The sequence below is a fragment of the Pseudomonas sp. NY15356 genome, assembly GCF_048068175.1.
GTDB classification, from domain to species: Bacteria; Pseudomonadota; Gammaproteobacteria; order Pseudomonadales; family Pseudomonadaceae; genus Aquipseudomonas; species Aquipseudomonas putida_K.
On record NZ_JBLUPW010000001.1, the window covers coordinates 1 to 56,569 of the forward strand.

Below are 56,569 nucleotides of genomic sequence, written 5' to 3' on the forward strand. Positions count from 1 at the left end.
AAGCGTTTATTTTGAAGTTTTTCGTTCAACTTCAACCGCTTAACTCGCTGCGATCTCTCGTAGCGGGAGGCGAATCATACAGCGTTAAAACCTGCTGTCAACTGCCTTTTTCACCGCTGCCGATCTGTGAGACCGAAGCCTTCCGATACTACCTGAAGCGTTCAACTCATTGAATCTCAAGGAGTTTTGCGTTTCGACTGCGTCGGAAGTGGGGCGCATTATAGGCCCCTGAAACGGCACGTCAACCGTTATTTTCAAAAAACTTTAATATCGCCGAAAAACAAAACGGGGAGGCCTCACGGCCTCCCCGTCTCAATCAGCACTATTTAAAGACTAGGAAATGCAAACTGCGACGCCTCATGGCTCGCCCGCTGCGGCCAGCGCTGGGTAATGGCCTTGCGGCGGGTATAGAACCGCACCCCGTCCGGGCCATAGGCATGCAGGTCGCCAAACAACGAACGCTTCCAGCCACCGAAGCTGTGATAGGCCACCGGCACCGGCAGTGGAACGTTGACCCCCACCATGCCCACCTCGATCTCGTCGCAGAACAGGCGTGCTGCCTCACCGTCACGGGTGAAGATGCAGGTGCCGTTGCCGTACTCATGCTCGTTGATCAGGCGCATGGCATCTTCCAGGCTGTTCACACGCACCACGCACAGCACCGGGCCGAAGATCTCTTCTTTATAGATGCGCATTTGCGGCGTGACGTGGTCGAACAGGGTACCGCCAACGAAGTAGCCATCCTCATGACCGCTCACGCGCAGGCCACGACCGTCGACTACCAACTTGGCGCCGGCAGCCACACCGTCGTCGATATACCCCACCACCTTGTCACGGGCAGCCGCAGTCACCAGCGGACCCATGTCCAGGCCGCAGGAGGTACCAGCACCGATCTTCAGCGCCTTGATCTGCGGCTCCAGCTTGGCGATCAGTGCATCGGCCACCTGGTCACCCACGCACACCGCGACCGAAATAGCCATGCAGCGCTCGCCGCAAGAACCGTAGGCCGCCCCCATCAGTGCGCTGACGGCATTGTCCAGGTCGGCATCGGGCATCAGCACGGCATGGTTCTTCGCTCCGCCCAGCGCCTGCACACGCTTGCCGCGCTTGGTGCCTTCGGCATAGATGTATTCGGCGATCGGGGTCGACCCCACGAAGCTCAGGGCCTTGACTTCTGGTGCCTCGATCAGTGCATCGACCGCCTCCTTGTCGCCATGCACGACATTGAGGATGCCTTTGGGCAAGCCCGCTTCATGCAGCAGCTGGGCAATGAACAGGGTCGAGCTCGGGTCACGCTCGGATGGCTTGAGAATGAAGGCGTTGCCGCAGGCAATGGCCAGCGGGTACATCCACAGCGGCACCATCGCCGGGAAGTTGAACGGGGTGATGCCGGCGACGATGCCCAGCGGCTGGAAATCGGACCAGGCATCGATGTTCGGGCCAACGTTGCGGCTGTACTCGCCCTTGAGCAGTTCTGGGGCGGCGCAGGCGAACTCGACGTTCTCGATGCCGCGCTTGAGCTCACCGGCAGCGTCTTCCAGGGTCTTGCCGTGCTCTTCGCTGATCAGTTGCGAGATACGTGCTTCATTCTGCTCCAGCAGTTGCTTGAAGCGGAACATCACCTGGGCGCGCTTGGCCGGGGGCATGTTGCGCCAGGCCGGGAATGCAGCCTTGGCCGAATCGATGGCTTCCTGGACGGTGGCGCGGCTGGCCAGTTCGACCTTGCGGGTGCTCTCGCCTGTGGACGGGTTGAAGACATCGGCGGTGCGCTCGCCCTTGGAAACCAGCTCGCCGTTGATCAGGTGCTGAACGATGCTCATGCAATACTCCAGATAAAGAAGGTAGAGGCAGGCGCGTAGGAACGCGCCTGTCGTCAGAGTCGGAAAAGATCAGTCGATCTGGTTCAGGGCTTCACCCACCGCATCGAACAGGCGGTCCAGTTCCTGCGGCTGGGTGTTGAAGGTTGGGCCGAACTGCAAGGTGTCGCCACCGAAGCGGACATAGAAACCTGCCTTCCACAGCTTCATCGCCGCCTCGTAGGGACGCACGATGGCATCGCCGTCACGCGCAGCGATCTGGATGGCACCGGCCAGGCCATAGTTGCGGATGTCGATGACGTTCTTGGTGCCCTTGATGCCGTGCAGCACTTTCTCGAAGTGCGGTGCCAGCTCGGCGGCCGACTGCACCAGGTTTTCTTTCTGCAGAAGGTCCAGCGCGGCGATGCCGGCTGCACAGGCCACCGGATGGGCCGAATAGGTATAGCCGTGGGGGAATTCCACGGCGTATTCGGGTGTCGGCTGGTTCATGAAGGTCTGGTAGATCTCGCTGGTAGCGATCACCGCGCCCATGGGAATGGCACCGTTGGTGACCTGCTTGGCGATACACATCAGGTCCGGGGTCACGCCGAAGGCTTCGGAGCCGGTCATGGCGCCCATGCGGCCGAAGCCGGTGATCACTTCGTCGAAGATCAGCAGGATGTTGTGCTGGGTACAGATCTCGCGCAGGCGCTTGAGGTAGCCCTTGGGCGGTGGCAGCACACCCGCGGAGCCGGCCAGTGGCTCGACGATGACGGCCGCGATATTCGAGGCGTCATGCAGCTCGATCAACTTGAGCATCTCATCGGCCAGGGCGATACCGCCCTCTTCCGGCATCCCTTTGGTGAAAGCGTTGCCCGGCAGCAGGGTGTGAGGCAGGTGGTCGACGTCCAGCAACTGGCCGAACAGCTTGCGGTTGCCGTTGACACCGCCGAGGCTGGTGCCGGCGATGTTCACCCCGTGGTAGCCACGGGCGCGGCCGATGATCTTGGTCTTGGTCGCCTGGCCTTTCAGGCGCCAGTAGGCGCGTACCATCTTCAGCGCAGTGTCGCAGCACTCGGAGCCGGAGTTGGTGAAGAACACATGGTTCAGGTCACCCGGGGTCAGCTCGGTGATCTTCTCGGCCAGTTGGAAGGCCAGCGGGTGGCCGAACTGGAACGCCGGGGAATAGTCCAGCACGCCCACCTGGCGCGCCACCGCTTCGGAAATCTCCTTGCGAGTATGCCCGGCGCCGCAGGTCCACAGGCCCGACAAGGCGTCGAACACCTTGCGGCCCTTGTCGTCGTACAGGTAGCTGCCTTCGGCCGCCACGATCAGGCGTGGGTCGCGCTGGAAATTGCGGTTGGCGGTGTAGGGCATCCAGTGGGCGTCCAGCTTGAGCTGGCTGGCGATGCCAGTGGCGGCGGTTTCGGGCATGTTCATCGGCGGTTCCTCGGAAGACGATTAGGCAACGATGGATGTTGTTGCAGCTAAGGTGTCATGGGGATAACGTAAGAAAAACTCTGCTTTTCTAATCTTTGGATATGAGCCGGCTAAACTTAAGACCCTACTGCGGGAAACACCTTGCCAATCAATGAGCTGCCCGCAGGATGCGCGCTCGCAACCCCGCGATTGCATGGGATCGACTGTTTTATCCACAGGGTTAGGTTTTAAGGTTGCGCTCCTGTCCCCACTCCAACGAAGGCCCATCGTGAAACGCCCACAACCCCTCGCCCAGGTCAGCGACTTCGACATCCGCCTGCTGAAGATCTACCGCAGCGTGGTGGAATGCGGAGGCTTCTCGGCCGCCGAAAACGTGCTCGGCATCGGCCGCTCGGCCATCAGCCAGCAGATGAACGACCTGGAGCAGCGCCTGGGCCTGCGCCTGTGCCAACGTGGCCGGGCCGGTTTTTCGTTGACCGAGGAGGGCCGTGAGGTCTACCACTCGGCCCTGCAACTGCTCAGCGCCCTGGAAACCTTCCGCACCGAGGTCAACGGGCTGCACCAGCACCTGCGCGGTGAGCTGAACATCGGCCTGACCGACAACCTGGTCACCCTGCCGCACATGCGCATCACCCACGCTTTGGCCGAACTCAAGGACCGCGGCCCCGATGTGCGCATCCAGATCCGCATGATCGCCCCAAGCCAGGTCGAGCAGGGCGTGCTGGACGGCAGCCTGCATGTGGGCGTGGTGCCCCAGACCAGCCCGCTCTCGGGCCTGGAATACCAGCCCCTGTACAGCGAGCGTTCGCTGCTCTATTGCGCCGTCGGTCACCCGTTGTTCTACGCCGACGACCAACAGATCGACGACCAGCGCCTCAACAGCCAGGACGCGATCGCCCCGACCTTTCGCCTACCCGCCGACATCCAGGCGCACTACCAGGCCCTGCATTGCACGGCCAGCGCCTCGGACCGCGAGGGCATGGCGTTCCTCATCCTCACCGGGCGCTACATCGGCTACCTGCCCGACCACTACGCGTCCTTCTGGGTCCAACAGGGCCGCCTGCGCGCCTTGAAGCCGGCCGAGCGCTTCTATGACCTGAGCCTGAGCTGGGTGACGCGCAAGGGGCGCCGACCGAACCTGGTACTGGAAAGCTTCCTCGAAAGCCTGGCTGCGACACGCTGATGCCTATGCGTGCCGCCAATGCTTGTCACTTCGGCACAGGAAGGTAATCTTGTCCGACATCCGTTGCCACTGAACCGTACGGAACCGTCCATGACCCTCGAAGTCCCTGCGCATCTACCTTCCACCTCGGGCAAACCTGCCGGCCGTATTCGCCAGAAAAACGAACAGGCCATCATCCAGGCCGCCGAAGACGAGTTTGCCCGCCATGGTTTCAAGGGCACCAGCATGAACACCATCGCCCTGAAGGCCGGCTTGCCCAAGGCCAACCTGCATTACTACTTCACCAACAAGCTTGGCCTGTACATCGCCGTGCTGAGCAACATCATCGAGCTGTGGGACAGCACCTTCAACGCCCTGAGCGTCGAGGACGACCCGGCCCAGGCGCTGAGCCACTACATCCGCACCAAGATGGAGTTCTCCCGGCGTAACCCGCAGGCCTCGAGGATCTTCGCCATGGAGGTGATCAGCGGCGGTCAGTGCCTGAGCGAATACTTCAGTGCCGACTACCGCGACTGGTTCCGTGGCCGGGCGGCGGTATTCCAAGCCTGGATCGATGCTGGCAAGATGGACCCGGTCGACCCGGTGCACCTGATCTTCCTGCTGTGGGGCAGTACCCAGCACTATGCCGACTTCGCCACCCAGATCTGCCAGGTCACCGGCCGTAGCCGCCTGACCAAGCAAGATATGGAAGACGCCAGCAACAACCTTATCCACATCATTCTCAAAGGCTGTGGCATCACCCCGACAGCCTGACCCGGACCTATGCCTTCTACCCTGCTCGACCTCTGCGAATTCCACGAAGAAATCCGCAAGAGCCGCTTCATCACCCTCGCCGGCCCGATCAGCAGCCCGGCCGAGGCCATGAGCTTCATCGAACGCCACAGCGACCTGGCCGCCACCCATAACTGCTGGGCCTGGAAACTGGGTGCGCAGTACCGCAGCAGCGACGACGGTGAACCCGGCGGCACCGCTGGCCGGCCGATCCTCGCGGCCATCGAGGCCCAGGATTGCGATCAGGTGGTGGTGCTGGTGATCCGCTGGTATGGCGGCATCCAGCTGGGCACCGGCGGCCTGGCCCGCGCCTACGGCGGCGGTGCCAACAAGTGCCTGCAGCAGGCGCCCAAGCGGCTGTTGGTGCAGCGCAGCGAGTACCGCTGCAGCTGCAGCTTCAGTGAGTTGGCACTGCTCAAACTGCGCTTGGCGGATGTGGACGGCCTGGTGCTGGACGAACGGTTCACCGCCAATGGTGTGGATTTGCAGCTGGCCCTCGGCGACGCCCACCTCGAAGCGCTGCAGCAACAGTTGGCAGACCTCAGCCGTGGCCGGATCCGCCTGGAGCCCTGCGAAGGTTGAAGCCCTTCCAGATTGCTCACAACAACTGTGGGCCTGCCTGTGGATAAGCTTGGGGCATTCATGCCTAGGCCTTGAACTGCAAGGCCTGAACGGCATTGATCATATTTTGATCACATTTTCATGACAACCTCGCAAGCACCTGAATATCAGTAAGTTATCCCCAACTCCTGGTGCCATGACTCGCCTTCGGCATGGATTTCCACAGTAGAGGCTTGCTCACAGATAATGTGGAGTGTGCTGTGGATAACCCGTGAACCCTTGAGCGCAACGCCCGTATTCAAAGGACTTGGGCAGGATGGTCATTTTTTGATCAGCCTCGGCCAGGCAACCGGCCCACTCTTGGCGTATGCTCTGTACCCTGATATCGGATGTCCAAGGAGCCCGTCATGCCCAACGCTAGAACCGCCCTGATCATCGGAGCCTCCCGCGGGTTGGGCCTGGGCCTCGTGCAACGCCTGCACGAAGACGGCTGGGCCATCGTCGCCACCGTGCGCGACGCCCAGAAGGCCGATGCCCTGCGTGCGATCCCCGGCGTACGCGTGGAAACCCTGGAAATGAACGATGCCGGGCAACTCGATGCTCTGCAACAGCGCCTGCAAGGCGAAGTATTCGACCTGCTGTTCCTCAACGCCGGCGTCATGGGCCGCGAACCGCACGACCCGGAGACCGCCACCGAACAGGAAATCGGTGCACTGTTCATGACCAATGCGGTATCGCCGATTCGCGTGGCGCGTCGGCTGGTCGGGCAAGTGCGCGAAGGTTCCGGCGTGCTGGCATTCATGAGTTCGGCGCTGGGAAGCGTCGGCAACCCTACCAGCAACCACATCTGCTTCTACAAGGCCAGCAAGGCGGCCCTGAACTCGATGATCAACAGCTTCGTGGCCGAACTGGAACACCCCGGGCTTTCAGTGATCGCCATGCACCCCGGCTGGGTGCGCACCGACATGGGCAGCGACCAGGCCGATATCGATGTCTTCACCAGCACCCAAGGCATGCTCGAGCAGGTCAAGACGTACAGCGGCAAGCCTGGCCTGCATTTCATCAACTACCGGGGCGACCCGCTCACTTGGTGAATTGAAAGCCGCCTGGCGAGGCAGTAGACTGGACGCCTCGCCCCCGCGGCGGACCTGGATCAGCAGACAGGGCAACACTGAGCTGGCTAACCTGAACCCACTTTCAGAGGAGCCGGCACCATGCCTGCGACCCGCATCTGGTTGAAATCTCCCCTTGCCATCTTCACCGCCAACGGTGCCGACGCCCGTGGTGGCCTGGTCATCGAAGACGGCCGCATCACCCAACTGCTCGCCCTTGACGAAAGCCCCAGCACACCCTGCGACCAAGTCTTCGATGCCCGCGAGCACGTGGTGCTGCCCGGCCTGATCAACACCCACCACCATTTCTACCAGACCCTCACCCGCGCCTGGGCGCCGGTGGTCAACCAACCGCTGTTCCCCTGGCTCAAGACCCTCTACCCCGTCTGGGCGCGGCTCACCCCGGCCAAGCTGGAACTGGCCAGCCAAGTCGCCCTGGCGGAGCTGCTGCTGTCAGGCTGCACGACCGCAGCCGACCACCACTACCTGTTCCCGACCGGCCTGGACAACGCCATCGACGTGCAGGTCGAGGCCGTGCGCAAGCTGGGCATGCGCGCCATGCTGACCCGCGGTTCCATGAGCCTGGGCGAAGCTGATGGCGGCCTGCCGCCGCAGCAGACGGTGCAGGAGGGAGAGGTCATCCTCGCCGACAGCCAGCGGCTTATCCACAGCTACCACGAACGCGGCGACGGCGCCCGCATCCAGATCGCCCTGGCGCCCTGCTCGCCCTTCTCGGTCACCCCCGAGATCATGCGCGCCAGTGCCACCCTGGCCGAGGAGTTGGACGTACGCCTGCATACCCACCTGGCCGAGACCCTCGACGAAGAGGACTTCTGCCTGCAGCGTTTCGGCCTGCGCACGGTGGACTACCTGGACAGCGTGGGTTGGCTGGGCCCACGCACCTGGCTGGCCCATGGCATTCATTTCAACCCTGAGGAAATCACCCGCCTGGGGCAGGCCGGTACCGGTATCTGCCACTGCCCGAGCTCGAACATGCGCCTGGCGTCCGGCATCTGCCCGACGGTGGAACTGGAAACGGCAGGCGCGCCCGTGGGCCTCGGTGTCGACGGCTCGGCTTCCAACGATGCGTCGAACATGATCCTCGAGGCACGCCAGGCCCTGTACCTGCAGCGCCTGCGCTACGGCGCCGAGCAGATCACGCCTGAACGCGCCCTGGGCTGGGCCACCCGTGGTTCGGCACGCCTGCTGGGGCGCAGCGACATCGGTGAGCTGGCCGTCGGCAAGCAGGCCGACCTGGCCCTGTTCAAGCTCGACGAGCTGCGCTTCTCCGGCAGCCATGACCCACTTTCGGCCTTGCTGCTGTGCGGCGCCGACCGTGCCGACCGGGTCATGGTCGGTGGCCAGTGGCGTGTCATCGACGGGCAGATCGAAGGCCTGGACGTACAAGGCCTGATCGCCGATCACCGCCAGGCCGCGGCCCAGCTGATCGCGGGTTGACCTGAACCGGAAGGGGCTGCCCGGCAGCCCTTCTCCCCTGCATCCGGCCAGCCCCTGTAGAATGACGGCAACCGTACCTGACCGAGATTGCACCTATGTATGACTGGCTCAACGCCTTGCCCAAGGCTGAACTGCACATGCACCTGGAAGGCTCCCTGGAGCCCGAGCTGCTGTTCACCCTGGCCGAGCGCAACAAGATCGCCCTGCCCTGGGCGGACGTTGAAACCCTGCGCAGCGCCTACGCCTTCAACAACCTGCAGGAGTTTCTCGACCTCTACTACCAGGGCGCCGATGTCCTGCGTACCGAGCAGGACTTCTATGACCTGACCTGGGCCTACCTGCAGCGATGCAAAGCGCAGAACGTCATCCATACCGAACCCTTCTTCGACCCACAGACCCACACCGACCGGGGCATCCCCTTCGAGGTGGTACTCAACGGCATCCGCCAGGCCTTGAAGGATGGTCGCGAGCAACTGGGCATCGGCAGCGGGCTGATCCTGAGCTTCCTGCGCCATCTGAGCGAAGAAGAGGCGCAAAAGACCCTCGACCAGGCCCTGCCCTTCCGTGATGCCTTCATCGCTGTCGGCCTGGACAGTTCCGAAAAAGGCCATCCACCCAGCAAGTTCCAGCGCGTCTTCGACCGAGCCCGCAGCGAAGGCTTCCTGGCGGTAGCCCACGCTGGCGAGGAAGGCCCGCCCGAATACATCTGGGAGGCCATCGACCTGCTGAAGATCCAGCGTATCGACCATGGTGTGCGTGCTATCGAAGACGAACGCCTGATGCAACGCATCATCGACGAGCAGATCCCGCTGACCGTCTGCCCGCTCTCGAACACCAAGCTGTGCGTATTCGAGCACATGGGCCAGCACAACATCCTCGACATGCTCGAACGTGGCGTGAAGGTCACCGTCAATTCGGACGACCCGGCCTATTTCGGCGGCTATGTCACCGAGAACTTCCATGCCCTGCACACCCACCTGGGCATGACCCAGGACCAGGCCCGACGCCTGGCACAAAACAGCCTGGACGCCCGTCTGGTGCGCTGATCGCGCCCCGCCTTGCAGTCCGGTCTAGCCCACCTGCAAGGCCGGCGTGCGGGCGATACGGTTGATCTGCTGAATACCCATCGAGGAAATCTGCAAGGCCCGGGACGCTTCCTGTTCACGCAACCAACCGGATTGCATGAACAGCCTGAACAGTGCATTCCCCAGTTTGCCCCCCAGGTGCGGCCCCTGGTCGCTCCACTCGTTGCAATGGCAGATCGAGCAACCGTGTCGGTCCCCAGGGGCCAGCGCCTCGATGAACACGCCGATGGCAGCCAGTTGCGAGCGCCCCTCGGCAGTGACCCGCAGTTGCGCCTGGCTACCCTCCAGCCAACCGGCCACGATCAGGCGGTGGTAAAGCTCGGCGGCCAGCTCCCCACCGAGGTGGTCGCCACAACGTCTAGCCCTGCGCATGGACAAGGGGACCTGCAGTGGGGTTGCTTGGCCGCTGCGCTGGCCTCGACGCTCGAGCCGCACACTGGCCAAGGCCTCCACCGCCGCTCCGACTTCCGGTGTAGCCAGACGGAAGTAACGTTTTCGACCACGCGACTCCAGCCTCAGCAAGCCGGCCGAGGACAGCAATGATAGATGGGCACAGGCCGACGACGAGGTCAGCCCGGTCATCACGGCCAGCTCATCGGCCGGGCGAGGTATGCCATCGATCAACGCCCACAACATGGCGCTGCGCTTGGGGTCGGCCATCAGGCCGGCGATCTGGGCGATACTGCTGACTGCTTTCATTTCAACTCCCTGGATGATCACATCTGGTTCCGTGGCCAAACGGCGCAGCGGGTATCACCCTCGGGAATGGCGTAGGCGGATTTCGGGCGTTGGCGTTCGCGACAGGCGAGGCATTCCAGCCACGCTCGAAGGAGCCCTCATGTGCCATTCCCTGGCAGGGAAGTATCTCTCGCTGGCATTGGCCGCGACAGCCAGTATAAGGCGCTCCAGGCCGTGTGCCTGCGCATTGGTGCGCCCTTACAGGCCGCGACAGGCCGGGGGTGGGCGGCCCCTTGCCTCGGCAGTGAGCCCAGGGTTCGCCCCGCCGATATCGCCAGGGGCCTCGTCGCAACGAGGCTGCGAGGCCCCTGGATGGTCGCCGACAAGCGAAACGCCCAAGAACAATGCCGACACCGGCCTTCCTCAAATACGGCAGCCCAAAGCGAAGGTTTCGCCTTCGTGCACCATGGCTTGACCACAGGCCGACTCAGGCAGACAGAAGGTACGACCGTCAGTCTGGACAGCTGCGCCAGCACATGGCGCAGGCTGGGGGCAGCGCTAAACTTCAGCGGCTCCCACCCACCGGAGGAATGCCGCGATGAAGATTGTCGTCAGTACGTCGAACCGCAATCCCAACTGCCCCTGGCAGGTCCGGCTCGACCAACATGTGGTGAGTTTTCGCAGCGAAGCGGAGGCACGGCTGTTCGTCGCCACGCTGGAGAGCCGCCTGCAGGCTCCCCACACCCTTACACCGGGCGCCTGGCCTGCAAACGCCGAGTCAACATTGCCACACTGACCACCAGTGCACCGCACAGGCTGATCACCAGGGCCATGGGCACTGCACTACCGTCGTGCAACACGCCCACCAGCGCCGCTGCGCCCGCCGCGACACTGAACTGCAGGCAACCCATCAATGCCGAGGCGCTCCCGGCGCGAGCGCCCTGCCCACTCATGGCGCAAGCCGAGGCGTTGGGGATGATGCAGCCCAGGCTTGCGATGCACACGAACAGCGGCAGCAGCAGCGGCCACAGCTGTGCGGGGTGTAGCGCCGCCACGGCCAACATCACCAGTGCCGCCGCCAGGTACATCCACACCGCCCGTGCCAGCAGGAAGGCTGGGCCACGCTTGGCCAGCAGGCGCGCATTGACCTGGGCCATGAGAATGAAGCCGGCGGCGTTGGTACCGAACAGCCAGCCATAGTGTTCGGCCGGCACGCCATACAGCTTGATGAACACGAAGGGCGAACCGGCGATGTAGGCGAACATGCCCGCGATGGCGACGCCGCCGGTCAACGCATGGCCCAGGAAGACCCGGTCACCCAGCAAGCGCAGGTACTGGCGCAGGGCACCGGATAACGGTTGGCGCGGCATACCTGCCGGCAGGCTCTCGGGCAACCCCAGGCTCACGGCCAGCAGGCAGGCCGCGCTGAACAGGCTCAGGGCCAGGAAGATCGATTGCCAGCCCGCCAGGTTGACCAACACCCCACCCAGCATCGGCGCCAGGATCGGCGCGAGCCCCATCACCAGCATCAGCTGCGAGAACACCTTGGCCGACGCCACCGCATCGCACTTGTCGCTGACGATCGCGCGCGACAGGACCATCCCGGCACAGCCGCCCAACGCCTGCACGAAGCGCGCGAGGATCAGCGTGTCGAGATTGGGTGCATAGGCGCAGGCCAGCGAGGCCAGGGTGAAAAGTGTGATGCCGAACAGCAGGGGCTTGCGCCGGCCGAAACGATCGGCCACCGGGCCATAGGCCAGTTGGCCCAGGGACAGGCCGAGGAAATAGGCGGCCAGGGTGGTCTGGACGTGTTTTTCGTCCGTGGCGAAGGCGTGCGCCATGGCAGGGAAGGCAGGCAGGTAGAAGTCGATCGCCAAGGGCCCGAACGCACTGAGGGCGCCCAGGATCAACACAATTCGCAGGTTCATCGGGAATCCATAGCAGGCTAAGCAAGTAGGTAAGTCTACCTGCACCGGACCGCGTCAGGATGAAAACCTTTGTAACGATTACCCGCCCAAGCGCTGGCGCCGCCCTTGGACCAGCGCCAGCCCGCCCCGTCAGGCCACCTCGGCCTGGTAGCCCTCGTCACGAATCGCTGCCAGGATCTGCTCGGCCGCCAGGCGGCTGTGCACCCTTACCTGCTTGGCGGCCAGGTCGACATCCACCTGGGCAGCGCCGTCCTGTTCCTGCACCGCGCGGGTCACTGCCTTGACGCAGTGGCCGCAGGTCATGCCTTGAACGTTGAATACATGCATCGGTCTTTCTCCATTCAGGGGGATTGCCTGCAGTTTCAAGCTTACCATCATGGCAAGGTCAAGTATTGGCGGAATCGGCCGGGGTGGAAATCTGTGCGCCGCTCGGCCAAGCTGCGCCTTTGACGATCTGGCAAGCAGGAGATTCTTCATGTTCAGGGCAGCATTGGGCCTGGTTGGGCTGCTGGGCGCGCTGGCCGCGGTACCACCGGCCAACGCCGAGGGCAACTCGGACTACAGCGTGCTGATCATTTCCCGGGAACGCCTGGAAGTCGCCACCAGCTGCGAAATCGGTATCTACCTCAACGACCAGCTTTCCGGTCGCCTGTTCCAGGAGCAAACGACCTCCTTCAACCTGCCACCCGGGCCGGTGGACGTACGCCTGCGCTTGCTGCCCGGCCAGATGCCCGGCTGCGCGCCAGGCATCGAGGACCAACGCAGCACCCGCCTGACCCTGCAAGCCGGGCAAATCAGCAAGTACCGCATCGCCATGGGCCATGCTGGCCTCCAGCTCAAGCGCGCCGGCCTCGGCTATTGACCTTACCCACGTGGCAAGGTTGATGCTGAAGGCCTGTCCAAGGAGGAGAGCCCATGTCCGCACCTACCACGTTCGACCTGCCGATCTCCGGCATGACCTGCGCCAGCTGTGCTGGCCGGGTCGAGCGCGCCCTGCGCAAGGTCACCGGCGCTGAACAGGTCAGCGTCAACCTCGCCACCGAACAGGCCCGGGTCCAGGCCCCGGCCGGCAGCCTGCCCGCCCTGGTCGATGCCGTCCGCGGGGCCGGCTACGGCGTCCCCACCCGCACTGTCGAACTGCAGATCGGCGGCATGACCTGCGCCAGCTGCGTGGGCCGTGTCGAACGCGCCCTGGGCAAGCTGCCGGGGGTCGAGCAGGTCAGCGTCAACCTGGCCAGCGAACGTGCCCACCTCGAAGTTCTGAAGGCGCTGGACGACAACCAGCTGATCGCGGCGGTGGAAAAAGCCGGCTACAGCGCCAGCCTGCCCAAGGCCGCCCGCGACGACCAGGCCGAGGCCCAGCGTCGCCTGCGCAACGAGCGCCTGGCGGTAGGCGTGGCGCTGCTGCTGGCCTTGCCGCTGGTGTTGCCGATGATTGTCCAGCCGTTCGGCTTGCACTGGATGCTGCCGGCCTGGGTGCAGTTCCTGCTGGCCACACCGGTGCAGTTCATCCTCGGTGCACGCTTCTACGTCGCCGCTTGGAAAGCCGTGCGCGCAGGCACCGGCAACATGGATTTGCTGGTCGCGTTGGGCACCAGCGCCGGCTACGGCCTGAGCCTGTATGAATGGGCCCGGGCATCGGCGGGCATGGCGCCGCACCTGTACTTCGAGGCCTCCGCCGTGGTCATCGCCCTGGTGCTGCTGGGCAAGTACTTGGAGAGCCGAGCCAAGCGCCAGACCGCCAGCGCCATCCGTGCCCTCGAGGCACTGCGCCCCGAGCGTGCCCTGCGCATGGTCGACGGCCGCGAGGAAGACGTTGCAATCAGCCAGCTGCGCCTGGGCGACCTGGTGCTGGTCAAACCCGGCGAACGCTTCCCGGTCGACGGTGAAGTGCTCGAGGGCAGCAGCCATGCCGACGAGGCACTGATCAGCGGGGAAAGCCTGCCTGTGCCCAAGCAGCCTGGCGATTCGGTCACCGGCGGCGCCATCAATGGCGAAGGTCGCCTGCTGGTGCGCACCCAGGCCCTGGGCACCGAGACCGTACTGGCCCGTATCATCCGCCTGGTCGAGGACGCCCAGGCGGCCAAGGCGCCCATTCAGAAACTGGTGGACCGGGTCAGCCAGGTGTTCGTCCCGGCGGTCTTGGTACTGGCCTTGGCCACGCTGTGCGGCTGGTGGCTGGCCGGCGCACCGCTTGAAACCGCGTTGATCAATGCCGTCGCCGTGCTGGTGATCGCTTGCCCTTGCGCACTCGGCCTGGCGACCCCGGCAGCGATCATGGCCGGTACCGGGGTCGCTGCCCGCCACGGCATCCTGATCAAGGACGCCGAAGCGCTGGAGCGTGCCCACGCCGTCAACCGGGTGGTCTTCGACAAGACCGGCACCCTCACCTCCGGCAGCCCGCGGGTCGTGCACAGCCAGGCAGTGGACGGGAACACGGGCGACCTGCATCGCCTCGCCGGAGCCTTGCAGCGCGGCAGCGAACACCCCTTGGCCAAAGCCGTGCTCGATGCTTGCGCAGAGCAGGGCCTGCTGGTGCCGCAGGTTGCCGACAGCCAGTCCCTCACCGGCCGAGGCATCGCCGGGCAAGTCGAGGGCCGTGAACTGGCCCTGGGCAACCGTCGCCTGCTCGACGAGAGCGGCGTGCAACCGGGCGAGCTGGCCCGCTGGGCACAAACCTGGGAAGCCGAAGGCCGCACCTTGTCGTGGCTGATCGAGCGCGCACCGCAACAGCGTGTGCTGGGCCTGTTCGCGTTCGGCGACAGCCTCAAACCCGGTGCCGATCACGCCATTGCCGCACTGCACGCACAGCACATCAGCAGCCACTTGCTGACCGGCGACAATCGCGGCAGCGCCCAGGTCGTGGCCCAGGCCCTGGGCATCGATGATGTGCATGCCGAAGTGCTCCCCGCCGACAAGGCCGCCACAGTGGCCGCACTCAAGCGCGACGGCGTGGTGGCCATGGTCGGCGACGGCATCAACGACGCTCCGGCGCTGGCCGCCGCCGATATCGGCATCGCCATGGGCTCGGGCACCGACGTGGCCATGCAGGCCGCCGGTATCACCCTGATGCGTGGCGACCCGCGCCTGGTACCAGCGGCGCTGGAGATCAGTCGCAAGACCTACGCCAAGATCCGCCAGAACCTGTTCTGGGCCTTCATCTACAACCTGATAGGCATCCCTCTGGCCGCCTTCGGCCTGCTCAACCCCGTGCTGGCCGGCGCCGCCATGGCCCTGTCCAGTGTCAGCGTGGTGAGCAATGCCCTATGGTTGAAAACCTGGAAACCCACCGACAATCGGCAGGAGCATCCATGAACATCGGCCAGGCCGCCCGCCGCAGCGGGCTCAGCACCAAGATGATCCGCTACTACGAGTCCATCGGCCTGCTCAAGCCGGCTCTGCGCAGCGACAGCGGCTACCGCCTTTACCAGGCGGACGACCTGCATACCCTGGCGTTCATCAAGCGCTCGCGCGATCTGGGCTTCTCCCTCGAGGAAGTGGCCCGGCTGCTGACCCTCTGGCAGGACCGCCAGCGCGCCAGCGCCGACGTGAAGGCGCTGGCCATGCAGCACATCGACGAGCTGAACCGGCGGATCGAGGAACTGGTCAGCCTGCGCGACACCCTGGGCGAACTGGTCGCCCACTGCCAGGGCGACGACCGGCCGGACTGCCCGATCCTCAAGGACCTGGCCAATGGCAAGGGGTGTTGCCATTGAGCAACTGTGAACCTGTGCCTCTGCCTTGAGTTGGCTGCACGGACCCTATCGCCGGCTTGCCGGCGATAGGGTCCGTGCAGGCGACAGAACAGATGGCTGGCATCACCAAACACGACCAGCCCCCCTCCAAACACGACTTCAGGCCACAAATACGGGGCCCCGGCCTATAAAAAAACCAACCGCTGCCGATCTACACATCACCTGCCTCTAGCAACGAACAAGAACAAGACCGGGAGCGTGGATGAACATCAAGCAGAAACTGACATGGGCCTTCGCCATCATCGCGGGCCTACCCATTGTCCTCGTCGCCGCGCTGGTGATGCTCAACCTGCGCAGCGAAGCCCGTGACGATTTCCTGGCCAATAGCAGCCGGGAAATCCGCCAGGTCAGCAACGCGATGCACCTTTTCTTCCAGGGCATCGAACAGAACGTGGACTACCTGGCCGCGCAACCGGTCATCGCTGCCACCGGTAGCAACCTGAACAAGTACCTGACCGCCACCCCGTCCCGCGAGCTGGGGGAACAGGACAAGCAGGTGTTCGATTTCATGGCCCGCTTGGCCGAAACCCACCCCAGCTATGCTTATATTTCCTACGGCGTAAGCGATGGTGGTTATGTCGGCTGGCCCAACGACGACACATTTGCCAACTATGACCCACGCCAGCGCCCCTGGTACCAGCTGGCAGTCGCCAACCCCGGCAAGACCTTGCGCACGGCTCCCTACTACTGGGCGTCCGGTGACGTGGTGCAGATCAGTGTCGTACGCGCCGTCGACAACAGCCTCGGCAGCCTGGCCGGCGTGGTCAGCATCGACGTGTCGCTCAATGGCCTGACCGACCTGCTCAAGCAGATAAAGCTGGGCGAAAGCGGCTACCTGATGTTGGTGGAAAACAACGGCAACGTGATCGTCGACCCTCGCGAGCCCAAGCATAACTTCAAGCAACTCGACAGTTTCGGCGAAGGCTACGCCGCACTGGCCAAGGCTGGAAAGGGGCTGGTCGAAGTGGAGCTGGGCGGCGAGCGTTACATGGCCAATGTCTACCCCGACGCCCAATCAGGCTGGACCTTCATCGGTTTGATCCGCCATGACGAAGTCATGCAGACCACTACCCACCTGAGCTGGTTGATCGGCTCCATCGCCCTGGCCCTGACCGTGATCTTCGCAGGGGTCGGCGCTGCATTCGCCAAAGTCATCGTACGCCCGATCAACAGCGTCAGCAGCGGCCTGGAGGACATCGCCCAGGGCGAGGGCGACCTGACCCGCAGCCTGGAGATCCGCGGGCGTGACGAAACCGCCCAGCTGGCCAGCTGGTTCAACCAGTTCCTCGGTGCCATTCGCAGCCTGATCCAGCACATCGGCACGGCCGCCGGGCAGATCCTGCATACCTCCAGCAGCTCGACCCGCGTTTCCGGCGACATGGCCGAAGCCGCCGGGCGCCAGCGCGAGGCGGTGGACATGGTTTCCACCGCCTTCCACGAAATGGTCGCCACCGCCAACGAAGTCGCCCGCTCGTGCAGCCAGGCGGCCGACTCAGCCGACAGCGGCCAGCAGCAGGCCCGCGAAGGCCAGCAGCAGATCGACGCGGCAGTGCAGAGCGTCGACCGCCTGAGCCAGGAAATCGAGCAGTCGGCCCTGTCGATCCAGCAACTCGAGCGCGACAGCAATGCTATCCAATCGATCCTGGGCACCATCCGCTCGATCGCCGAGCAAACCAACCTGCTGGCCCTCAACGCCGCCATCGAGGCGGCCCGCGCCGGAGAGCAAGGCCGCGGGTTCGCCGTGGTGGCTGACGAAGTGCGTGCCCTGGCCAAGCGCACCGCTGACTCCACAGCCGAGATCGACGGCCTGCTGGGCAACCTGGCCTCACGGACTGCCCAGGTTGCCGAGCAGATGCATGCCAGCCTGGAGGTCTCGCAACAGTCGGTCAGCCGCATCGGGCTGGCCCGTGACAGCTTCGGGCAGATCCGCGAGTCGGTGGACATCATCCGCGACATGAACACCCAGATCGCCACTGCAGCCGAGCAACAGCACCAGGTGGCCGAGGACATCAACCGGCATATCAGCCAGATACACGGCGACGCACAGCTGGTGGCCGAACTGGCCCAGGCCGCGCGCCAGGACTCCGAGAGCCTGGCGGGGCTGTCCAACGAGCTCGATGCCCTGGTGCGCAGGTTCCGCACCTGATTGGGTCCGACCATTGCAGCTTCGGTGCTGGCGAGATCGAGCGCCGCCCGCGCGGCGCATCGCGAGCTGCGCTCGCTCCTACGTTTGTTTCGGACCAACCCATCCTGTGGGATTTTCGCGCGGACGCCTTGGCGTATGACGCAAGATTGTGTTGTGCGAACCAAGCGGTCGCGCGCGCCTGTCACAGGCGTTACTGGCCGTAAACAAACGTAGGAGCGAGCGCAGCTCGCGATGCGCCGCGCGGGCGGCGCTCGATCTTCCAGCCGTCACCCGCCTCAAGCCGAGCTGCCCCTATCGCTCGACGATGACCGTAACCCCCTGCCCTCCCGCCGCGCAGATCGAGATCAGTCCCCGCCCCTTGCCTGCCTTGGCCAGCAACTTGGCCATGTTGGCCAGGATCCGCCCGCCGGTCGCCGCGAACGGATGTCCCGCGGCCAACGAGCTGCCTTTCACATTGAGCCTGCTGCGGTCGATGCTGCCCAGCGCCCCATCGAGTCCCAGGCGGTCACGGCAATAGGCCTCGTCTTCCCAGGCCTTGAGCGTGCACAACACCTGGGCGGCAAAGGCCTCATGGATCTCGTAGTAGTCGAAGTCCTGCAGGCTCAGGCCGTTGCGTGCCAACAGGCGTGGCACGGCGTACACCGGGGCCATCAGCAACCCCTCCTGCCCGGTGACGAAATCCACCGCGGCGGTTTCACCATCGACCAGGTAGGCCAATACAGGCAACCCACGGTCCTGGGCCCACCGCTCGCTGCCGAGCAGCACCAGTGAGGCGCCATCGGTCAGCGGCGTGGAATTGCCCGGCGTCAGGGTCCCCAGGCCGCTACGGTCGAATACCGGCTTGAGCCTGGCCAATTGCTCCAGGGTCAGGTCGGGGCGCAGGTTGTTGTCCCGGGTCAGTCCCAGGTAGGGAGTGAGCAGGTCGTCATGCCAGCCTTCATTGAACGATGCCTGCAGGTGCCGGTGGCTCAGCAGGGCCAGCTCGTCCTGCTCGATGCGCGCAATCTGCCAGGCCTGGGCCATGCGTTCGCAATGCTCCCCCATCGACAGCCCCGTGCGCGGCTCTTCGTTGCGCGGCAGCTCGGGCTTGAGGTGTTTCGGGCGCAGCTTGAGGAAGGGCTGCAGCCGCTGCATCAGGTGCTTGCCACGGTTGGCCCGCAGCAGGATGCGCCGCAGCCCTTCATTGATGGCGATCGGCGCGTCGGACGTGGTGTCTACGCCTCCGGCGATGCCGGAGTCGATCTGCCCGAGGGCGATCTTGTTGGCCACCAACAGCGCCGCCTCCAGGCCCGTGCCGCAGGCCTGCTGGACATCATAGGCCGGGGTTTGTGCCGACAGCCGCGAGCCAAGCACGCACTCACGGGTCAGGTTCATGTCCCGGGCATGCTTGAGCACCGCGCCGGCGGCCACCTCGCCCAGGCGCAGGCCATGCAGGCGATAGCGCTCAATGAGGCCCTCGAGCGCGGCGGTGAGCATCGCCTGGTTGCTGGTATTGGCGTAGGCGCCGTTGGAGCGTGCGAAAGGGATCCGGTTACCGCCCAGGATCGCGACCCGCCGAGGTGAAGCCATGCCCATCCTCCTCCTGAAACAATTTGATCCGTACAGCCTAGTACCGCGTTCGAACGACCCTGACATAAAGTTGGTCCACACTGCATGCTTGCCTTCAGGGAGACCCGCACATGAGCGATCGCTATCTCGGCTTTGCCAACTCCAACCTGGGCCGGCGCCTCGTCGATGCCCTGGGCCTGCCGCGCCCGGTGCCGCTGGAGCGCTGGCAGGCAGGCCGTCTGCGGCCGGTGGAGGGCGCCCTAGTGTTGGGCGGCGGGCCATTGGCCGCCAAGGTCGAGGCCATCGCCCCGTGCCTGACCGACACCCTCTACAGCTTCAATGGCGACGGCCTGCAAGCCCAACCCTGGGTCGCAGGCCTGGGCCCGAAGGTGAAAGCCGTGGTGTTCGACGCCAGTCACCTGTCCGACATCGACGCGCTGCGCCAGTTGCGTGAATTCTTCCAGCCGTTGTTGCGCAGCCTGGCACCGTGTGCCCATGTCGTCATCCTCGGCCGAGCCCCGGCAGGCCTCGACGCCCCCTTGGCCAGCGTGGCCCAGCGTGCCCTGGAAGGCTTCAGCCGCTCGCTGGGCAAGGAGCTGCGCGACGGGGCCACGGTGCAGCTGCTGTACGTCGACGAAGGCGCCGAAAATCAGCTCGAAGGCGCCTTGCGCTTCTTCCTGTCACCCCGCAGCGCATTCATTTCCGGCCAGGTGCTGCACCTGGCGCCCTGCGCTGCGCAGGTGCAAGACTGGACGCGCCCGCTGGCCGGGCGCCGGGCGTTGGTCACCGGCGCCGCCCGCGGCATCGGTGCGGCCATCGCCGAAACCCTGGCCCGCGATGGTGCCGAGGTGACCCTGCTGGACGTACCGGCGGCGCAGAACGACCTCGATGCTCTCGCCGCCCGCCTCGGTGGCCGCGCCCTGGCCCTGGACATCTGCGCAGCCGACGCCCCGGCGCAGCTGCTCGAGGCCTTGCCCGAGGGCATCGACATCGTGGTACATAACGCCGGCATCACCCGGGACAAGACCTTGCCCAACATGACGCCCGACTACTGGGACGCCGTCATGGCCGTCAACCTCAAGGCCCCCCAGGTTCTGACCCAGGCCCTGCTCGAAGCCGGCAAGCTGCACGACGCCGCCCGCATCACCCTGCTCGCCTCGGTCAGCGGCATCGCCGGCAACCGCGGCCAGGCCAACTACGCTGCCAGCAAGGCCGGCCTGATCGGCCTGGCCCAGGCCTGGGCGCCGAAGCTGGCCGAGCACGGCGGCACCATCAACGCCGTGGCGCCTGGCTTCATCGAGACACACATGACCGCCGCCATGCCCATGGGCCTGCGCGAAGCCGGGCGACGCCTGAGCTCCCTGGGCCAGGGCGGTATGCCGCAGGATGTTGCCGAGGCCGTGGCCTGGCTCAGCCAGCCCGGCACCGGCGCGGTCAACGGCCAGGTCCTGCGGGTCTGTGGCCAGGCACTGATGGGAGCATGACAATGACACGGCCATGGCATGATCTGCACAGCCCCGATTCGCGCACCCGCCTCTACCTGCGGGCTTTGGCCAAGCGCAAGATCAGCGGCGAACGCCTGCCCGAAGCCGGCCTGCGCTGCTTCCTGCGGGTACAGCCCGACAATTTGTCCGCTTACCGTCGGCTGTGCCACTACCCCGACCACGGCCGCCTGCCGCCGACCTATCCCCATGTCATGGCCTTCCCCCTGCAACTGCAGTTGCTCACCGCCCCGGACTTCCCCTTCCCACTCCTCGGCCTGGTGCACCTGTACAACGAAACCCAGGTCCATCGCCCGCTGGGCGGGGTCGATGGCCTGCGTTTCTCGGTCCATGCCGACAACCTGCGCCCGCACCCCAAGGGCGGCACCTTCGACCTGGTGACCGAAGCACAGGATGTGCTCGGCCCTCTGTGGCGTGAAACCAGCCGTATGCTGGTGCGCGGCCTGCATCTTGAAGGGCACGCCGAGGAAGAAGCAGACCTCGAGCCCGGCAACCTGCCCGAAGTTACGCGCTGGTACGCCGATGCTGACATCGGCCGGCGCTACGCCAAGGTCTGTGGCGACTACAACCCGATCCACCTCGGCGCGGCCAGCGCTCGGCTGTTCGGCTTCCCCATGGCCATCGCCCACGGCCTGTGGACCCAGGCCATGGCGATGGCCGCGCTGCAAGGCCACCTGCCCACCAGCGGCTACGTCTTCGAAGTGGATTTTCGCAAACCGGTGCGCCTGCCCTCGGAGGTGGTGCTCAGCGCCAGTGAGGCCGGCCCGGCAGGCGTGTTGCGCCTGGACAGCCATGGCGGCCTGCTGCACATGCTCGGCCAATGGCGCCCCCTCACCCCCCTGTAAAAGCAGGCCTGCTTTCGCGATCGGGCCGCGACGCGGCCCACGCCGCTTGCTTTGCCCCCACGCTCCCCCGAAGCTATACGCCATCAGGAGAGCCCCCATGAATCTGCAAGAACTGACCGACCGCCTGCACCAGATCCGCGACAACAACGACTGGCGCGGCTTTCACAGCCCGAAGAACCTGGCCATGGCCGCCAGTGTCGAGATGGCCGAACTGGTAGAGATCTTCCAATGGCTGAGCGAAGACCAGTCGCGCCAGCTTCCCCCGGAAGAACTCGCCCACGCCGGCCAGGAAATCGGCGATATCGTCCTGTACCTGTTGCTGCTGTGCAGCGAGCTGGGCCTGGACATGAACGAAGTGGTGCGTGCCAAGCTGGCCGACAGCGAGAGGCGCTTTGCCAAATGAACGACCGTCATTTCGATGAGCTGGCCACCCGCTTCGCCGAGAAGATCTACGGCGGGGCCAAGGGTGCGATCCGCCTGGCGGTGCTCCAGGCCGACCTCGCCGAAACGCTACCCGACCGCCCCCTGCGCGTGCTCGATATCGGCGCGGGCCTGGGCCATATGGCCCTGTGGTTGGCCGAACGAGGCCACCAGCTGACCCTGGCCGAACCGGCCGCGCCCATGCTCGAAGGCGCCCGCGCGCGCTTCGCCGAGGCCGGCCAGACGGCCACCTTCATCCAGGCCCCCTGGCAGGCGTTGCTCGGCCAGCTGACCGAACCGTTCGACGTGGTGCTGTGCCACGCTGTGCTCGAATGGCTGGCCGAGCCCGAGAGCATCCTGCCGGTGCTGCACCAGCTGACGGCCCCCGACGGCTGGTTGTCGCTGGCCTTCTACAACCGCGACGCGCTGGTCTACCGCAACCTGCTCAAGGGCCATTTCCGCAAGCTGCGCAGCAACCGCCTGGCAGGCGAAAAGCAGAGCCTGACCCCGCAAAAACCGCTTGATCCCCGGGCCCTCAAGGCGCAACTTGAACCCATGTGGCAGGTCGAAAGCGAAAGTGGCGTACGGGTGTTCCACGACTACATGCCCAAGGAATTCCAGGCCAAGGCCGAGCTGCTCGACTTACTGGAAATGGAACTGGCGCACCGCCGCCACCCCAGCTTCGCCGGCCTGGGCCGCTACCTGCACTGGATTTGTCGCCCGCATTGACACCGCTTGCCGGGAGGACCACATGCCGTACCCGCAACTGTGCCTGGTACTGTTCACCCTGACCCTGGCCGCATGCCAGGGCAGCAACCCCTATGTCGCCAGCAGCCGGCCGCTGCCACCAGCGCCGCCGCAGGCGGCGACCACGTTCGATGCCAGCGCCTACCCCGCCGCGCCACGCGACTATGGTCGCTATCGCAGCTGGAGCTGGCGCAACGGCCAATTGCCCCGCGCCAGCGCCAGCACCGACCCGGCACAACTGGCCGACGCCATCAGCGGCGCGCTCGATCAGCATGGCCTGCGCCCGGCCCGTGGTGCCAGCGGCGACCTGCTGGTCAGCGCCGATGTGCGCCTGGAACGACGCCTGCGCCAGGTGCGTGACTACGATTACTACGACCCCTACTACGGCCCGTACCCTTACGGTGGTGTCGGTTTTGGCGGTTACCACAATGGCTATGGTGCCTACGGCAGCGTGCCAGTGGTGCGCACCTACGAAGTGGAAGTGATGGTGGTGCGCATCGACCTGTTCGATGCCCGCAGCGGCCAGCCAGTGTGGAGCGCCAGTGCCGAAAGTGGCAGCGGCAAGGACTCGCCACGGGACCGTGAAGATGCCTTGCGCGAATCGGTGAGCAAGGCGCTCAGCGGCTATCCTCCCAGTTAGCTTTCAACGGAGAACCATCATGTTGCGCCGCCTCGCCCTCTTGTCTTTCACGTTGCTGCTCGCCGCCTGCGCCAACAACAATGTCACCCAAGACTTCGATGCCAGCCGCGATTTCGCCGCGTACCGCAGCTGGGCCTGGCAGGAGCCGGCCTTGCAGTACCGCCCGGACGACCCGCGGATCAAGAGCGACCTGACCGAGCAACGCATCCGCCAGGCCGTGGCCGGCCAGCTCGACCAGCGCGGCCTGCGCCCGGTGCAAGGCACTGCGCGGCCGGATGTGCGGGTGCGCACCTACCTGATCGTCGAAGACCGCCAGCAGCAGATCACCACCAATTATGGCGGCGCCTGGGGTGGTTACTGGGGCGGCTACTGGGGCGGGCCGATGTACAACGAAACCCGCAGCGTCGACTACAAGGTAGCGACCATCCAGGTGGACCTGTTCGACGGCCGCGACGGCAAGCTGGTCTGGCGCGGCAGTGCCGAGCAGATCATGAACAATTACCCGCCCAGCCCGCAGGAACGTAACACCGCGATCCAGAAGACCGTGGCGCAGGTGATGGCCAACTATCCTCCTCGCTGAGCTTAGGGCTGCCCTTTCGCGGCACAAAGCCGCCCACAGGAAACCGCACTCTCCTGTAGGAGCGGCCTTGCGCCGCGAAAGGGCCGCAAAGCGGCCCCCCAGACCGCCCACCCAGAAGCCACCTTTCACCGAACCAAGGCAATTCGCCATCACCTTTACTACACTCCTTTCACCGCCGCTGCGCTGCATGGTCAAAGGCCAGCAAAGGAGTGCTCCGTGGTTCCTCATTCCGCTATCCACCAACGCGGCGCGATCGGCCTGATGGCCGCCCTCACCCTGGGCTTGGCGCTGCTCTTCATGTTGTTGGTGGTCGACAGCGGCAGGTTGTATCTGGAACAACGCAAGTTGCAGCGGATTGCCGATATGGCGGCGTTGGAGGCTGTGGGTGGAAGCGGAACCTGTGCGGGCGTCAACCCCAGTGCGACAACTCTGGCACGTGAAGCCGCGCTTCGTAATGGCCATGCCGAAACACCGGATCATAGGCTGTATGTCGAATGCGGACGCATAGAATCCAGCGCATCCGGTCTTCGTGCGTTCATTCCGGACACCAACCAAGACCAAGCTATCCGAGTCACCGTCAGCCACCGTATTACTAGCAGTATCGCTACTGGAGCTTGGAAGCTTATAAGAAATGGACAAGACGAGAACCAAACGTCCCTTCAAGCCCAAGCAACAGCAGGACGCACCGGACCGGCCCTAGCCCGGCTCGCCATCCGGAGCAGTTTGATTGACATCAACACCACCCAAAGCGAACTCTTAAATACGTTACTTGGTGATTTACTTAATACAGAATTGAATTTGAGTCTTGCACAATGGCAAGGCCTGCTAAAAGCAGACGTTAATATTTTGCACCTTTTAGACGCGCTTTCTATCAGCGCTGGCGATTACACAGAGCTACTTCATAACGAGTTAAAGCTAAGCGAAATATTTACAGTCATGGCTGATGTCGCCGCACAAGACAGCCCGCTAGTTAATGTCAGCGGCCTTATCGATCTCAGCTTGGCGGCTCAGAATGCAGGAAACATCGTCTTGGGTGATTTATTAAACATCCAGAACAGTGGCACAACAGCTGGACTCAATGCAACCCTCACCGCTTTGCAATTAGTACAAGGGATGGTAGAGCTGGCCAATAGTATGCACGCCGTAGAAACAACACTTTCGCCAAGTATTTTGGGCCTTGCCAATATCTCCACTCGTATCCAAATCATCGAACCCCCACAGTTCTCGGCAATAGGCGATCCATCGCTAGCAAACGTGTCACCCACCGAGCCCGGGCAGATCTATGTTCGAACCGCTCAGACACGGATTCTTATCCAGGCCGATCTCGCTCCCTTGCTGGGCGGATTGAATCTCGGCATCGTTCAACTTACACCTAACCCACGCTTGGATATCGGTTTCGAAGTGGCCAGTGCTAGTAGCCATGTCCGCGGCTACGATTGCAGTACCGTGCCTAATAAGCGCCTTACTGTAAGAAACGACGCAGCAGCAACCAAAGTGCTCATCGGCACCATCGATAGCACTGCTTTTTTCTCCAGCACAAAAACCGTTGAAGCGAAACCCTTTACACTGCTACGTGTGTTAGGCATCGATATTGGCCTAGGCACTAATTCGCCCGTTTTTAGCCAGTGGGAAAACTACAACTACTTAAGTCCTCCCGATTTGGACCAAGCACCACCCGCCCGTCATAGCATGGACTCACAAAATATTGTATCCAGTCTGGGCGCAACGCTGGGAGGCTTGGAGCTTTCACCATCAATCCCCTTGGTTAGCTCGTTACTCAACGTGGTTACTGGCCTGATCGGCACCTTGTTAGGGTCATTACTAGACCCCGTCGTGAATAATCTCCTCGCCTTGCTGGGTATAGATCTGAATGAAGCCGTGATAGATGCAAATCTCAGCTGCTACAGCGGCCGTCCGCAACTCTTACTCTAAACAAGCGGCAAGCAAACCCTGAAACAAGCCCCTTCCGCCCCATTCGCCACACTCAAGTTCCCGCCCATCCCTTCGACGATTCCATAGCTCACCGACAACCCCAACCCAGTGCCCACGCCCGCCGGCTTGGTGGTGAAGAACGGCTCGAAGATCCGCACCATCAAGCGTGGGTCGATACCGCCGCCGTTGTCCTCCACCCACAGGGAAAGCTCACCGGGCAGCAGGGTCTGGCGGATGTTGATCCACGCTTCGCCCCGGCGCTGTTCGAGCAGGGCGTCGCGGGCGTTGATGATGAGATTGATCAGCACCTGCTCCAGCTGGTCCTGATGCCCCAGCACCTCAGGTTGCTCGTCGGGGACCTCGATGCGCAGGGCCACACCTTTGCCGCGCAGGTTGTCTTCGAGCAGCGCCACCGCCTCGGCCACTGCGCCCCAGGCGACGAAGCGCTGGCGCTCGACTTCCGAACGGCGGCCAAACACGCGCATGTGGTCCACCAGGCGCGCAGTGCGTTCGACTTGCGCCTCGATGCGGTGCAGCTTGTCTTCCAGGTAGGCCGGCTCGGCCGTGCCGTTTTCCAGGCGTTTGAGCGCATTGGCGGCGGCCATGCGCATCACGTTGAGCGGTTGGTTGATCTCGTGCAGCAAGCCGGTGGTCAACTCGCCCAGGGTGGCCATCTTGGCGCCCTGGAACAATTGCCGCTGGCTGCGCCGCACCTCGGTATTGTCGCGGCCCACGGCCTGGATCTCCAACAGCTGCCCCTGTTCATCGAACAGGCCACGGTCGGCCCAGACCCACCAGGCATGCTCGCGGCCGGGCAATTGCAGGCAGATCTCTGCGCTGCTCACGGGTTGCTTCGGGGTCAGCGCCGCAAGGCGTGCCTGGAATGCCTCGCGCTGCTCGTCCGACAGCCACTGGCCCAGGTTCATGCCCACCAGGTCCGCCGGTGCGCATTGCAGGTAATCGGCCAGGGGCCGATTGCCGAACACCAGGCCAAGGTCCGGGCGGTAGCGACAGATCATCGCCGGAGAGTCCTCCACCAGCACGCGATAGCGCTCCTCGCTCTGACGTACCCGCTCGGCGGCCTCGGTCGCCTCGGTGACATCCAGCCACAGGCCGACCACCTCCACCGGCAGGCCCAGGTCATTGCGCAACAGGCGCGCCTCATCCAGCACCCAGTGGTACCCGCCCAGGTTATCGCGCAGGCGATAGCGGCAACGGGCCTGGCCATCGCGCAGCAAGGTGCGGGTACGCTCGAGCCACAACGGGCGATCCTCGGGGTGAACCGCCAGGCCCGGCTGGCGGGCCTGTTCACTGTCCATGGCCCAGCCGAGCAAAGGCATCAGGCTGGCGCTGAAGAATTCACTGTGCAGCGCGCCCTCGGCATAGCGCTGGATGTAGATCACCGCGGGCGAGCTGGCGATCAGGTTCTCCAGCCGCGCCCGGGCCGCGCCCGCCTGCAGCTCCTGGGCCTTGAGCGCGCTGATGTCGAGCAAGAAGCCCTGCAACTGGCGGTTCTGCCAACGGCCCCCCCAATGGAACCAGCTCATAGTCTGGCCGTCGCCTTCCGGCATGCGCACACTCAGGCTCAGGTCCGCGCCACTGCGCGCCTGCTCGAGGGCCAACTGCGCCGGCTCGCGATCGGCCGGGTGCAGGCGCGCCAGCCACTGCTCCAGGCCCGGCTGGCCAGGCAGGTCGAAGCGTGCGGCCAAGGCATGATCCAGCTGCAGGCCGCGTTCAGCCGACCATGCCCACCAACCGGCGCCCAGCTGTTGCTGCAGCTCATTCAGGTAGTGGGCCTGGTGCTGCAATCGGGCATGCCGGTAGCGGCCCAGCAGCACCTGCGCCAAGGCATACCACGCCTGGTGCGGGCCATCGCCCTCGGACAAGGCGCCGCCGGCGCACAGCAGCCAGGCCTGGACATCCGGGCCCTCGCGGTAAGGCAGCAGCGACAGCGACACACCCCCGCACAAGGCCAGCAGCTCGTCAGGCACAACGCTTTCCAACGCCTGTGTCGACAACCAAGGTTGCAGACGCACGTCCTCAGGCCAGGGCCAGTCGCAGCCGTTGTCGGCGAAACCGCACCACCCCTCGGCCTCGCGCAGCAGCACACGCACGGCCTGCACCTGCCAACACGCGGCCAGGCGCTGCAGCTGCTCGGTGACGCAAGCCACCAAGTGGTCTTCGCTGCATTCGCGTACGGCGCGGCCGATCTCCAGCGTCAGTTGCCTCTGGTCCTGGTGCTGCCTGGCATGGGCCCCTTCGCGCAACAGGTCACCGATATCGAACAGTTGCAGCAACCAGCCATCACCCTGGCGCATCAGCCAGCCACGGGTGCGCAGGGGGTGACCGGTGACCGTATGGAAATCCAAGTCCAGCGCTTGCCCTTGCCAGTCCGCCGGTTCCCCTTCCAGCACCAACCAGCTGTGCCGCTCCAGATAGTCGTGCACGCGGCCACCGCCTTTGAGCGGCAATGCCAACAACGTACGCAGGGGGCCGGATAACCGCAGCACGGTGCCCTGCGGGTCGAGCCACAGCTGCAAGCCCACCGCCACGGGCACCTCGGCTTCGGCTGAAGGCGGCGGCGCCCCCAGCCAACGATCGAACAGGCCCGTCACAGTTGCAGGCTCGCTTCGGCCTGCAGATGCTCAGGCAACCGAGGGACGTCACCTATCAGCGGCAGCACCAGGACCGGCAGCACATTGGTCAACTGCTCCCGGGGGTAGTCGATCGAGACGGTCAGCAGGTTGTCCACCAAAGCCACCCGCGCATGGCTGGCGGCCGAGAAGCCCAGCGCCGCAGGCATCCATGCCAGCTGCTGGTCGATCACCTGACGCGCCAGGGTCTCGTAGCCAGCGCTGCCACTGCCCGGCTCCAGCGCCACGCAGCGGCGTACCGCCTCGCTGGTGGCCTGGTTGAACGACTGCAGCATGAGCATCGGCAGCGCGTAGCTGACCAACCCGTAGAACACTGCGAAAAACACCATGAAGACTGCGACAAACTCGATGGCTGCCGCGCCTTTTTGCCGTCTCGCCAGGCTTGCTTTCATGTTCGCGTCTACCCTGACTATGACACTTGCTGAAAGCATAGAACCGTTCAACGAATAGGGATGGCAATTTGCCAATGCAAAGCATTGTTCTCCTGATGTGGCTTGCCTTGTGCACCGAACAAGATCTCCGTGAACGCCAGCTTTCCAACACCCTCACCCTGGGTGTCGCAGCCTGTGCACTGGCCTGGCTGTTCGCCACCGGCCACAGTTGGATCGGCGCCGATGCCAGCGAGGCGGGCTGGGCGCTGGCCATCGTCATGCTGCTCACCCTCCCCGGCTACATGCTCGGCCGCTTCGGCGCCGGCGACGTCAAGCTGATGGGCGCCCTGGCCCTGGCCACCAGCCCGCAATATGTCCTGGGCACCTTCATCGGGGCCGGGCTGACCGTGGTGGCCTGGCTGCTGGGCCGTCGCCGGCTCTGGCTGCTGCTCAACCCAAAGGTGAAGAAGCGCCTGCAGGCCCTGGCCGAAGAGGTCGGTGACAAACAACCCTTCGCTCCGTACGTGTTGATGGGCTTCCTGTTGACGGCGGTATGGATTCAATAGTGACCTAGTGGTCATTTCGGTTGTACAACTCTTGTACATAATCGCAAAGTGCGACTACTTTCTTAGGCGGCCAGGGCACAGATGCAACGGCCGAAGTGAACAGGGAGTTGATCGTGAACAAGTACGCCAGCGCCGTGAAAATACTGGTTGTCGATGACGAGCCATTGGTTGTCGAAGAGTTGTGTGAGTTTCTTGAAGGCAATGGCTATACCTGCATTCCGGCCTTTTCGGCGATCGAGGCCATCGAACGCTACCAGGCCGACGAGCATATCGGCCTGGTGCTCTGTGACCTGGACATGCCCGACATCGATGGCGTCGAAATGGTCCATGCCTTGAAAGGGATCAATGGCCGCCAGCGTGTGTTCGAGGCGATCATGCTGACGGGCCGCGCCGAGAAGCAGGACGTGATCCGCGCATTGCGCGAAGGCTTTGCCGACTACTACCAAAAGCCCATCGACCTGAAGGCGTTGCTCGAAGGCGTGCGCCACCAAGAGCAGGCGCTGATCGAGCGACGCCGCAATGTGCGGGAACTGGGCAATCTCAACCAACGCCTGCAGGAGCTGGCCGAATCCATCGATGGGCTCTACCAGGACCTGGAAAAAGCCCGTGGGCAGGGGCTGCATCGGCGCTCGACGGACGTCGAGGAAGCCGAACCCGAGCTACCGCCAGCCTTCGAGAAGCTCTCGCCGCGCCAGCTGGAAGTCGCCAAGCTGGTGGGCAAGGGCAAGACCAACTACCAGATCGCCTGTGAACTGGGCATCACCGAGAACACCGTGAAGCTGTACGTGTCCCAGGTGCTGCGCCTGACCCACATGCACAACCGCACGCAGCTGGCCCTGGCGCTGGCGCCACGCACGTCGCCCGTGCACCAACGCTTTACCGCCCATTGACCCCAAAGAGCTGTCCGCGCCGCCCCCTGTAGGAGCGGGCTTGTCCCGCGATAAAGGGCGATGCCCTTGCCAGGCGAAGGTGATATCGGGCCCGGCCTAATCGCGGGGCAAGCCCGCTCCTACAGAAGCCGGCATGGCCTTCAATCATCGGACGAACTCACCTTCTGCCAGCGGAACACCTCGGGGATCGGATACTTGTAGGTGTCCAGCCATCGCTGCAGGGTGGCATCCCGCTCGGCCGCAGTCTGCACCTGCAGCCGGGGCGAGGCCTGCTGGTTGCTCGCCTGCACACGCAACCAGGCTTCGGCAGCCGAATCCGGCGGTGGTTGGCGGAGGGGGTCGTCGGCCAGAGCCGAAAAAGGGCTGGCCAGCAGGGCCAGGGTCATCATCAGCATGCGCATGGTACACCCCTCCTTTCCATCAACCGACCGAGCCACGCCCGGTCGCCTTCAACTGCCTGGCCCGAGCCTGCGCTTCGGCGAACTGCTCCGGCTTGAGGCGCAGGCGGGCTACCAGGTCGGTGGCCTGCTGCCAGTTGTCCTCGACCAGCGACAAGGTCACCAAGTTGACCGCCGGTAGCGGGTTGTCGTCCTTGAGCTCGATGGCCGTCAGGAATTCGAACCGCGCCTGCTCGTGATTGCCCAGGTTCATTAGCACCACGCCCAGGTCGTTGCGCACCTTCTCATCGGTCGGCGCCAGGCGCACGGCCCGCTGCAGGTTGCGCAGGGCCTGTACATCGTCGCCGCGGGCCGAGGCAAGCTGCCCCAGGCCATGCTCACCTTCTGCCGCCAGGCAGCCGCCGAGCAGGCTGCGGTACAACGGCTCGGCCTCGCTGCGCCCCAGCAAGTGCAGCACGCGCGCCTTGCGCAGGCGCACCTGATCGAGGTCGTCCGGTAGCTGCTGCAGGTGCGCAAGGCTTGCGTGGGGACGGCCTTCGTTGAGCACCTCGTCGGCCAGGTTCAAGGCCAGTTGCTGATCGGCATCGGGCTTACCGCACGCGGGCGTGCCCAGCAACCGGGCGATGCCCTCAGGTGGCTGGCCCGCGCAGCCGCCAAGCAGCAACAGGCCGGTGAACAACAGGATCGCTTTCATCCAACTCCCCCCTCAGGACGCCAAGGCCCGCGTCAGTGCGGTGAACCCCGGCCCGGCCAGGACAATGAGCAGGGCCGGGAACAAGAACATCATCATCACGGCCGACATCTTTGCCGACATCTTCGAGACCCGCTCCTGCAAGCGGGTCAGGCGCCGGTCATCGAGCAAGGCCTTGAGTGCCTGCAGCGATTTCATCGCGCCGCTGCCCTGCACCAGCAACTGGCGCAGGATCACGCAGGTGTCGATGAACTCATCCACCGCCAGCAACTGGGCGGTTTTCTCGAGCTCCGGGCCCAGGGCCAGGCCCGAGTCCACCCGTTGCAGGACCAGACGTAGCTCCTCACTGATTTCCGGCACCAGGCTACGGCCTTCATGGCTCAGCACACGCAGGGCCTGCTCCACGGCCAGGCCGGTCTCGAACAGGATGCGCAGCAGCGGAATCAACAGGCTCACCTCCAGGGCGATGCGCTGCTGGCGGCGCAACGCCGCTATCGCCAGCACGCGCTTGGGCAACAAATAGCCGATGCACAGGGCGCACAACGGCAAGACCAACCAATGGCCGCCCCCACCACCTGCCAGGCCATGCTGGAGCAACAAGGCCATGGCCAAGGCCACCACCGGCAACCCCAGTTGCAGGGCAGCGAACAAGGCGCGCTGACGGCTGCGGCGCCAGCCCACGCGGTCCAGCAGGGCCTGGGTTTCGCCGTCCAGCTTCTGCAACCGTTGCCCCAGCGAGGTGCTGCCCAGCCAATGCAGCCAGTCCTCCAAGCGCTCCTCGCGCGCCAGCTGGCCTTGCAGACGACGGGCGACCAGCTGCCGCGCGCGCAACTGGCGCAAGGCCTGCAGGCCCAGCAAAAGGGAGGCGACGAGCAGGCACAGAGCACATAGCAACAACGCCATGGTCACAGGCTCCTCATCATGCGCCAGAGCACCAGGCAACCGACCGCCTGCAGCACGAAAGCGAACAACAACATCATCTGCCCGTGGCTGTCGCGCCACATGGCCAGCAGGTAGCCGGGGTTGCCCATCAGGAAATAGACGACCATCGCCAGCGGCAAGGCTCCCAAGATCCACGCGGTGACCCGCGTCTCACCGGTCATGGCCTTGAGCTGGCGCGCGCCGTGTTCGCGTTCGCGGATCAGCTTGATCAGGTTCTCCAGCAGCTCACTGGCATTGCCACCGTAATGCTGGTTGATCCGCAGCCCCAACGCGAACAACCGCAACTCGTCCTGCTCGTACAGTTCGGCCAGTTCACTCACCGCCTCTTCCAGAGGCACGCCCAACTGCACGTTGCGCCGCACCCGGCCCATGGCCGACCGCAGGGGTTCGCGGGTGCCGTCGATACCACCGAGCACGGCATCGCTCAGGGTGCGCCCGGCCTTGAGGCTGCGCACGCTGTAGTCCAGCAGGCCAGGCAATTGGTTGATGATCTGCGCCACCCGGCGACGATAGCGCAGGCTCAGGTAGAGATAGCCAAGCAGCGGCAAACCCACCAGCAGCATCAGTGCCGCCACCCAGCCGGCCCACCACCCGCTCAAGGCCACCACGGCCAGCCAACCCAGCAACCAAGGGCGCACGCGCAGCTCGCCTGGAGCCAGCCCCGCCCGTTGCAGCAGTGGGTCGAGCCAATCGCGCCGTGCACTGCCCGTACGCACCACTTGGTAGGCGCGGCCCAGGCGCTGGAGGATGCGTTCCTCGCCGCGCTTGTGCAGGCCCCGGCGCCACAGCAGCAGGGCGATGCCCAGCAGCAGCGGCGACAACCCCAGCAACAACGGGCCCATCACGACAGGCCCTCGTTGCGCAGCTTGGCGCCCGCCGGGTTCGGCGCCTCGCGCAGGAAACCGTCGCCGCCACGCCGGTCGAGGCGGAACAACGTATTGGTGACATACACATCGTCGCGCACCCCGACCACTTCGAGCACCTCGCTGACACAGCGGCGCCCATCGGCCAGACGGGTCAGCTGGATCACCACGTCGAGCGCCGCGCAGATCATCTGCCGCAAGGTCTTCTCGGCAATCTGCCGCCCGGTCAGCCCCACCAGGGTTTCCAGGCGCAGCAGGGCATCCTGGGCGGTGTTGGCGTGCACCGTACTCATCGAACCGTCATGTCCGGTGTTCATCGCCGTGAGTACATCGAGCACCTCGGCGCCGCGGATCTCGCCGAGCAGGATGCGGTCCGGGCGCATGCGCAAGGCGTTGCGGATCAGCTCGCTGGCCTTGATCTCGCCATGCCCCTCGGCATTCGGCGGACGGGTTTCCAGGCGTACCACATGGGGATGATGCAATTGCAGTTCCGCCACGTCTTCGATGGTCACCAGCCGCTCATGGGGCGCGATCATCTGGCTGAGGATGTTGAGCAGGGTGGTCTTGCCGGTGCCGGTGCCGCCACTGACCAGGATGTTGCAACGGCGCCCCACGGCATTTTCGAAGAAATCGAAGATCGCCTGGTCAATGGCTCGAGTGGCCAGCAGGTCGGCACTCTTGAGCATGTCCTGGCGGAACTTGCGGATCGACAGGCAGGGCCCGTCCAGCGCCACCGGCGGGATGATCGCATTGACCCTGCTGCCGTCGGGCAGGCGCGCGTCGACCATCGGCGACGACTCGTCCAGGCGCCGACCGAGCGGTGCGAGGATACGCTGCATCACCCGCTCCACATGGTGGGCATCGATGAAGCGCAGGTCGGTGCGCTGCAGCAGCCCGCCCCGCTCGACGAATACCCGATGCGGGCCGTTGACCAGGATCTCCGTGACGCTGGGGTCGCGCAGCAATACCTCCAGCGGGCCGAAGCCGGTGAGTTCGTCCACCAGCTCCTCGGCCAGGCGCTCGGTCTCGTAGCGCGACAGGGCCAGGTGCAGGCGCGCGATATAGTCGCCCACCTGCTCCACGACGAACTGGGTCAGCGCCGGCCGGGCGCCTTCCAGCAGGTTGCGGCCGCTGTCTTCCATGGCGTCGATGACGAAACGGTGCAGGGCCCGCTTGAGCGCCTGTGGGTCGGCGGTGGCGTGGCGTGGGCCGCCAAAGGGTTCGTCGGCGCTCATTTGCTACCCCACAGGCGACGCAGCCAGGTGAAGGTCGGTGTCGGCAGCTTCTCGGAGCGCCGTGCCAGGCGCTCGCCCAGGCCTCGCAGGGCCTGGGTCAGCCCTTCGCGCGGGGCCAGCTCGAACAGGCTCAGGCCCTGGTTCTTGGCGTTCAGGCGCACCTCTGGGCTATAGGGCAACGCCTTGAGCAGCGCCAGGCCATAGCGCTTGGCCAGGGCGTCGGCATCGGGGGCCACATTGCGCAGGTAACGGTCCACCAGCAGCACCGCATGGTCCAGCTTGATGCCGCGATCGCGCCATTGCTCGAGCACGTCCAGGGTGCGGCGGCAATCGAGGATGTTCTGGTCGGTGTAGACGATCAGCTTGTCGCAGTGGCTGACGATGGTGCGCAAGGCTTCGCTGTCGGTTTGCCCGGTGAGATTGATCACGATGTGCTGGAAGTGCTGGCGCAAGGCGCTGAGCAGCATGTACAGCTCGGCCGCGCTGGTCTGTTGCAGCGGTTCGTCGCTGTCGGCATAGGCCAGGATACGAAGGTCGCCTTTGTCGCGGGCGAACGCGCTGTCGATCAGTGTCGCGTCGAGCCGCCGCAGGTGGCGCAGGGCATCGCCGAAGTAGAACGACTCCTCCATCCCGAGCAAGGCCAGGCTGTCACCACGCGGCAGGCCGAGGTCCAGCAGCAGGGTCTGTTGGCCGCTCTCCTGCACCACCCGCGCCAAGTGGGAGGTGAGCAATGCACCATCGGCACCCGCTTGGGCGCCATAGAGCACCGTAAGGCCACCCAGGTTGGGGTTGCTGGCCACCGCCGGCAGCCGCTTGCCCAGCCGGCGCACCAGCCCGGCCACTTCGCTGGCGCGCGAGCCGTAGGCCACGAAGTCGCGGGCGCCAGCACGCATGGCGTGCAATACCAACTGATTGTCCATGCCATCGCCCAGAGCGACGATCGCCAGCATCGGCTTGGCCTCCAGCACGCCTTCGATCAAGGCGCACTGGCTGACCAGTTGTTCGCGGTCCAGGCCGATGAACACCAGGTTGCTGAAGGTCACATCGATCAATGCCAGCAGCTCGTCGAGGCTGCCGCTGTTGGCGCCGATCACCTGGCCCAGTGGGGTCAGGGCACCTTGCAGCCACTGCAGGTCCTCTTCGTTGCGGGTGATGGCCAGGTAGGTCTGGTTCAGCTCGTTCATCGCGATAACCCGCTGCGGCCTTCGAAATTGCCGTTTTCCAGGAAGAACAGCTGGCCCCAACTGGGGTCGTAGGTGCGCAGGCGCTCGCCCGGCAGCTCCGGCAGGCGCGCATTGGCGGCCAGCGGCTGGACCAGGTGCGGCGTGACGATCATCAGCAGCTCGGTGTCTTCGCGGTTGAGCGTCGACTGGCGGAAGAACGCACCCAGGATCGGCAGGTTGCCAAGGCCGGGCAGCTTGTCCACGGCCGAACGCGTGTTGCTGCTTACCAGGCCACTGATGATGAAGCTCTCGCCATCGGCCAGGGAAATGCTGGTGTCGGTGCGCCGCACCTTCAGACCCGGCACCAGGGTGCCGGCAATGTTCACGGCATTGGTGTAGTCCAGCTCGCTGACCTCCGGCGCCACCTTCAAGGTGATGCGGTTGCGGCTGACCACCGTGGGCGTCAGTGCCAGGCGCACACCGAACTCCTTGTATTCGATCGAGACGTTGTCGCTGCCGCTGCTGGGTACCGGGATGGGGATTTCACCGCCGGCCAGGAAGCTTGCGGTCAGGCCGCTGAGCACGGTCAGGCTGGGGCGCGCCAGGGTGTAGGCGAAGCCACTGTTCTCCAAGGCGTTGATCGCGGCCAGGAAGCGGCTGCTGCCTCCGCCCCAGACGATGTTGAACACGTTGTTGTCGAGCGGGATCACCGGGCGGTTGATCGGCACTTCGCCTGGGCTCACGCCGGTGACCGGCACGGTGCCGGGCGAGCCGATCAGGCTGTTGTTGGAACCCTTGAAGAACAACCGCGCCCCGGCTTCCTTGTACTTGGTACGCTGCACCTCGACGAAGCGGATATCGGCCTGCACCTGGCTGGGCAACTGTTCGTCCTGGGAGGGCAGCAGCGCGCCTTCGGCCATGTCCACACTGGCCCGCCCCTTGACGAACAACATGGCCCGGTGGGGCGCGGGGGCGCAGGCAGTCCACAGCATCAGGCTGGTGTTGCCCGGCCCCACCGCAGTCAGGAGCACGGCACGCTCGCCGCTGGCCTGGACGTCCGCGACCTTGGGCTCGCCGATGGCAACCCGGGTGATGGTCACAGGCAGGCGCAGCTCCTGCTGCAGGCCCTGGTCCATCTCGATCACCGAGGGCAACTCGCCGAACGCCGCGCAGCCGTCGGCCGCCTGGGCAAGGGGCACTGCCAGCATCAACGGCAGGGCCTGGCACAACTGACTGAGTATCCGCTCGATACTACGCATGGCGGCGTCCTTGCTAGGTCATGGAGTCTTGGTAGTGTCGTCTGCCTGGGCGCCGCGAATGATCTGCATGCCGGGCGCACGGTTGCCGGGCACCACCACCTTGGCGATGGGTACCTGGGACAGCTGGCTGAAGCGATAGAGTTCGCGGTTGGCACTTTCCACCTGGGCAGCGCCCTGCGGGTCGGACCAGTAGCGCGCCAGCAATTGCTCGTCGGCGCTGCGCACCGCCAGGCGCAAGGTACCGGCCTGGGCCGCCAGCATCAGGCGGCTGGCCAGGGCTTGCGGCACAGCCAGGGCGACGGTCTTGGTGGCGACACCTAGCTGGTTGCGTTGCGCCTTCTGTTCATCGGCGGTCTGCGCCGGGCGGCCATCGTTGGCCAGGCCCGTCTGCTCGCCGACACTGAGCACCCGCAGGGCCGGAAGCACGACCTGGGCAGAGGATTGCGGGTTGTTGTTCTCTTCACGCAGGAACAGCAGTACATCCACGTAATCGCCCGGGCGCAGCTGCCCGGCTGCGCCGGCCACATCGTCGACCGCCACGGCCACCGCACGCTCGTGGCGTCGGATCATCCGCGCCAGTGGCCCTCCGGCCTGAAAGCTGTATTCGTCGAGCCAGCTGCCTGCAGCCAAAGGGCGGCTGCTGCTACGCCCCACGGCCTGTTCGATACGTTGGAAGGCACCTGCAGGCACTATCTGCAGGCGGTCGAGCAACAGGTCGTCCGCAGTCAGGGGTGTATTGGCGGGAACGTCGCGGCGCACCACGACGATCTGTGAACGGGCGGGTTCTTCGGCCTTGGCAGGCACGGGTGCGACGACAGGAGCAGGCCCTTGGGCGAGCGCCGGTGCCGGTTGCACGACAGGCGCTGGCGGACGGCTGAGCACCAGGCCCCAGTATCCGGCCAGAATCGCCGCGACCAGGAACACGGCGGCGAGAACCATGGTCAAGCGACTGCTCATTTCCGCTAACCCCTTGCGCCAACTGCCAGGAAATGATGGCAAAAAGTAACCACCTTGCTAGTGGAAGGTAGCCGAGGGCGTCTGTTTCGCCATTTTTTCATGCCGCTTTTTCGAGACATAAAATTGACGCACAAGCAAAACAGCAGGTTAGCGCGCCTGTTTGAAATCAATACTTTAGGATTAATACCTTCTTACATTTGCAGGTTTCCACGGGTTGGCGATTCTGTGATGGCAAAGGGGTATCACTTAGGCGAAACCCCGCTACCGGCGCTTGATTGCGCGAGGAGTGTTGCCATGCTGCTGAAACTGTTTGTCCACTGCAAAGTCTTCCTGCAACGCAAGGATGGAGCGTCCGGTATCGAATATGCGCTGATCGCGGCGATGGTCGCGGTGGTGCTGGCGGGGTTCACGACGGACATTTCCGCCCAGGTCGACCGGATAATGGAAGCCATCAAGACGGGTATCTCCCCTGCCACTTGAATCCATGCCTGTTTTTCCCTGAAAGGAACTCACCATGCCAACCTCTTCCTTGCGTCAGCAGATCCTCCTGGTGGACGACGAGGAAGAGGCGCTGCTCGAACTCGCCGAACTGCTGGAAAACGAAGGCTTCATCTGCCATACCGCCACCTCGGTCAAGGGCGCCCTGCTCCAACTCACCCGCCACCCGGACATGGCGCTGGTCATCACCGACCTGCGCATGCCCGAGGAAAGCGGCATCAGCCTGATCAAGCGCCTGCGCGACCACACCGCCCGGCAACACCTGCCGGTGATCGTCATGTCCGGCCACGCCGACATGGACGATATCAGCGACCTGCTGCGCCTGCAGGTGCTCGACCTGTTCCGCAAGCCGATCTACCACGCGCGCTTGCTGGAAACCCTGGACAACCTGTTCCCAAAGCCACGGATGCTGGTGGCAGGCTGAAGCCCGGCAGACCTGTACCGCCCTGAGACATGTAGGAGTTACCCCTCTGCTCGTGCCCTCGTACGCTCCATTGCTCCTGTTCCAAGCAAAGGAAACATACGATGAAACACATGGGCTATCTCGGCATTTCGCTGATCACTGCCTTCCCCTACCTGTTCACCACCGTCTCGGTCGCCGACGATCTGGCCGTGGCCGTCGAGCATGGGCAGGCAAGCAAGGATACGGGCGCTCGTCCACAAGGCGTCTCGGCCTCGAAAGGCAACCCTACCAAGGCCAGCAATGGCCCGCTGCCAGGCGATGTCTGCCTCTTCTCCTCTTTCAACGGCAACGAAATCCAGGCACGCGAATGCGGCAGCGGGCATTTTTCGGCGCAAGGGCCTGAGCAGGTGCTCGGGGTCGACGAGCGACAACATGCGTTGCGCAGCTCAGTGCAAGTAGAGCGTGGCAGAAGTGAGGTGGCGTCCGTCAGTGAAAGCAAGCTTGCAGACCGAACGACGGCTCATAGCGCGTAGTCGAGGCTCACGGTAAAGCGCGCCTTGCGCTCACGGCTGTCCAGCGCGACATCCGCAAGCGGCTTGGCGAACTCCAGGGCGAGACTGGCGCCACGCCCATCCCCCAGGCGCACGCCCATGGCCATGGACGCCATGCGTGCATCCTGCACATCGAGGCCATTGGTCCAGGTCCGGGCGGCATCGAATGCCAGGTACGGTTGCACCAAGCGTGCCCAGGTGCTGCTTGCATGGACGCTGTAGTTCACCTCGTATGCCAGCCCCCAGCCCTTGTCGCCCGAGGCCTGGTCCGCAGGGTATCCCCGGCCGAAATGCTGGCCGCCGAACAGCACACGCTCGCTGTCGGGCAAGTCGTTGGCACTCCAGTAGAGGGCCGCCGACGCCACGCCCTGCCAATCGCCGAACCATCGATCGCTCTGCAAGGCCGACAGGCGCAAGCGCAGGAAGTCCACGTCGCGGTTGCTGTCGCTGCGGGCACCGAAGTAGTCCAGGCCTTGGTACACGCCAGCACTGACGATACGCAGCCGCTCGGCCTCGAGGGTACGCCAGTCCCCTTCGAACGAAACCGCGCGGATATAGGTGTCGCGCTTCCCCTGTTGTACCTGGTCGCGGACATGGTCGGCCGCCGTATAGAAGCGCCCGACCACATCGAGCCACTCGCCGGGCCTGGCGATAAGCGCCTGGCTGATGCCGACGTCGAAACGTTCGCTCTCCCAGCGCTGGCGCAGGTCAGCGCCATGTTCCAGGCGCACGTAGGTGCGCGGCTGGCTGCGGTAGCGCGAGGCAGAAAGCAACAGCCGGCTCCCTTCGCCATCCAGGTACTGGCTGTAGTCGAGCGCGTAGAAATGCGCCTTGTCATCGCCCGGAGGCCATAGCACGCGGGCCGCCCATTGCTCGGCGAAGCGGGTCTGGGCGTTGCTGGTGATGCCCATCGCCACCTGGGCAGCGTCACGGCTGCCATCGTTCAGGGTCAGGGTAGCGTCGAACGCTTTGCGTGATACGCGCACCAACAACGGCACGGCGCCCTCACGGCCTGTGCCGGGTAGCCACTCGACCTGGGCACTCACACCCGGTATGCGGTCGATCAGGCCGATGTAGCGCTCGAAGGATGCGCGCGTCAGCGGACGCTCGGCCATGAGCTTGCCCAGCAAGCGCTCCACGTATGCCGCCGCCGCGCCGATGTCACCCTCGAGCCGATAGCCACTGATGTAGCCTTCCACCAGCATCACCTGCACACGCCCGTCGGCGAAGTCCTGCCGTGGCAGGTAGGCGCGGGACAGGATATAGCCATCCCGCTGGTAGCGTTGGGTCAGGCGTTCGGTCACCGCCGTCAACTGCGCCAAAGTCACCACGTGCCCCACCAGCGGCTGGTAGTGCTCGCGCAGTTCGCTCAGCAGGTAAACCGTGCCACCTTCGAAGCGCACCTTGTGCACGGGGATCGGCGTGTCCATGCCTATGGCGTCCTGCGCCGGAATAGACGGGGCCGGCAGGGGCACGGCATAGCCGGCGGGGCGGTAGGCGTCCAATGGAAGGTTCGGCGTGGGCAGCCGACGTGCAGTTTCGTTGCTGTCGAGGGCTGGCGGCAGGGGGCCGGCATGGCAGGCGAAGGACAGCATCAGCAGGGTGATGGCCAGAGAACGCATGGGACGCTCCATGATCCGCCGAAGACGGGGCGCGTCGACACCGCCCTCAGGCTCAAGCTTAGGCGCCAGTACGTCGGTCGTCGAACAGCTTTGCGGCCCCCAGGGCGTTCCAATCATTCACTGACCTGAAACTCCACCCGCGCCGTCTCGCCACTTTCGTCCAAGGCGCTGAGCTCGATGCGCCCGGCCTGCTCGAAGCGCACCAGCAAGTTCTCCTGCCCACGGGTTTCACCCACAGGCCGGCCATTGAGGAACCACCAGCGCTGCCCGCCCCCGCCCAGCGCCGACACAGGCAACTGCAATGGCTCGCGGCTGGTGGCCGGGCGGCGCAGGTGGTCACCGGAGCGCACGCCAACGATCGACAACGGTGGCGCACTGGCCGGTGCCTGCGGCGGGCAGGCACTCTCCAGCGCAGGTAGGCGCGCGGCACGCCGCTCAGCCCGCGGCAGCCACGGCTCCAGCGGCGCCGGCCACAGCGCCACCTCCCGAGCCTTGGCGCCAGGGCAACCGGCATCGACGCGCAGGCCCCGGTCATTGACCCAGATGGCCTCGCGCAGGCCCAGCCCCAGCGGTTGGTCGGCAGCCTGCAGCGTCGGCGGCGTGGTGCCGTCCAAGGTCCAGGCGAAGCGCTGCCGGCGGCAGTTGGGGTCCTGGCGACTCATGGGTTGGCCCAAGGGCCAGCAGATCGCAGCCACACCGACGCTCTGCGGTACACGCACTACCGGAGCGCTGATGCCTCGCTGGCTGTCGCGATTGTTCAACAGGTCATGCACCTGCAGCATCAACGGCGCCGCCGAGGCCAGGCCGAACTGCCCCGGCACAGGCGTGCCATCCGGGCGCCCGATCCACACACCGATCAGGTAGCGCGGCCCGACGCCCACCGACCAGGCATCGCGAAAGCCATAGCTGGTACCGGTCTTCCAGGCCAGTTGCGGGCGCTGCACCAGCTCGGCATGGGGGTCGCGGTCCGGGCGGGCCTGGCCGCTGAGGATACGCCGCACGATCCAGGCAGCCCCGGGCGACAGCAGCCTGCGCTCTACCAGTGGGTCCGTCGGTTGCAGGCGGATCCGTGCACTCTTGCCGTCACGGGCGAACGCCGCGTAGCCGCCGACCAGGTCCTCGAGGCGGCTGCCGGCCCCGCCCAGGATCAACGACAGGTTCGGCTCGGCAAGCGGCGGCAGCACCAGCGGCATGCCGCCCATGCGCATCTGCGCGGCGAAACGTTTCGGCCCGTAGGCTTCCAGCAGCTGAACCGCCGGCAGGTTCAGCGACAAGGCCAGGGCAGCGCTGGCCGAGACCGGGCCGCTGAAGCCCATGGAGAAGTTACCGGGACGATAGTCGCCATAACGGCGCGGGACATCCTGCAGCAGCGACTCGGAGTGGATCAGGCCATCGTCCATGGCCATGGCGTAGAGGAACGGCTTGAGGGTCGAGCCTGGCGAGCGCAGGGCCTGGACCATGTCGACATGGCCGAAGCGACGCGCATCGCCCAGGTCGATCGAGCCCAGGTAAGCGCGTACCGCCATGCTCTGTGCCTCCACCACCAGCACCGCTGCCGAGGTGCGCTCCGGCAGGCGGGCGCGCCAGCCCAGCAACAGGTCTTCCAGGCGCCGCTGCAGTGAGGCGTCGAGGGTAGTGCGAATGAGTGGCGGGCTGTCGGCGCGGTTCAGGCGACGGGCGAGCAGTGGCGCCAGCGCGGGCTCCTGGCGCGGCGCCAGCAGCAAGGCCTCTTCCCGTGCCTCCTGGATGCGCTGCGCCGGCCAGGTCTGGTAGTCGGCCAGGCGCTGCAGCACCTTGTCGCGTGCCCGCTGGGCACGCTCGGGGTGCCGGTCGGGACGCAGGCGGCTGGGCGCCTGGGGCAGCACCGCGAGCAGCGCCGCCTCGGCCGGCGTGAGGTGCCTGGGCGACTTGCCAAGGTAGGCCCAGCTGGCAGCCGCCACGCCTTGCAGGGTGCCACCGAACGGTGCGCGGTTGAGGTAGAGCTGGAGAATCTCGCGCTTGGACAGGTGCCATTCCAGCTGCGCTGTGCGCCACAGTTGGCGCAGCTTGCCCGGTACGGTGCGCGCGTGTGGATCGAGCAGCCGCGCGACCTGCATCGACAGGGTGCTACCACCCGACACCACCCGCCCGCCCCGCAGGTTCAGCCACGCGGCCCGCGCCAGGGCCAGCGGATTGACCCCGGGGTGGCGGTAGAACCAACGGTCCTCATAGGTGAGCAGCGCCTCCAGGTACAGCGGCGAGACCTCGTCAGGGCTGACCGGGTAACGCCACACGCCGTCGGCATCGGCGAAGCGCCACAGGGGCGTGCCGTCCTCGGCCAGCACCACCCGCGCCAGGTCATCGTCCGGCATGGGCAGTGGCCACAGTCGGTCGGCCAGCCACAACGCCCCCACTACCAGCAGGCAGACAATGCCGACAGCACGCAGGGCCCTTGCGGTACGCGTAGGCAGGCAGGCTAACATGGGCACCGGGAACCGACTTGGCCAGGTAATGGCCAAAGGCTAGGGAACGGCACCCATGCCGATTCGATCATCAGGAAGCAACTATGCATGTAGAAGGTTTTTTCGAGTGGCTGGGCCAGGCACTGGGGTCGTTGATCCGTTTCATCGTCGACGCATTGAGTGGCCTGTTCAACCTGCTGGCCAATGCCGGGGGCAATTTCATCGATGGTCTGGCACGCACACTGGGCATGGACACCTCGCTGGTCAGCATCCTGGCCCTGGTGGTCGGCCTGATGCTGCTCTACTCGGCGATCCGCGCCTTCATGCGCGCTTCGGTCATCCTCGGGATCGTCTGGTTGCTGCTGGGGTTGTGGGTGTTGAGCTGGGTGATCCACTGAAGCCTTTGCACATTCCCCTGTAGGAGCGGGTCGCCCCGCGATTGCGTCAGCCAGGTCGAGTGCGTTTGCCGACCTGGCGCAATCGCGGGGCAAGCCCGCTCCTACAGGGAGAAGCGCAACTTTATCTGCCGCGCACCACCATCTCTCCCTGCCCTTCTCCAACCGCCTGCAGGTTCGGCCGGTACATCGACTCCACCTGCGGCGGCGGCACGCGATAGATACCTGGCGTCACCGCGCGGGCCAGGTACAGCAGGTGCTGGGTGCCATAGCCATCGAGCTTGAGCGCCGCCACGTACCGGTCATCGCGGAACTCCTGATGCACCAGGTTGGCGTTCTGCATCGACTCTCGCCACGCCTTCACCGCACTGCTGGCATTGTCCAGGCTGGCCGCACTCTGGGCCAGGTTCTGGTTCTCCAGCTCGAGGCCTGCCGGCAACAGGTCCACCACCAGGGCATCGGGCACCTGGGTATCGGCCTTCAGCGCCAGGTGCACCAGCACCAGATCGCCGCTGCGCAGGTTGCCTAGATCCAGCGGTTGGCCGTTCATGCCCAGGTACTCACGGCGCACCTGCATGCCGTTGCCCCCGGCCGGCGGTGCCTGGCGTGGGTAACCGGAGAGCGTCAGCTGTTGGTAGAGCGTCTCGCCGCCTTGGTTCTGCACGGTCAGCGGCGACCTCAACAGCGGCCCCGTAAGCTTCATGCCCGCCTCGGCATTGCTGAACTGACGGACCTCGCCGGCGCTGTCCAGGCGCGCTTGCCATTGGCCTTCTGGCTTGCCCAGCAAGCCACGGCCCGCCAGGAACAGGGCATTGCGCTCCTGGGTCGACAACCAGCGGTTGGCCGCCAACTCATCCGAGAGGGCGAACAGGCGCTGGTCGACCTGGTTGCTGGCCAGCGTGTTCTCCTGCAGCAATGCCAGGATCAGCGCCTGGTCGCGCAGCTCGCTGCCATAATCGGCCAGCCAGCCGTCGCCACGGCCGATACCCAGGCCGGCTTGCAAGGCCTGCTGGGCACGCGGCTGGTCGCCCATCTTGTCCAGTGCCACCGCCAGTTGCACCAGCGGCAGGCCGGAGCGGGCGTCGCTGCGACGCTCGAACAGGCTGCGCAGCGCACCCAACGGCGCCTGCTGGTTACGCGACAGTACCAGGCCCGCGTAGGCCTGCACGGCGAAACGGGTGTGGTCGGCGTTCTGGCTGTAGTCCACCTCGATCAGGTTGCGTTCCTGTAGGTAGCGCAGCAAGCGTTCATTGGCCTTCTTCAATGCCTCGGCGGGCACGCCGAAGCCTTGTTCGCGAGCCCGCAGCAGGAAGTCAGTGACATAGGCGGTGAGCCAGTATTCCTCTTCGCTGTCCGAACTCCACAGGCCGAAGCTGCCGTTGTAGCGCTGCATGCCCAGCAGGTGTTCGATGCCCATCTCGATCTTGCGCTTGCGCACCTCGGCCGGCTCACCCTTGATTCCCAGGCGCTTCAGGCTTTCGGCATCGGCATAGAGCGACGGGTACAGGCCGCTGGTGGTCTGCTCCAGGCAGCCATAAGGGTAGGCTTCGAGCGCACGGATCTGCTCGGCCAGGTTCAGCGGTGGCCGGCTCGAGAGCACCAGGCTGGCCTCCAGGCCTGCTGGCTCGAACTCGGCCAGCTCGCGTTCCGGCAGGGTCCAGGGCTGGTCCTTCAAGGCGACCCGGTAGTGCTTGAGCATTGCCGGGTAGGCGGGGCGTACACCCAGGGTCCACTCACGCTCGAAGGCATTGTTCGGTTCACCCGGCAACTGCAAGCCGTCGACCCGCACCACTACCTTGCCCTGGCCAAGGCCGCCCTGGGCCTGTACGGGAATCATCAGCGTCTTGCGCTGGCCCTCGGCCAAGTTGACGCTCTGCTGCCCCTCACCGGCCAGGCCCAATTGGCCGGAGGCGCTGACCTGCACGTTCAGTTGCTGGGTACGGCCGGACAGGTTGGCCAGGTCAAGTGCCAGGCTGGTGCGGTCGCCACCGGCCAGGAAACGCGGAGCCGAGAGCTCGGCGATCAATGGCGCGGCGACCACGGTCTTGCCTTCGGCCATGCCGAAATGCTCGTCGGTCCAGGCCTGGGCCATCAGGCGCAGCTCACCGTTGAAGTCGGGGATGTCGACGCTCGCCTCACCCTCGCCCTGCTCGTTCAAGGTCACCGGCAGGCTTTGCTGGGCAACGATGGTTACCGTGGTGTTGGGGCGCTTTCCGCCCTTGGCCATGGCGGCGTCGCCACCGAAGGCCAGGCTGGCCAGGCGGCCCTGGCCGGCCTCGATCAGCTGGCCGTAGATATCCAGCTGGTCGGCGCCGTAGGCCTTGCGGCCGAACAGGCTGGCATACGGGTCCGGGGTCTTGAAATCGGTGATGTTGAGGATACCCACGTCCACCGCCGACAGCAGCACGTGCACCTGCTTCGGCACGCTGCCGTCGGCATTGGCGGCCTTGAACTTCACGGTCAATGGCTGCTTGGGCCGCATCTTCTCCGGCGCCTGCAGGGTCACCGCGAGCTTGCGCTCGGCACGGTCCAGCGGCAAGTGCAGCACACCCACGGCACGCTTGGGCGTGGCATTGGCCTTGCGCTCGCCGGGGCGGATCACCAGGGCGCTGATGTACAGGTCATGGCGTGCCCATTGCTCGTCCAGCTGCACGTCGAAGGTCTTGCCCTCGGCGGGCACTTCAATCTCCTGCCACCACAGTGGGCCGTCGCTGGATTCGATCATCAGGTAACCGCTGCCTGCGGCGGGCGGGGTGACCGTGACCTTGGCCGTGGCACCGTCGGTGTAGGCCGGTTTGTCCAGTGCCAGCTTGACCTGGTCCGGGCGCACCGCGCCGCCCTCGGCATTGTCCTGGGCGCGGTAGCCGGCCCAGAAGCGCGCGCTGGACACGAGCCCGGTCTGCGGATCTTCCACCTCGACGCGATACGGGCCCCATTCCACCTGGAAGTTCAGCTTGGCCGTGCCCCCGGCCTGGACGCTGACCGTTTCCTCGCTCTGGGTGAGGAATTTCTCGTTGTAGTTGTAGCTCCAGCCATCGCTGTCGGAATAGTTCCAGTAATAGTCGCGACGCTCGCGTACCAGGCGCACCTTGAGGTCGTCGGCAGCCAGCTTGCGGCCTTCGCGGTCGGCCACCAGCACTTCGAATGTCACTGGGCCGTCGCTGTCGGTTTCCTCGCCCTCGAACAGGCCACGCAGCCCAGGCAGGCGCTCGGCAGGCCAGATCGGCTGCTCCAGGCGTCGGGTGATCGGCCGGCCACCGGACTCCTGCAAACTGGCCTGCACGGTCAGTTGCAGCGGCGAACGGGCCTCGGCCCAGCGGCTCTCGATATCCAGGGTGGCCTTGCCGGCGTCGTCCAGGGTGACCTCGTCCAGCTCCAGGTCCTGGCTGAGTTCGGTCTCGGTGACCGAGCCGAACTGGTACCCCGGCAACGCCGGCACCGCCTCGCGCAGCGGGCGCAGGTAGGCCTGACCACTGAGGCGGTTGCCGGCGGCCGGGGCGCCATAGAGGTAGCGACCATTGACCTTGATATGCGCGGTTTGCTCGGGCGAGAGCGGCGTGCTGCTGCCCTTGAGCTCCAGGGCCAGGCGCTCGGGGAGGAAATCCTCGACCAGGAACTCATAGACCTGCTTGCGCCCACCGCCCAGATCGAGCAGCAGTTGCCAGCGACCGGTCGGTGCCTCGCTCGCCAGTTGCAACTGGTACTGGAACAAGCCGTTGCGGTCGGCTTCCCAAACGAACTTGCGGCTGACCTGTTCATCTGGCCGGCGCACTTCCACGGTCACCGGCTGGGCCTTGACCGGCTTGCCGTCCTGGTCGCGCAACAGGCCGTTGAGCAGCACGGTCTCGCCCGGGCGGTACAGGTCACGCGGGCCAAAGATGAAGAACTGCAGGGGGTTGGCCTGGGGGCCGGTGATGTCGAACTCCGCCAGGTCCAGGGCCGCGGTGTTCAGGCGCAGCAAAGTGGTGTTCACGCCCTGGGTGGCGATCAGGGTGTCGGCCTTGGCGGTGATCGGCAGCTGCGCATGGCCCTGGCCGTCGGTTTCGGCCTGGGCCAGCAGCTTGCCCTTGTCGTCGTGCAGCGCGAGGTTGACGCCCTTGAGCGCCTTGCCGCCTTCCAGGGCCTGGGCGAACACATCCACCCGATCGCGGTAGCGGTGGGCGGAAACGCCGATGTCGCTGAGGGTGAACAGGGTTGCCGGTTGCGAATAGTCGTAGGTACCGGAGGCGCGCATCACCGCCAGGTACACGCCCGCCTCCTGCAGCGGCTTGATCCCGGCGATCGGCAGCAGCACGGTCTCACGAGTATTTCGCGCCGGGTTCAAGTCGAAGCGGCCGCTGTAGACCAGCTCGGCCATGTCCAGGGTTTCCTTGGACTGGTAGTAGTACAAGCTGCTGTTGCGGCCCCAGTTGACCAGGAAGCTGGAAAGCATGTCCGGCTTGATGCGGAAGAACTCCACATCGACCTTGTCGACGTTAAGAGCGATCACCGGCAGGCCTTCGGCCAGGCGGGTAGGCAGCAGCGAGCCGCGGCTGGCGAAGCCCACGGTCGGCTGCATGTCGCGGGTTTCCAGGCGGCTGACCGACTCGGCCTCCAGGCGCTTGCCGTTGACCGCCAACAAGCCCTTGTCGACGGTGAGCACCAGCTTGCGCTGCGGCTCCAGGTGACGCAGGCGCAGCTCCATCTGGTTGTCGGAGAGCTCCCAGGCACCATCGAGCTTGCCTTTTACCGTGTCGACCAGGTGCACCTTGGCAGCAAAGTCCTGCTCGGCATCCAGCGGCGCGGAGAAGCTGATCGACAAGGTGGCGGCGCCGTCGAGCTGGACTTCCGAGACATCCAGCACGCTCAGTTCGCGGTCGGCATAGCGCTTGGCCAGCACGGCCGGGTCTTCGCGCTTGGGCGCCGGGGTTTCGGCCGGTACGCTCGCGGCAGGCTTCTGGGCCGGTGCCGGGGTATTCGTGGAAGAGGTATCACAGGCACTGATCAAAGCCAGCGCACAGGCCAGTAACAATCCTTTGTTGAGCATGGGAGTGGGAACTCTCGGGCAGCGTGTCGATAAGGGCGCAACTATAGCGCACTGGCAGGCGGGCTACCTGCTGCCAAGTGAGACCTCGTTCGCGCTGGCCGCTAGAATGCCAGGCCAGCTGGCGGGGTTCCTGTGGGACCGCCGCACCGCCGCTCCCACAAAGACCGCAACGCTGCACCAGCGCATTGACCCGGAGCCCGTATGTTGCAACTGACCACCGACTGGCACGATCGCCGTACCCACCGCAAGGTCTGGGCGCTGGCCGCACCGATGATTCTATCCAACATCTCGGTACCACTGGTGGCCCTGGTCGACAGCACCGTGATCGGCCACCTGCCCCATGCCCATCAACTGGGCGCCGTGGCGGTGGGGTCGACCTTGTTCACCTTCATGGTCGGGCTGATGGGTTTCCTGCGCATGGGCTCCACCGGTTTTGCCGCCCAGGCCGCCGGGCGCTCTGATGGCGCGGCGTTACGCCAGGTGCTGGTGCAGGGTTTGTTGCTGGCCCTGGCCTTCGCACTGCTGATCGGTCTGTTGGCGATTCCGTTCAGCCAATTGGCGTTGCAGGCGATGCAACCGAGTGCGGCGCTGCACCAGTCCACCGAAGACTTCTTCCATACCCGCCTGCTAGGCCTGCCGGCGGCGCTGGCCAGCTACGCCCTGGTCGGCTGGTTCCTGGGCACCCAGAACGCCCGGGCGCCAATGGCGATCCTGCTGACGACCAACGTGCTGAACATCGTCCTCAACCTGTGGTTCGTGCTCGGGTTGGACTGGGGCGTGCTGGGCTCGGCACGGGCCTCGGTGATCGCCGAGTGGAGTGCCGCCCTGCTCGGCCTGGCCCTGACCCGTCCGGCCCTGCGTGCCTACCCGGGGCACATCGCCTGGGCCGCGCTCAGCCACTGGAAGTCGTGGCGGCCGCTGCTGGCGGTCAACCGCGACATCTTCCTGCGCAGCCTGGCGCTGCAGCTGGTGTTCCTCCTGGTAACCGTGCAGGGGGCTCGACTGGGAGAAGCCACGGTGGCGGCCAACGCTCTGCTGCTCAATGGCCTGATGCTCACCGCCTACGCCCTGGACGGCCTGGCCCATGCGGTCGAAGCCCTGTGCGGCCACGCCATCGGCGCCCGAGACCACCAGACCCTGCGCCGCTCGCTGGTGGTGGCCTGCGGCTGGTCGCTGATCGTCAGCCTGGGCTTTGCCGCGCTGTTCCTGCTCGCAGGGCATCTGTTCATCGACCTGCAGACCGACATCGACAGCGTGCGCATGGCGGCCTACCCGTTCCTCCCCTACCTGGCGGTATTGCCGTTGATCGCAGTGTGGAGCTACCTGCTCGACGGCCTGTTCATCGGCGCGACGCGGGCGCGGGAGATGCGCAATGCAATGTTGCTGTCGGTGGTGATCGCGCTGCCCTTGGCGCTGCTCATGAGTGGGCTCGGCAACCATGGGTTGTGGTTGGCGTTTCTGGCGTTCATGGGGTTGCGGGCGGTGACGCTGGGATGGGTGGGCTGGCGGTTGCAATCGAAGGGGCAGTGGGTTCGCTGAAGTTGAGGCCGCTTTGCGCCCTCACCTGCCAGGTCACAGCCAGACACAATCCCAATGGGGATACTCGCCAGCCCGCTTCACCAAACCCGCGCGAATGGGATTGGCGATGATGTATCGCGCAGCGGCCTTGACATCCTCATCCCTGCGCAATGCCCTGTCATGAAAACCAGACTGCCAGATACGCTGGCGATCTGCTCCCGCCCGATAGAGCGCACAACTGCTTCGGGATTTGAACGCACGCATCAGGTCGCTCAAACTACCTCGACCCAGCTCGACCAGCCAATGCATGTGATCAGGCATCAGTACCCATGCCAGAGATCGACAAGCGCCTTGCTGCTCACTCAAACGAAGTTGCCTGACGACTACCCTGGCCAAACGCAGCTCGCTGAACAGCGGTGCGCGGTTGCGGGTAGCGGTTGTCAGCAGGTAGAGGCGACCAGCCTCGGAAAAACGCCCCCTGCGTAGGCGGTGGTTGCCTTGACCGTCCATGTCTTGCTCCCTTGAACATTGCATTCAAAGGTAGGCGCTTGAACCGGAGTGCCTGCAGGTAAAATGTTTCCGGTTGTGCGTTTGTGAGGGCTGCGCCCTCATTTCGCGGCACAAGGCCGCTCCTACAAAGGATCAAGCATCCCCTGTAGGAGCGGCCTTGTGCCGCGAAAGGGCCGCGAAGCGGCCCCAGGTTTATGACGAGAGGTACGACGAGCGGGTCAGCCCCAGACGCAACGCATCCAGGAACTGGGTACGCTCACGCGCCGTGATGCGAGCGCTGGCGACCTTGTCGCGGTAGTGCGTCATCAACTCCTCCGGCGACAGGTGCACGTAGCGCAGCATGTCCTCGATGGTGTCGTGGGTCTCGATGCCGGCGTGGTACACGCTGCCATCGGCGTTCTGGTAGATGTTCACCGAATCGGTATCGCCGAACAGGTTGTGCATGTCGCCCAGGATTTCCTGGTAGGCACCGACCAGGAACACGCCCAGCAGGTAGTCCTCGCCTTCCTTGACCGCGTGCACCGGCATGCTGGTCTCGATGCTCTGCTCATCGACGTACTGGTTGATCTTGCCGTCGGAGTCGCAGGTCAGGTCCTGCAGCACGGCGCGGCGCATCGGCTCCTCATCCAGGCGGTGCAGCGGGATGATCGGCAGGACCTGGCCGATGGCCCAGGTGTCCGGCAGGCTCTGGAACACCGAGAAGTTGCAGATGTACTTGTCGGCCAGCTTGTCGTTGAGCTCGTCCAGCACCTGGCGGTGCGAGCGCTGGCGCGCCTTGAGCGAGTTGTGCAGGCGGCGGCACACGGCGAAATAGCACTGCTCGGCCAGGGCCTTCTCGGCCAGGCTGATCTTGCCATCGGCATACTGCGCGGCCACGTCCCCCATGTAATGGGTGGCGCGCCAGTAGGTCTCGGTGACCATTTCGATGTCGGTCGGGCCGAGCAGGTCGGCCAGCCACTGCACGGTTTCGGGCAGCGCTTGCTTATCCTCGATGGTCGGCACTTCGTCGTTGTGCTTCTCGACGTCGGTCACCTGAATCACCAGCATGGCGTGGTGCGCGGTCAGCGAGCGGCCGCTCTCGGAGAAGATATGCGGGTGCGGCAGGCCCTGGGCGTCGCAGAACTCCTTGAGCATGCCCACCACCACGCCGGCATAGTCGTCCATGTCGTAGTTGATGGAGCTGGCATTGCGCGAGTGGGTACCGTCGTAGTCCACGCCCAGGCCACCGCCGACGTCGATGTGATCGACCGGCAGGCCCAGGGCGCGCAGTTCGCCGTAGTAGCGGATCGCTTCCTTGAAACCGTGCTGGTAGTCGGCCAGGTTGGCGATCTGCGAACCCATGTGGAAGTGCAGCAGGCGGATGCCCTGGTCCAGGCCGGCATCGCGGAAGCGCTGCACCACCGAGATCAGCTGGGCGGCGGACAAGCCGAACTTGGACTTCTCGCCACCGGTATCGGCCCACTTGCTCGAGGCCAGCGACGACAGGCGCACGCGCAGGCCAACCTGCGGCTTGACCTTGAGCTCCGCGGCTTCCTCGATCACCAGGGCGACCTCGGACTCCTTCTCGATGACGATGAACACGTTGTGACCAAGCTTCTGGCCCATCAGCGCCAGGCGGATGAACTCGCGGTCCTTGTAGCCGTTGCAGACGATGGTGCCGCCCTTGGGCGCCAGCGCCAGTACCGCCAGCAGCTCGGGCTTGGAACCTGCCTCCAGGCCAATGGAGACGTTCTGGGTGGCGATGATGTTCTCCACCACCGCTTCCTGCTGGTTGACCTTGATCGGGTACAGGGCGGTGTATTTGCTCTGGTACTCCAGGCGCGCGATGTTGGCGTCGAACGCGCCGGTCAGCTGCCGCACGCGGTCCTGCAGGATGTCGGGGAAACGCACCAGCAGCGGTAGCGACAAGCCGCTCTGGCGCAGTTCGTCGACCTGCTCGTACAGGTCGATCGGTGCGCTCCCCGGGCCGTTGGGGCGCACTTCGACGCGCCCGGCCTCATTGATGGCGAAATAACCAGCGCCCCAATGGCGGATACCATAAACACTGCGGCTGTCGGCCACGGTCCATTGGCTGCCATCGTCTTTGCGTGTGCGTCGTACGGACATTCAAGTCCCCTGTAGATAAGTCGAAGACACTGCCCCACATGGGCGCGCAGGCAGTGTAGAAACCGAAAATGACGATTCGTCCGTGCCCAGGGTAGACCCCTGCCACGGGAACGAGTTTAGAAAGCACTGGGCAAAAAATCGCGCGAGCCGGATCAACCGCCGGATTTCTTCGCCTTGAAACCCTGCCTGGTCAACTCGCCGAGCAGCAGCTCGACATGGTCGCCCTGGATCTCGATGACCCCATCCTTCAGCGCGCCCCCGGTGCCGCAACGGCGCTTGAGGGTGCTGGCCAGCTCCTTGAGCTGGTCGAGGGGCAGCGGGACGCCACTGATGGTGGTCACGGTCTTGCCGCCACGGCCTTTGCTTTCGCGGCGCACGCGGGCAATACCATCACCTTCGGGGATGACCTGTTGCTTGCAGATGCAGGCGTCCACCGGCTTGCCGCAATCCGGGCAATGCCGACCGGCATCGGTGGAATAAACGAGACCGCCAAGGGCGGCGAAGGAAGAAGCTTTCTTGGCCACTTTTGTTCCTCTTGCTGAGGACAAAATACTGGTCGGCGCCTGGGGCCAGGGCCGACCGCGAAGCCCCACTCTGGCAGGGGCAGCGCTACTGCCGCAAGACCTGCGGCAGCCCGAAAAGGGCGCGCAGTGTAACGATAAATTTGGCTGTTGCTAAGTACTGGAATGCGGCATTTTGCGAATGTTTTGCGACCCCTCCGCGGGTAAACCCGCTCCCACAGGTACTGCGCAGGTTTCACGGCCTGCGAAATCCCTGTGGGGGCGGGTTTACCCGCGAAGGGGCCAGCACGGCCCACGCATCTATTTGAGGCTTGCTTTATACCGCTGCAACGCCGCCAACGAATCCGGGCAATAGGGCTCGCTCAGGCTTTCTCGTTCCGCCTGCTCCAAACCAATGAACCGCGCCTCGCTCACCTCTTCGGGCTGCAACCTGAGCGGACCATCGGACACCGCCGAATACACCGCGCACCACAACCGGTTGCCTGGCTGGTCGAAATAGAACCGCTCGTGGAAACGCAACTCGACGCCCGCGATGCCGAGTTCTTCGGCCAGCTCACGGGCAGCCGACTCGGCGTAGCTCTCGCCCGCCGCCACCATGCCACCTGCGGCCACGTCCCAGTACCCCGGGTACAAGGCCTTGCTCAGCGTGCGCCGGTGTACGCACAGCTCACCGGCACCGTTGAACAACAGGATGAAGGTACAACGACCGATCAGGCCGAGTTCACGCAGCTCGGCCCGGGGCCGCACGCCAAGCAGCTGGTCGGCCTCGTCGACCCAGGCCACCAGTTCGCGGTCGGAGGCTGCGCGGTGCGCGGCCTCTGCGGGGCTGATGGCCACCGTCAGCCCTGCGACAGCAGTTGGCGAAGGTCGATGACGGCGGCGTTGGCGCGGGAAATGTAGTTGGCCATGACCAGCGAGTGGTTGGCCCACATGCCAAAGCCGCTGCCGTTGAGCACCATCGGGCTCCACAGCGCTTCCTGGGACGCCTCCAGCTCACGGATAATCTGGCGCACGCTGACCGTGGCGTTCTTCTTCGCCAGTACATCGGCGAAGTCCACCTCGATGGCGCGCAGCAGGTGCGACAAGGCCCAGGCCTGGCCACGGGCCTCGTAGAACACGTTGTCGATCTGCAGCCACGGCGTTTCCACCAGCTCCTCGTCCACCTGTGGCGCCTGGCCGGCGACCACCGACTCGGTCTTCAGGGTGCTGTTGAGCTTGACCCGGCCCACGCTGGCCGAAAGGCGCTGGGAAAGCGAGCCCAAGCGGGTGGCCACGTCACCCAGCCAGTTGTTCAGGTTGTCCGCGCGGGTATAGAAGATCGCGCCCTGGTCACCGGCGGCCAGGCGCTTCTGGTAACGGCTCAGGGACTTGATGCCTTCCTCGAACTCCGACTCGCTCGAGGGCAGGATCCAGCTCTTGTTGTCGAAGTTGAAGCGCGGCTCGGCCTTGGCCAGGTCCGCGTCCTCGGTGGACTGCGACTGGGAGCGGGCGAAGTCCTTGCGCAGGGCACGGGACAGGTCGCGCACCTGGACCAGCACGCCGTATTCCCAGCTCGGCATGTTGTCCATCCACAACCCTGGTGGGAAGCGGTCGTTGGAGATGTAGCCGCCCGGCTTGGTCAGCAGGGTATTGGCGACGCTCTTGAGGGTCTCGATGGTGGTGTAGCCGACCACCATCTGCTGGCCGCTCTGCTCGGCGGCAGCCTGGGCGCTCTGCTGCACTGGGAACAGGTCCGGCTCCTGGCTCCAGTACCAGCCCAGGCCGATGCACACCAGCAGGTACAGGCCGATCAGGGTACCCAATGCGCGGCTCCACAGCCCGCCCAGGTAGCTACGGGTGGCGGCACCACGGGCGTCGACACGCTCGCGAGGCTCGGCTTTGGCCTCGCGGTTTTTCCAGTCCAGCATGGCGTTGTCCTTATCAGTCTCGACAGTTCAGGGGCTTGGACCACCAGCCCCAGCCAGGGTGCCACGGCAAGCCCGCGTGGCAGCACTATAAAGCAGACACCGCCTTACGCATAAGCGACCAATGGGTCGACAACTGAATATTCATCCTTACGAACTTTGTTGATATAGGACACACGGGCACCGGGAAGCGGTGCTAGCATAGAGCCAGCATTGCACCTGCATAACCCTCCAACAAGCAGCCAGGACATGACCCAGCCAGCCGAGTCGAGCCATGAGCGCCTCCAGCAGCACCGCCTGATGCAACGCCTCCTGCGCACCGGCCTGCGCAAGGGCGACCCGCTCGACCACATGGCCCTGCCGCCCTTGCGCAAACCGGTGTACATCCTGCTCCAGGAACATGACCGCGCCGAGCGGCTGGCCCAGCAACTGGAATTCTTCGGCCTGCCTGCACAAGCCCTGCCCAGTGCCGAGGCCTTTGGCACCGCGATGAACGACCGCCCGCCGTGCGCCATCGTCATGGACGTCGACTTCACCGGCAAAGGCCAGGGCCTGAACCTGGCGACCCAAGCCCTGCTCGGTAGCGAACCGCAGGTTGCGCTGCTGTTTTTCAGCCACCTCGAGGCCGACACCCCCACCCGTCTGGCCGCTGTGCGCGCCGGCGGCCAGGAATTCCTCACCGGCCCCCTGGATGCCTCGAGCCTGCTGGAGAAAGTCGAGCTGTTGACCAATGTCACCCAGTACGACCCGCTACGTGTGCTGATCGTCGATGACTCGCGGGCCCAGGCCATGTTCACCGAGCGCCTGCTCAACGGCGCTGGCATGATCACCCGCACCCTCACCGACCCGATCCGCACCATGGCCGAACTGGCCGACTTCCAGCCCGACCTGGTGATCCTGGACATGTACATGCCGGCCTGCACCGGCACCGAGCTGGCCAAGGTGATTCGCCACAACG

50 protein-coding genes and 1 pseudogene (1 of these 51 cut by a window edge) are annotated in these 56,569 nt (G+C 65.0%); 27 read left to right on the forward strand and 24 right to left on the reverse strand.

All coding sequences use genetic code 11. The features are described from left to right. Positions 1-326: 326 nt before the first annotated feature. A complete protein-coding gene (locus ACNFCI_RS00005) occupies positions 327-1,820 on the reverse strand; it encodes a CoA-acylating methylmalonate-semialdehyde dehydrogenase (RefSeq protein ID WP_084858705.1) in 1,494 nt (497 codons plus the stop codon). Positions 1,821-1,889: 69 nt separating this feature from the next. Further along, complete coding sequence (locus ACNFCI_RS00010) at positions 1,890-3,236, reverse strand: aspartate aminotransferase family protein (RefSeq protein ID WP_368829883.1); 1,347 nt, start codon at positions 3,234-3,236, stop codon at positions 1,890-1,892. Positions 3,237-3,501: 265 nt separating this feature from the next. Here ACNFCI_RS00010 and ACNFCI_RS00015 point away from each other — a divergent pair, with 265 nt between their 5' ends. The 6 genes from ACNFCI_RS00015 (at position 3,502) to ACNFCI_RS00040 (ending at position 9,367) form a co-directional block, all read left to right on the forward strand. After that, positions 3,502-4,419 carry a LysR family transcriptional regulator gene (locus tag ACNFCI_RS00015; protein ID WP_084858781.1) on the forward strand — a complete coding sequence of 306 codons (918 nt, stop codon included), beginning with the start codon at positions 3,502-3,504 and terminating at the stop codon, positions 4,417-4,419. A 90-nt stretch (positions 4,420-4,509) separates the two neighbouring features. Beyond that, entirely contained in the window at positions 4,510-5,172 is a 663-nt protein-coding gene (locus tag ACNFCI_RS00020; RefSeq protein WP_084858707.1) for a TetR/AcrR family transcriptional regulator, read from the forward strand. A 9-nt stretch (positions 5,173-5,181) separates the two neighbouring features. After that, positions 5,182-5,772, forward strand: coding sequence for a YigZ family protein (locus tag ACNFCI_RS00025; protein WP_368829884.1), 591 nt, complete (start codon positions 5,182-5,184; stop codon positions 5,770-5,772). 386 nt (positions 5,773-6,158) lie between these two features. Then, positions 6,159-6,845, forward strand: coding sequence for an SDR family oxidoreductase (locus tag ACNFCI_RS00030; protein ID WP_084858709.1), 687 nt, complete (start codon positions 6,159-6,161; stop codon positions 6,843-6,845). Positions 6,846-6,965: 120 nt separating this feature from the next. Further along, positions 6,966-8,321 (forward strand): 8-oxoguanine deaminase, encoded by a 1,356-nt coding sequence (locus tag ACNFCI_RS00035; protein ID WP_084858710.1) that lies wholly within the window; start codon positions 6,966-6,968, stop codon positions 8,319-8,321. 95 nt (positions 8,322-8,416) lie between these two features. Further along, on the forward strand, positions 8,417-9,367 hold the full coding sequence (locus ACNFCI_RS00040) for an adenosine deaminase (protein WP_084858711.1): 951 nt from the start codon (positions 8,417-8,419) through the stop codon (positions 9,365-9,367). Positions 9,368-9,391: 24 nt separating this feature from the next. Here ACNFCI_RS00040 and ACNFCI_RS00045 read toward each other — a convergent pair whose 3' ends face one another. After that, positions 9,392-10,105, reverse strand: coding sequence for an ArsR/SmtB family transcription factor (locus ACNFCI_RS00045; RefSeq protein WP_084858712.1), 714 nt, complete (start codon positions 10,103-10,105; stop codon positions 9,392-9,394). A gap of 577 nt (positions 10,106-10,682) precedes the next feature. Here ACNFCI_RS00045 and ACNFCI_RS00050 point away from each other — a divergent pair. Then, entirely contained in the window at positions 10,683-10,880 is a 198-nt protein-coding gene (locus ACNFCI_RS00050; RefSeq protein WP_084858713.1) for a hypothetical protein, read from the forward strand. Here ACNFCI_RS00050 and ACNFCI_RS00055 read toward each other — a convergent pair. Together ACNFCI_RS00055 and ACNFCI_RS00060 are read right to left on the reverse strand one after the other, a co-directional pair. Further along, complete coding sequence (locus ACNFCI_RS00055; protein ID WP_084858714.1) at positions 10,831-12,012, reverse strand: multidrug effflux MFS transporter; 1,182 nt, start codon at positions 12,010-12,012, stop codon at positions 10,831-10,833. The two genes, ACNFCI_RS00050 and ACNFCI_RS00055, sit on opposite strands and share 50 nt — an antisense overlap. 129 nt (positions 12,013-12,141) lie before the next feature. Next, complete coding sequence (locus ACNFCI_RS00060; RefSeq protein ID WP_084858715.1) at positions 12,142-12,339, reverse strand: heavy-metal-associated domain-containing protein; 198 nt, start codon at positions 12,337-12,339, stop codon at positions 12,142-12,144. A 148-nt stretch (positions 12,340-12,487) separates the two neighbouring features. On the opposite strand from ACNFCI_RS00060, the gene ACNFCI_RS00065 reads away from it, so the two are divergent. The 5 genes and pseudogenes from ACNFCI_RS00065 (at position 12,488) to ACNFCI_RS00085 (ending at position 17,913) form a co-directional block, all read left to right on the forward strand. After that, complete coding sequence (locus ACNFCI_RS00065; protein ID WP_084858716.1) at positions 12,488-12,874, forward strand: hypothetical protein; 387 nt, start codon at positions 12,488-12,490, stop codon at positions 12,872-12,874. Between the two features lie 53 nt (positions 12,875-12,927). Beyond that, on the forward strand, positions 12,928-15,327 hold the full coding sequence (locus ACNFCI_RS00070) for a heavy metal translocating P-type ATPase (protein ID WP_084858717.1): 2,400 nt from the start codon (positions 12,928-12,930) through the stop codon (positions 15,325-15,327). After that, positions 15,324-15,728, forward strand: a complete 405-nt coding sequence (gene cueR, locus ACNFCI_RS00075) for a Cu(I)-responsive transcriptional regulator (RefSeq protein WP_084858718.1) — start codon at positions 15,324-15,326, stop codon at positions 15,726-15,728. Before ACNFCI_RS00070 ends, cueR begins: the two co-directional genes overlap by 4 nt. Before the next feature lie 397 nt (positions 15,729-16,125). Beyond that, a pseudogene (locus ACNFCI_RS00080) lies at positions 16,126-17,055 on the forward strand (cache domain-containing protein); the annotation flags it as partial. 129 nt (positions 17,056-17,184) lie between these two features. Then, positions 17,185-17,913 carry a methyl-accepting chemotaxis protein gene (locus tag ACNFCI_RS00085; RefSeq protein WP_416767353.1) on the forward strand — a complete coding sequence of 243 codons (729 nt, stop codon included), beginning with the start codon at positions 17,185-17,187 and terminating at the stop codon, positions 17,911-17,913. 291 nt (positions 17,914-18,204) lie between these two features. On the opposite strand, the gene ACNFCI_RS00090 is transcribed toward ACNFCI_RS00085, so the two are convergent. Further along, the gene (locus ACNFCI_RS00090) at positions 18,205-19,482 is read right to left on the reverse strand and encodes an acetyl-CoA C-acetyltransferase (protein WP_324818865.1); all 1,278 of its coding nucleotides are present in this window, start codon (positions 19,480-19,482) and stop codon (positions 18,205-18,207) included. A gap of 110 nt (positions 19,483-19,592) precedes the next feature. On the opposite strand from ACNFCI_RS00090, the gene ACNFCI_RS00095 reads away from it, so the two are divergent. The 7 genes from ACNFCI_RS00095 (at position 19,593) to ACNFCI_RS00125 (ending at position 26,127) form a co-directional block, all read left to right on the forward strand. Further along, the gene (locus ACNFCI_RS00095) at positions 19,593-20,945 is read left to right on the forward strand and encodes a 3-oxoacyl-ACP reductase (protein ID WP_084858721.1); all 1,353 of its coding nucleotides are present in this window, start codon (positions 19,593-19,595) and stop codon (positions 20,943-20,945) included. A 2-nt stretch (positions 20,946-20,947) separates the two neighbouring features. Further along, complete coding sequence (locus tag ACNFCI_RS00100) at positions 20,948-21,808, forward strand: MaoC family dehydratase (RefSeq protein ID WP_368829885.1); 861 nt, start codon at positions 20,948-20,950, stop codon at positions 21,806-21,808. A gap of 97 nt (positions 21,809-21,905) precedes the next feature. Beyond that, entirely contained in the window at positions 21,906-22,211 is a 306-nt protein-coding gene (locus ACNFCI_RS00105; RefSeq protein WP_084858723.1) for a MazG-like family protein, read from the forward strand. Continuing rightward, entirely contained in the window at positions 22,208-22,957 is a 750-nt protein-coding gene (locus tag ACNFCI_RS00110; RefSeq protein WP_084858724.1) for a methyltransferase domain-containing protein, read from the forward strand. The genes ACNFCI_RS00105 and ACNFCI_RS00110 overlap by 4 nt, the downstream gene beginning before the upstream one ends. 22 nt (positions 22,958-22,979) lie before the next feature. After that, positions 22,980-23,615: a DUF4136 domain-containing protein gene (locus ACNFCI_RS00115; RefSeq protein WP_084858725.1), complete on the forward strand. Its 636-nt coding sequence runs from the start codon at positions 22,980-22,982 to the stop codon at positions 23,613-23,615. A gap of 19 nt (positions 23,616-23,634) precedes the next feature. Next, positions 23,635-24,195, forward strand: coding sequence for a DUF4136 domain-containing protein (locus ACNFCI_RS00120; RefSeq protein WP_084858726.1), 561 nt, complete (start codon positions 23,635-23,637; stop codon positions 24,193-24,195). 216 nt (positions 24,196-24,411) lie between these two features. Continuing rightward, positions 24,412-26,127, forward strand: a complete 1,716-nt coding sequence (locus ACNFCI_RS00125; protein WP_368829886.1) for a pilus assembly protein TadG-related protein — start codon at positions 24,412-24,414, stop codon at positions 26,125-26,127. Here the strand turns inward: ACNFCI_RS00125 and ACNFCI_RS00130 are convergent. Together ACNFCI_RS00130 and ACNFCI_RS00135 are read right to left on the reverse strand one after the other, a co-directional pair. After that, entirely contained in the window at positions 26,124-28,742 is a 2,619-nt protein-coding gene (locus tag ACNFCI_RS00130; protein ID WP_416767178.1) for an ATP-binding protein, read from the reverse strand. The genes ACNFCI_RS00125 and ACNFCI_RS00130 overlap by 4 nt on opposite strands. Further along, the gene (locus tag ACNFCI_RS00135) at positions 28,739-29,173 is read right to left on the reverse strand and encodes a TadE/TadG family type IV pilus assembly protein (RefSeq protein ID WP_084858728.1); all 435 of its coding nucleotides are present in this window, start codon (positions 29,171-29,173) and stop codon (positions 28,739-28,741) included. The genes ACNFCI_RS00130 and ACNFCI_RS00135 overlap by 4 nt, the downstream gene beginning before the upstream one ends. A gap of 74 nt (positions 29,174-29,247) precedes the next feature. Here ACNFCI_RS00135 and ACNFCI_RS00140 point away from each other — a divergent pair, with 74 nt between their 5' ends. Together ACNFCI_RS00140 and ACNFCI_RS00145 are read left to right on the forward strand one after the other, a co-directional pair. Next, complete coding sequence (locus tag ACNFCI_RS00140) at positions 29,248-29,718, forward strand: A24 family peptidase (RefSeq protein ID WP_084858729.1); 471 nt, start codon at positions 29,248-29,250, stop codon at positions 29,716-29,718. A gap of 113 nt (positions 29,719-29,831) precedes the next feature. Then, positions 29,832-30,608 carry a response regulator transcription factor gene (locus ACNFCI_RS00145; protein ID WP_084858730.1) on the forward strand — a complete coding sequence of 259 codons (777 nt, stop codon included), beginning with the start codon at positions 29,832-29,834 and terminating at the stop codon, positions 30,606-30,608. A 140-nt stretch (positions 30,609-30,748) separates the two neighbouring features. Here the strand turns inward: ACNFCI_RS00145 and ACNFCI_RS00150 are convergent, their stop codons facing one another. From ACNFCI_RS00150 to cpaB, 8 genes are read right to left on the reverse strand one after another with little or no spacing between them, the layout of a single operon-like run. Beyond that, positions 30,749-31,009, reverse strand: a complete 261-nt coding sequence (locus tag ACNFCI_RS00150; protein ID WP_084858731.1) for a DUF3613 domain-containing protein — start codon at positions 31,007-31,009, stop codon at positions 30,749-30,751. Positions 31,010-31,028: 19 nt separating this feature from the next. After that, positions 31,029-31,700 (reverse strand): tetratricopeptide repeat protein, encoded by a 672-nt coding sequence (locus ACNFCI_RS00155; protein WP_416767180.1) that lies wholly within the window; start codon positions 31,698-31,700, stop codon positions 31,029-31,031. 12 nt (positions 31,701-31,712) lie between these two features. Further along, positions 31,713-32,600 carry a type II secretion system F family protein gene (locus tag ACNFCI_RS00160; RefSeq protein WP_324816579.1) on the reverse strand — a complete coding sequence of 296 codons (888 nt, stop codon included), beginning with the start codon at positions 32,598-32,600 and terminating at the stop codon, positions 31,713-31,715. Between the two features lie 2 nt (positions 32,601-32,602). Beyond that, positions 32,603-33,484 carry a type II secretion system F family protein gene (locus ACNFCI_RS00165; protein WP_324816577.1) on the reverse strand — a complete coding sequence of 294 codons (882 nt, stop codon included), beginning with the start codon at positions 33,482-33,484 and terminating at the stop codon, positions 32,603-32,605. Next, positions 33,481-34,737 carry a CpaF family protein gene (locus ACNFCI_RS00170; protein ID WP_084858735.1) on the reverse strand — a complete coding sequence of 419 codons (1,257 nt, stop codon included), beginning with the start codon at positions 34,735-34,737 and terminating at the stop codon, positions 33,481-33,483. The genes ACNFCI_RS00165 and ACNFCI_RS00170 overlap by 4 nt, the downstream gene beginning before the upstream one ends. Next, entirely contained in the window at positions 34,734-35,921 is a 1,188-nt protein-coding gene (locus ACNFCI_RS00175) for a pilus assembly protein (protein WP_368829888.1), read from the reverse strand. Before ACNFCI_RS00175 ends, ACNFCI_RS00170 begins: the two co-directional genes overlap by 4 nt. Continuing rightward, positions 35,918-37,159, reverse strand: a complete 1,242-nt coding sequence (locus ACNFCI_RS00180) for a type II and III secretion system protein family protein (RefSeq protein ID WP_416767181.1) — start codon at positions 37,157-37,159, stop codon at positions 35,918-35,920. The genes ACNFCI_RS00175 and ACNFCI_RS00180 overlap by 4 nt, the downstream gene beginning before the upstream one ends. 18 nt (positions 37,160-37,177) lie before the next feature. Next, positions 37,178-38,116: a Flp pilus assembly protein CpaB gene (gene cpaB / locus ACNFCI_RS00185; protein ID WP_368829889.1), complete on the reverse strand. Its 939-nt coding sequence runs from the start codon at positions 38,114-38,116 to the stop codon at positions 37,178-37,180. 294 nt (positions 38,117-38,410) lie between these two features. Between cpaB and ACNFCI_RS00190 the strand changes: the two genes are divergently transcribed. The 3 genes from ACNFCI_RS00190 (at position 38,411) to ACNFCI_RS00200 (ending at position 39,550) form a co-directional block, all read left to right on the forward strand. Next, positions 38,411-38,596, forward strand: a complete 186-nt coding sequence (locus tag ACNFCI_RS00190) for a Flp family type IVb pilin (protein WP_368829890.1) — start codon at positions 38,411-38,413, stop codon at positions 38,594-38,596. Between the two features lie 34 nt (positions 38,597-38,630). After that, complete coding sequence (locus tag ACNFCI_RS00195; protein ID WP_084858740.1) at positions 38,631-39,038, forward strand: response regulator; 408 nt, start codon at positions 38,631-38,633, stop codon at positions 39,036-39,038. A 101-nt stretch (positions 39,039-39,139) separates the two neighbouring features. Continuing rightward, positions 39,140-39,550 carry a hypothetical protein gene (locus ACNFCI_RS00200; RefSeq protein ID WP_084858741.1) on the forward strand — a complete coding sequence of 137 codons (411 nt, stop codon included), beginning with the start codon at positions 39,140-39,142 and terminating at the stop codon, positions 39,548-39,550. On the opposite strand, the gene ACNFCI_RS00205 is transcribed toward ACNFCI_RS00200, so the two are convergent. Together ACNFCI_RS00205 and pbpC are read right to left on the reverse strand one after the other, a co-directional pair. Beyond that, on the reverse strand, positions 39,538-41,190 hold the full coding sequence (locus tag ACNFCI_RS00205; RefSeq protein WP_324816568.1) for a ShlB/FhaC/HecB family hemolysin secretion/activation protein: 1,653 nt from the start codon (positions 41,188-41,190) through the stop codon (positions 39,538-39,540). The two genes, ACNFCI_RS00200 and ACNFCI_RS00205, sit on opposite strands and share 13 nt — an antisense overlap. 113 nt (positions 41,191-41,303) lie before the next feature. Then, entirely contained in the window at positions 41,304-43,652 is a 2,349-nt protein-coding gene (gene pbpC, locus ACNFCI_RS00210) for a peptidoglycan glycosyltransferase PbpC (protein WP_143515246.1), read from the reverse strand. 83 nt (positions 43,653-43,735) lie between these two features. Here pbpC and ACNFCI_RS00215 point away from each other — a divergent pair, with 83 nt between their 5' ends. Then, the gene (locus tag ACNFCI_RS00215; RefSeq protein WP_084858744.1) at positions 43,736-44,029 is read left to right on the forward strand and encodes a hypothetical protein; all 294 of its coding nucleotides are present in this window, start codon (positions 43,736-43,738) and stop codon (positions 44,027-44,029) included. 121 nt (positions 44,030-44,150) lie between these two features. Here ACNFCI_RS00215 and ACNFCI_RS00220 read toward each other — a convergent pair whose 3' ends face one another. Further along, positions 44,151-49,052, reverse strand: a complete 4,902-nt coding sequence (locus ACNFCI_RS00220) for an alpha-2-macroglobulin family protein (protein WP_416767184.1) — start codon at positions 49,050-49,052, stop codon at positions 44,151-44,153. Between the two features lie 201 nt (positions 49,053-49,253). Here ACNFCI_RS00220 and ACNFCI_RS00225 point away from each other — a divergent pair, with 201 nt between their 5' ends. After that, positions 49,254-50,591, forward strand: coding sequence for an MATE family efflux transporter (locus tag ACNFCI_RS00225; protein ID WP_084858746.1), 1,338 nt, complete (start codon positions 49,254-49,256; stop codon positions 50,589-50,591). 33 nt (positions 50,592-50,624) lie between these two features. Here ACNFCI_RS00225 and ACNFCI_RS00230 read toward each other — a convergent pair whose 3' ends face one another. The 5 genes from ACNFCI_RS00230 to ACNFCI_RS00250 all read right to left on the reverse strand — a co-directional run bounded on the left by ACNFCI_RS00230 (position 50,625) and on the right by ACNFCI_RS00250 (position 55,614). After that, on the reverse strand, positions 50,625-51,080 hold the full coding sequence (locus ACNFCI_RS00230; protein WP_368829892.1) for an REP-associated tyrosine transposase: 456 nt from the start codon (positions 51,078-51,080) through the stop codon (positions 50,625-50,627). 192 nt (positions 51,081-51,272) lie between these two features. Continuing rightward, positions 51,273-53,186, reverse strand: a complete 1,914-nt coding sequence (gene speA / locus ACNFCI_RS00235) for an arginine decarboxylase (RefSeq protein ID WP_084858748.1) — start codon at positions 53,184-53,186, stop codon at positions 51,273-51,275. A gap of 152 nt (positions 53,187-53,338) precedes the next feature. Next, positions 53,339-53,710 carry a translation initiation factor Sui1 gene (locus ACNFCI_RS00240; RefSeq protein WP_084858749.1) on the reverse strand — a complete coding sequence of 124 codons (372 nt, stop codon included), beginning with the start codon at positions 53,708-53,710 and terminating at the stop codon, positions 53,339-53,341. A 297-nt stretch (positions 53,711-54,007) separates the two neighbouring features. Next, complete coding sequence (locus ACNFCI_RS00245) at positions 54,008-54,544, reverse strand: NUDIX hydrolase (RefSeq protein ID WP_324817699.1); 537 nt, start codon at positions 54,542-54,544, stop codon at positions 54,008-54,010. Between the two features lie 2 nt (positions 54,545-54,546). Continuing rightward, positions 54,547-55,614: a DUF2333 family protein gene (locus ACNFCI_RS00250; protein ID WP_196146663.1), complete on the reverse strand. Its 1,068-nt coding sequence runs from the start codon at positions 55,612-55,614 to the stop codon at positions 54,547-54,549. A 246-nt stretch (positions 55,615-55,860) separates the two neighbouring features. Here ACNFCI_RS00250 and ACNFCI_RS00255 point away from each other — a divergent pair, with 246 nt between their 5' ends. Further along, positions 55,861-56,569: the 5' portion of a diguanylate cyclase gene (locus ACNFCI_RS00255; protein ID WP_084858752.1), read on the forward strand. The gene runs 665 nt beyond the window's last position; 709 of the gene's 1,374 nt are visible here — the first part of the coding sequence; it begins with the start codon at positions 55,861-55,863; its stop codon lies beyond the right edge, outside the window.

Excerpts from the sequence above, each read along its gene's own strand:
- ACNFCI_RS00045 (WP_084858712.1), bottom strand. The coding sequence starts at position 10,105 with ATGAAAGCAGTCAGCAGTATCGCCCAGATCGCCGGCCTGATGGCCGAC.
- ACNFCI_RS00195 (WP_084858740.1), top strand. The coding sequence starts at position 38,631 with ATGCCAACCTCTTCCTTGCGTCAGCAGATCCTCCTGGTGGACGACGAG.
- ACNFCI_RS00170 (WP_084858735.1), bottom strand. The coding sequence starts at position 34,737 with ATGAGCGCCGACGAACCCTTTGGCGGCCCACGCCACGCCACCGCCGAC.
- speA (WP_084858748.1), bottom strand. The coding sequence starts at position 53,186 with ATGTCCGTACGACGCACACGCAAAGACGATGGCAGCCAATGGACCGTG.
- ACNFCI_RS00120 (WP_084858726.1), top strand. The coding sequence starts at position 23,635 with ATGTTGCGCCGCCTCGCCCTCTTGTCTTTCACGTTGCTGCTCGCCGCC.
- ACNFCI_RS00190 (WP_368829890.1), top strand. The coding sequence starts at position 38,411 with ATGCTGCTGAAACTGTTTGTCCACTGCAAAGTCTTCCTGCAACGCAAG.
- ACNFCI_RS00040 (WP_084858711.1), top strand. The coding sequence starts at position 8,417 with ATGTATGACTGGCTCAACGCCTTGCCCAAGGCTGAACTGCACATGCAC.
- ACNFCI_RS00175 (WP_368829888.1), bottom strand. The coding sequence starts at position 35,921 with ATGAACGAGCTGAACCAGACCTACCTGGCCATCACCCGCAACGAAGAG.
- ACNFCI_RS00205 (WP_324816568.1), bottom strand. The coding sequence starts at position 41,190 with ATGCGTTCTCTGGCCATCACCCTGCTGATGCTGTCCTTCGCCTGCCAT.
- ACNFCI_RS00250 (WP_196146663.1), bottom strand. The coding sequence starts at position 55,614 with ATGCTGGACTGGAAAAACCGCGAGGCCAAAGCCGAGCCTCGCGAGCGT.
- ACNFCI_RS00060 (WP_084858715.1), bottom strand. The coding sequence starts at position 12,339 with ATGCATGTATTCAACGTTCAAGGCATGACCTGCGGCCACTGCGTCAAG.
- ACNFCI_RS00140 (WP_084858729.1), top strand. The coding sequence starts at position 29,248 with ATGCAAAGCATTGTTCTCCTGATGTGGCTTGCCTTGTGCACCGAACAA.
- cpaB (WP_368829889.1), bottom strand. The coding sequence starts at position 38,116 with ATGAGCAGTCGCTTGACCATGGTTCTCGCCGCCGTGTTCCTGGTCGCG.
- ACNFCI_RS00085 (WP_416767353.1), top strand. The coding sequence starts at position 17,185 with ATGGTTTCCACCGCCTTCCACGAAATGGTCGCCACCGCCAACGAAGTC.
- ACNFCI_RS00005 (WP_084858705.1), bottom strand. The coding sequence starts at position 1,820 with ATGAGCATCGTTCAGCACCTGATCAACGGCGAGCTGGTTTCCAAGGGC.
- ACNFCI_RS00115 (WP_084858725.1), top strand. The coding sequence starts at position 22,980 with ATGCCGTACCCGCAACTGTGCCTGGTACTGTTCACCCTGACCCTGGCC.
- ACNFCI_RS00220 (WP_416767184.1), bottom strand. The coding sequence starts at position 49,052 with ATGCTCAACAAAGGATTGTTACTGGCCTGTGCGCTGGCTTTGATCAGT.
- ACNFCI_RS00030 (WP_084858709.1), top strand. The coding sequence starts at position 6,159 with ATGCCCAACGCTAGAACCGCCCTGATCATCGGAGCCTCCCGCGGGTTG.
- ACNFCI_RS00215 (WP_084858744.1), top strand. The coding sequence starts at position 43,736 with ATGCATGTAGAAGGTTTTTTCGAGTGGCTGGGCCAGGCACTGGGGTCG.
- ACNFCI_RS00070 (WP_084858717.1), top strand. The coding sequence starts at position 12,928 with ATGTCCGCACCTACCACGTTCGACCTGCCGATCTCCGGCATGACCTGC.
- ACNFCI_RS00010 (WP_368829883.1), bottom strand. The coding sequence starts at position 3,236 with ATGAACATGCCCGAAACCGCCGCCACTGGCATCGCCAGCCAGCTCAAG.
- ACNFCI_RS00095 (WP_084858721.1), top strand. The coding sequence starts at position 19,593 with ATGAGCGATCGCTATCTCGGCTTTGCCAACTCCAACCTGGGCCGGCGC.
- ACNFCI_RS00230 (WP_368829892.1), bottom strand. The coding sequence starts at position 51,080 with ATGGACGGTCAAGGCAACCACCGCCTACGCAGGGGGCGTTTTTCCGAG.
- ACNFCI_RS00055 (WP_084858714.1), bottom strand. The coding sequence starts at position 12,012 with ATGAACCTGCGAATTGTGTTGATCCTGGGCGCCCTCAGTGCGTTCGGG.
- ACNFCI_RS00200 (WP_084858741.1), top strand. The coding sequence starts at position 39,140 with ATGAAACACATGGGCTATCTCGGCATTTCGCTGATCACTGCCTTCCCC.
- cueR (WP_084858718.1), top strand. The coding sequence starts at position 15,324 with ATGAACATCGGCCAGGCCGCCCGCCGCAGCGGGCTCAGCACCAAGATG.
- ACNFCI_RS00160 (WP_324816579.1), bottom strand. The coding sequence starts at position 32,600 with ATGGCGTTGTTGCTATGTGCTCTGTGCCTGCTCGTCGCCTCCCTTTTG.
- ACNFCI_RS00225 (WP_084858746.1), top strand. The coding sequence starts at position 49,254 with ATGTTGCAACTGACCACCGACTGGCACGATCGCCGTACCCACCGCAAG.
- ACNFCI_RS00150 (WP_084858731.1), bottom strand. The coding sequence starts at position 31,009 with ATGCGCATGCTGATGATGACCCTGGCCCTGCTGGCCAGCCCTTTTTCG.
- ACNFCI_RS00100 (WP_368829885.1), top strand. The coding sequence starts at position 20,948 with ATGACACGGCCATGGCATGATCTGCACAGCCCCGATTCGCGCACCCGC.
- ACNFCI_RS00105 (WP_084858723.1), top strand. The coding sequence starts at position 21,906 with ATGAATCTGCAAGAACTGACCGACCGCCTGCACCAGATCCGCGACAAC.
- ACNFCI_RS00155 (WP_416767180.1), bottom strand. The coding sequence starts at position 31,700 with ATGAAAGCGATCCTGTTGTTCACCGGCCTGTTGCTGCTTGGCGGCTGC.
- ACNFCI_RS00180 (WP_416767181.1), bottom strand. The coding sequence starts at position 37,159 with ATGCGTAGTATCGAGCGGATACTCAGTCAGTTGTGCCAGGCCCTGCCG.
- ACNFCI_RS00135 (WP_084858728.1), bottom strand. The coding sequence starts at position 29,173 with ATGAAAGCAAGCCTGGCGAGACGGCAAAAAGGCGCGGCAGCCATCGAG.
- ACNFCI_RS00020 (WP_084858707.1), top strand. The coding sequence starts at position 4,510 with ATGACCCTCGAAGTCCCTGCGCATCTACCTTCCACCTCGGGCAAACCT.
- ACNFCI_RS00065 (WP_084858716.1), top strand. The coding sequence starts at position 12,488 with ATGTTCAGGGCAGCATTGGGCCTGGTTGGGCTGCTGGGCGCGCTGGCC.
- ACNFCI_RS00090 (WP_324818865.1), bottom strand. The coding sequence starts at position 19,482 with ATGGCTTCACCTCGGCGGGTCGCGATCCTGGGCGGTAACCGGATCCCT.
- ACNFCI_RS00050 (WP_084858713.1), top strand. The coding sequence starts at position 10,683 with ATGAAGATTGTCGTCAGTACGTCGAACCGCAATCCCAACTGCCCCTGG.
- ACNFCI_RS00025 (WP_368829884.1), top strand. The coding sequence starts at position 5,182 with ATGCCTTCTACCCTGCTCGACCTCTGCGAATTCCACGAAGAAATCCGC.
- ACNFCI_RS00035 (WP_084858710.1), top strand. The coding sequence starts at position 6,966 with ATGCCTGCGACCCGCATCTGGTTGAAATCTCCCCTTGCCATCTTCACC.
- pbpC (WP_143515246.1), bottom strand. The coding sequence starts at position 43,652 with ATGTTAGCCTGCCTGCCTACGCGTACCGCAAGGGCCCTGCGTGCTGTC.
- ACNFCI_RS00110 (WP_084858724.1), top strand. The coding sequence starts at position 22,208 with ATGAACGACCGTCATTTCGATGAGCTGGCCACCCGCTTCGCCGAGAAG.